This is a genomic window from Dermabacter sp. p3-SID358, assembly GCF_025147465.1.
Taxonomy (GTDB): Bacteria; Actinomycetota; Actinomycetes; order Actinomycetales; family Dermabacteraceae; genus Dermabacter.
On sequence record NZ_JALXOZ010000015.1, the window covers coordinates 1 to 57,671 of the forward strand.

Annotated in this window: 52 protein-coding genes (1 of these 52 running past the window's edge); 17 read left to right on the forward strand and 35 right to left on the reverse strand. The window is 62.2% G+C overall.

The genetic code is table 11. The annotated features are described in order from the left end of the window. Positions 1–14 precede the first annotated feature (14 nt). The 14 genes from M3B90_RS07525 to M3B90_RS07590 all read right to left on the reverse strand — a co-directional run bounded on the left by M3B90_RS07525 (position 15) and on the right by M3B90_RS07590 (position 13,090). Positions 15–341, reverse strand: a complete 327-nt coding sequence (locus M3B90_RS07525) for an Lsr2 family protein (protein WP_259889519.1) — start codon at positions 339–341, stop codon at positions 15–17. Positions 342–475: 134 nt separating this feature from the next. Beyond that, entirely contained in the window at positions 476–709 is a 234-nt protein-coding gene (locus tag M3B90_RS07530) for a hypothetical protein (RefSeq protein ID WP_259889521.1), read from the reverse strand. Positions 710–719: 10 nt separating this feature from the next. Then, positions 720–1,568 carry a pantoate--beta-alanine ligase gene (panC, locus tag M3B90_RS07535; RefSeq protein WP_259889523.1) on the reverse strand — a complete coding sequence of 283 codons (849 nt, stop codon included), beginning with the start codon at positions 1,566–1,568 and terminating at the stop codon, positions 720–722. Beyond that, positions 1,565–2,434 carry a Rossmann-like and DUF2520 domain-containing protein gene (locus M3B90_RS07540; protein ID WP_396122484.1) on the reverse strand — a complete coding sequence of 290 codons (870 nt, stop codon included), beginning with the start codon at positions 2,432–2,434 and terminating at the stop codon, positions 1,565–1,567. The genes panC and M3B90_RS07540 overlap by 4 nt, the downstream gene beginning before the upstream one ends. A 20-nt stretch (positions 2,435–2,454) precedes the next feature. Beyond that, complete coding sequence (locus tag M3B90_RS07545) at positions 2,455–4,077, reverse strand: PH domain-containing protein (RefSeq protein ID WP_259889527.1); 1,623 nt, start codon at positions 4,075–4,077, stop codon at positions 2,455–2,457. Continuing rightward, entirely contained in the window at positions 4,074–4,634 is a 561-nt protein-coding gene (locus M3B90_RS07550) for a PH domain-containing protein (RefSeq protein WP_259889529.1), read from the reverse strand. Before M3B90_RS07550 ends, M3B90_RS07545 begins: the two co-directional genes overlap by 4 nt. 31 nt (positions 4,635–4,665) lie before the next feature. Continuing rightward, entirely contained in the window at positions 4,666–5,181 is a 516-nt protein-coding gene (locus tag M3B90_RS07555; RefSeq protein WP_259889530.1) for a DUF3180 domain-containing protein, read from the reverse strand. Continuing rightward, a complete protein-coding gene (folK, locus tag M3B90_RS07560) occupies positions 5,178–6,107 on the reverse strand; it encodes a 2-amino-4-hydroxy-6-hydroxymethyldihydropteridine diphosphokinase (RefSeq protein WP_259889531.1) in 930 nt (309 codons plus the stop codon). Before folK ends, M3B90_RS07555 begins: the two co-directional genes overlap by 4 nt. Continuing rightward, complete coding sequence (folP, locus tag M3B90_RS07565) at positions 6,104–7,054, reverse strand: dihydropteroate synthase (protein WP_259889532.1); 951 nt, start codon at positions 7,052–7,054, stop codon at positions 6,104–6,106. Before folP ends, folK begins: the two co-directional genes overlap by 4 nt. Positions 7,055–7,095: 41 nt before the next feature. After that, positions 7,096–7,698 (reverse strand): GTP cyclohydrolase I FolE, encoded by a 603-nt coding sequence (gene folE / locus M3B90_RS07570; protein ID WP_259889533.1) that lies wholly within the window; start codon positions 7,696–7,698, stop codon positions 7,096–7,098. A gap of 52 nt (positions 7,699–7,750) precedes the next feature. Beyond that, positions 7,751–9,784: an ATP-dependent zinc metalloprotease FtsH gene (gene ftsH, locus M3B90_RS07575; protein ID WP_259889534.1), complete on the reverse strand. Its 2,034-nt coding sequence runs from the start codon at positions 9,782–9,784 to the stop codon at positions 7,751–7,753. Positions 9,785–9,900: 116 nt separating this feature from the next. Next, the gene (gene hpt, locus M3B90_RS07580) at positions 9,901–10,446 is read right to left on the reverse strand and encodes a hypoxanthine phosphoribosyltransferase (protein WP_396122480.1); all 546 of its coding nucleotides are present in this window, start codon (positions 10,444–10,446) and stop codon (positions 9,901–9,903) included. A 44-nt stretch (positions 10,447–10,490) separates the two neighbouring features. Beyond that, positions 10,491–11,591, reverse strand: a complete 1,101-nt coding sequence (tilS, locus tag M3B90_RS07585) for a tRNA lysidine(34) synthetase TilS (protein ID WP_259889536.1) — start codon at positions 11,589–11,591, stop codon at positions 10,491–10,493. Next, entirely contained in the window at positions 11,588–13,090 is a 1,503-nt protein-coding gene (locus tag M3B90_RS07590; protein WP_259889537.1) for a D-alanyl-D-alanine carboxypeptidase/D-alanyl-D-alanine-endopeptidase, read from the reverse strand. Before M3B90_RS07590 ends, tilS begins: the two co-directional genes overlap by 4 nt. A 194-nt stretch (positions 13,091–13,284) precedes the next feature. Between M3B90_RS07590 and M3B90_RS07595 the strand changes: the two genes are divergently transcribed. Next, complete coding sequence (locus M3B90_RS07595) at positions 13,285–13,797, forward strand: inorganic diphosphatase (protein WP_016664322.1); 513 nt, start codon at positions 13,285–13,287, stop codon at positions 13,795–13,797. 72 nt (positions 13,798–13,869) lie between these two features. Here the strand turns inward: M3B90_RS07595 and M3B90_RS07600 are convergent, their stop codons facing one another. Together M3B90_RS07600 and M3B90_RS07605 are read right to left on the reverse strand one after the other, a co-directional pair. Then, positions 13,870–14,637 (reverse strand): hypothetical protein, encoded by a 768-nt coding sequence (locus M3B90_RS07600; protein WP_259889540.1) that lies wholly within the window; start codon positions 14,635–14,637, stop codon positions 13,870–13,872. A gap of 43 nt (positions 14,638–14,680) precedes the next feature. Further along, positions 14,681–15,388, reverse strand: a complete 708-nt coding sequence (locus M3B90_RS07605; RefSeq protein WP_259889541.1) for a peptide deformylase — start codon at positions 15,386–15,388, stop codon at positions 14,681–14,683. Between the two features lie 290 nt (positions 15,389–15,678). On the opposite strand from M3B90_RS07605, the gene M3B90_RS07610 reads away from it, so the two are divergent. Both M3B90_RS07610 and M3B90_RS07615 read left to right on the forward strand, forming a co-directional pair. Beyond that, a complete protein-coding gene (locus M3B90_RS07610; RefSeq protein WP_259889543.1) occupies positions 15,679–16,758 on the forward strand; it encodes an ABC transporter ATP-binding protein in 1,080 nt (359 codons plus the stop codon). Positions 16,759–16,858: 100 nt separating this feature from the next. Then, positions 16,859–18,112, forward strand: coding sequence for a DUF4032 domain-containing protein (locus M3B90_RS07615; RefSeq protein ID WP_259889545.1), 1,254 nt, complete (start codon positions 16,859–16,861; stop codon positions 18,110–18,112). Positions 18,113–18,124: 12 nt separating this feature from the next. On the opposite strand, the gene rlmB is transcribed toward M3B90_RS07615, so the two are convergent. From rlmB to M3B90_RS07645, 6 genes are all read right to left on the reverse strand, one after another. Continuing rightward, positions 18,125–19,087 (reverse strand): 23S rRNA (guanosine(2251)-2'-O)-methyltransferase RlmB, encoded by a 963-nt coding sequence (gene rlmB / locus M3B90_RS07620; protein ID WP_259889547.1) that lies wholly within the window; start codon positions 19,085–19,087, stop codon positions 18,125–18,127. Between the two features lie 8 nt (positions 19,088–19,095). Then, positions 19,096–20,532, reverse strand: a complete 1,437-nt coding sequence (cysS, locus tag M3B90_RS07625) for a cysteine--tRNA ligase (RefSeq protein ID WP_259889550.1) — start codon at positions 20,530–20,532, stop codon at positions 19,096–19,098. A 79-nt stretch (positions 20,533–20,611) separates the two neighbouring features. Continuing rightward, positions 20,612–21,118, reverse strand: a complete 507-nt coding sequence (locus tag M3B90_RS07630; RefSeq protein WP_259889553.1) for a phage holin family protein — start codon at positions 21,116–21,118, stop codon at positions 20,612–20,614. Positions 21,119–21,193: 75 nt separating this feature from the next. Beyond that, entirely contained in the window at positions 21,194–22,354 is a 1,161-nt protein-coding gene (locus M3B90_RS07635; RefSeq protein WP_259889556.1) for a LacI family DNA-binding transcriptional regulator, read from the reverse strand. A gap of 82 nt (positions 22,355–22,436) precedes the next feature. Beyond that, positions 22,437–23,855 (reverse strand): L-serine ammonia-lyase, encoded by a 1,419-nt coding sequence (locus tag M3B90_RS07640; protein WP_259889558.1) that lies wholly within the window; start codon positions 23,853–23,855, stop codon positions 22,437–22,439. A gap of 51 nt (positions 23,856–23,906) precedes the next feature. After that, positions 23,907–25,376, reverse strand: coding sequence for a DEAD/DEAH box helicase (locus M3B90_RS07645; protein WP_259889560.1), 1,470 nt, complete (start codon positions 25,374–25,376; stop codon positions 23,907–23,909). A gap of 195 nt (positions 25,377–25,571) precedes the next feature. Between M3B90_RS07645 and panD the strand changes: the two genes are divergently transcribed. The 3 genes from panD to M3B90_RS07660 are packed head-to-tail and all read left to right on the forward strand — an operon-like array spanning position 25,572 to position 27,405. Beyond that, positions 25,572–25,979: an aspartate 1-decarboxylase gene (panD, locus tag M3B90_RS07650; RefSeq protein WP_259889614.1), complete on the forward strand. Its 408-nt coding sequence runs from the start codon at positions 25,572–25,574 to the stop codon at positions 25,977–25,979. Positions 25,980–25,984: 5 nt separating this feature from the next. Next, the gene (locus M3B90_RS07655; protein ID WP_259889561.1) at positions 25,985–26,914 is read left to right on the forward strand and encodes an AEC family transporter; all 930 of its coding nucleotides are present in this window, start codon (positions 25,985–25,987) and stop codon (positions 26,912–26,914) included. 26 nt (positions 26,915–26,940) lie between these two features. Beyond that, positions 26,941–27,405 carry a low molecular weight protein-tyrosine-phosphatase gene (locus M3B90_RS07660; protein WP_259889562.1) on the forward strand — a complete coding sequence of 155 codons (465 nt, stop codon included), beginning with the start codon at positions 26,941–26,943 and terminating at the stop codon, positions 27,403–27,405. Here M3B90_RS07660 and M3B90_RS07665 read toward each other — a convergent pair. Beyond that, on the reverse strand, positions 27,402–27,938 hold the full coding sequence (locus tag M3B90_RS07665) for a GrpB family protein (RefSeq protein ID WP_259889564.1): 537 nt from the start codon (positions 27,936–27,938) through the stop codon (positions 27,402–27,404). The two genes, M3B90_RS07660 and M3B90_RS07665, sit on opposite strands and share 4 nt — an antisense overlap. Positions 27,939–28,107: 169 nt before the next feature. Between M3B90_RS07665 and leuS the strand changes: the two genes are divergently transcribed. Then, on the forward strand, positions 28,108–31,092 hold the full coding sequence (gene leuS, locus M3B90_RS07670; RefSeq protein ID WP_259889566.1) for a leucine--tRNA ligase: 2,985 nt from the start codon (positions 28,108–28,110) through the stop codon (positions 31,090–31,092). 617 nt (positions 31,093–31,709) lie between these two features. Continuing rightward, positions 31,710–32,498: a hypothetical protein gene (locus M3B90_RS07675; protein ID WP_259889568.1), complete on the forward strand. Its 789-nt coding sequence runs from the start codon at positions 31,710–31,712 to the stop codon at positions 32,496–32,498. 87 nt (positions 32,499–32,585) lie between these two features. Here the strand turns inward: M3B90_RS07675 and clpB are convergent, their stop codons facing one another. Then, positions 32,586–35,204 (reverse strand): ATP-dependent chaperone ClpB, encoded by a 2,619-nt coding sequence (clpB, locus tag M3B90_RS07680; protein ID WP_259889571.1) that lies wholly within the window; start codon positions 35,202–35,204, stop codon positions 32,586–32,588. Positions 35,205–35,335: 131 nt separating this feature from the next. Continuing rightward, complete coding sequence (locus M3B90_RS07685) at positions 35,336–35,785, reverse strand: RNA-binding S4 domain-containing protein (protein ID WP_396122485.1); 450 nt, start codon at positions 35,783–35,785, stop codon at positions 35,336–35,338. Positions 35,786–35,927: 142 nt separating this feature from the next. Between M3B90_RS07685 and M3B90_RS07690 the strand changes: the two genes are divergently transcribed. Both M3B90_RS07690 and M3B90_RS07695 read left to right on the forward strand, forming a co-directional pair. Then, positions 35,928–37,337 (forward strand): AMP-binding protein, encoded by a 1,410-nt coding sequence (locus M3B90_RS07690; RefSeq protein WP_259889575.1) that lies wholly within the window; start codon positions 35,928–35,930, stop codon positions 37,335–37,337. Positions 37,338–37,346: 9 nt separating this feature from the next. Beyond that, positions 37,347–37,967, forward strand: a complete 621-nt coding sequence (locus M3B90_RS07695; protein ID WP_259889577.1) for an L-threonylcarbamoyladenylate synthase — start codon at positions 37,347–37,349, stop codon at positions 37,965–37,967. Between the two features lie 33 nt (positions 37,968–38,000). Here M3B90_RS07695 and M3B90_RS07700 read toward each other — a convergent pair whose 3' ends face one another. Next, on the reverse strand, positions 38,001–39,293 hold the full coding sequence (locus M3B90_RS07700; protein WP_259889579.1) for an MFS transporter: 1,293 nt from the start codon (positions 39,291–39,293) through the stop codon (positions 38,001–38,003). Between the two features lie 29 nt (positions 39,294–39,322). Here M3B90_RS07700 and deoD point away from each other — a divergent pair, with 29 nt between their 5' ends. After that, positions 39,323–40,045 (forward strand): purine-nucleoside phosphorylase, encoded by a 723-nt coding sequence (gene deoD, locus M3B90_RS07705; RefSeq protein ID WP_259889582.1) that lies wholly within the window; start codon positions 39,323–39,325, stop codon positions 40,043–40,045. A 71-nt stretch (positions 40,046–40,116) separates the two neighbouring features. Here the strand turns inward: deoD and M3B90_RS07710 are convergent, their stop codons facing one another. After that, positions 40,117–40,341 carry a hypothetical protein gene (locus M3B90_RS07710; protein ID WP_259889585.1) on the reverse strand — a complete coding sequence of 75 codons (225 nt, stop codon included), beginning with the start codon at positions 40,339–40,341 and terminating at the stop codon, positions 40,117–40,119. Between the two features lie 69 nt (positions 40,342–40,410). Here M3B90_RS07710 and M3B90_RS07715 point away from each other — a divergent pair, with 69 nt between their 5' ends. Beyond that, the gene (locus M3B90_RS07715; RefSeq protein WP_259889588.1) at positions 40,411–41,280 is read left to right on the forward strand and encodes a type 1 glutamine amidotransferase; all 870 of its coding nucleotides are present in this window, start codon (positions 40,411–40,413) and stop codon (positions 41,278–41,280) included. 13 nt (positions 41,281–41,293) lie between these two features. On the opposite strand, the gene M3B90_RS07720 is transcribed toward M3B90_RS07715, so the two are convergent. The 5 genes from M3B90_RS07720 to gcvT all read right to left on the reverse strand — a co-directional run bounded on the left by M3B90_RS07720 (position 41,294) and on the right by gcvT (position 48,491). Next, positions 41,294–42,445, reverse strand: a complete 1,152-nt coding sequence (locus M3B90_RS07720; protein ID WP_396122482.1) for a glycosyltransferase family 4 protein — start codon at positions 42,443–42,445, stop codon at positions 41,294–41,296. Positions 42,446–42,557: 112 nt separating this feature from the next. Then, a complete protein-coding gene (locus M3B90_RS07725; RefSeq protein WP_259889590.1) occupies positions 42,558–43,781 on the reverse strand; it encodes a cobalamin-independent methionine synthase II family protein in 1,224 nt (407 codons plus the stop codon). Positions 43,782–43,906: 125 nt separating this feature from the next. Continuing rightward, positions 43,907–46,900 (reverse strand): aminomethyl-transferring glycine dehydrogenase, encoded by a 2,994-nt coding sequence (gene gcvP / locus M3B90_RS07730; protein ID WP_259889591.1) that lies wholly within the window; start codon positions 46,898–46,900, stop codon positions 43,907–43,909. A 22-nt stretch (positions 46,901–46,922) separates the two neighbouring features. Next, positions 46,923–47,291, reverse strand: coding sequence for a glycine cleavage system protein GcvH (gcvH, locus tag M3B90_RS07735; RefSeq protein ID WP_259889592.1), 369 nt, complete (start codon positions 47,289–47,291; stop codon positions 46,923–46,925). Between the two features lie 78 nt (positions 47,292–47,369). Next, the gene (gene gcvT, locus M3B90_RS07740; RefSeq protein WP_259889593.1) at positions 47,370–48,491 is read right to left on the reverse strand and encodes a glycine cleavage system aminomethyltransferase GcvT; all 1,122 of its coding nucleotides are present in this window, start codon (positions 48,489–48,491) and stop codon (positions 47,370–47,372) included. A 160-nt stretch (positions 48,492–48,651) separates the two neighbouring features. Here gcvT and M3B90_RS07745 point away from each other — a divergent pair, with 160 nt between their 5' ends. Then, entirely contained in the window at positions 48,652–49,191 is a 540-nt protein-coding gene (locus M3B90_RS07745; protein ID WP_259889594.1) for a GNAT family N-acetyltransferase, read from the forward strand. 18 nt (positions 49,192–49,209) lie between these two features. Here the strand turns inward: M3B90_RS07745 and M3B90_RS07750 are convergent, their stop codons facing one another. The 3 genes from M3B90_RS07750 to M3B90_RS07760 are packed head-to-tail and all read right to left on the reverse strand — an operon-like array spanning position 49,210 to position 52,114. Beyond that, positions 49,210–49,998, reverse strand: a complete 789-nt coding sequence (locus M3B90_RS07750) for a Sir2 family NAD-dependent protein deacetylase (protein WP_259889595.1) — start codon at positions 49,996–49,998, stop codon at positions 49,210–49,212. Between the two features lie 8 nt (positions 49,999–50,006). Next, entirely contained in the window at positions 50,007–51,107 is a 1,101-nt protein-coding gene (gene trpS, locus M3B90_RS07755; protein ID WP_259889596.1) for a tryptophan--tRNA ligase, read from the reverse strand. Beyond that, the gene (locus M3B90_RS07760) at positions 51,104–52,114 is read right to left on the reverse strand and encodes a LacI family DNA-binding transcriptional regulator (protein ID WP_259889597.1); all 1,011 of its coding nucleotides are present in this window, start codon (positions 52,112–52,114) and stop codon (positions 51,104–51,106) included. The genes trpS and M3B90_RS07760 overlap by 4 nt, the downstream gene beginning before the upstream one ends. A gap of 205 nt (positions 52,115–52,319) precedes the next feature. On the opposite strand from M3B90_RS07760, the gene M3B90_RS07765 reads away from it, so the two are divergent. From M3B90_RS07765 to M3B90_RS07780, 4 genes are all read left to right on the forward strand, one after another. After that, positions 52,320–53,591 (forward strand): extracellular solute-binding protein, encoded by a 1,272-nt coding sequence (locus M3B90_RS07765; RefSeq protein ID WP_259889599.1) that lies wholly within the window; start codon positions 52,320–52,322, stop codon positions 53,589–53,591. 118 nt (positions 53,592–53,709) lie between these two features. Next, positions 53,710–55,293 carry an ABC transporter permease subunit gene (locus M3B90_RS07770; protein ID WP_259889600.1) on the forward strand — a complete coding sequence of 528 codons (1,584 nt, stop codon included), beginning with the start codon at positions 53,710–53,712 and terminating at the stop codon, positions 55,291–55,293. Between the two features lie 23 nt (positions 55,294–55,316). After that, entirely contained in the window at positions 55,317–56,213 is an 897-nt protein-coding gene (locus M3B90_RS07775) for a sugar ABC transporter permease (protein WP_259889602.1), read from the forward strand. A gap of 7 nt (positions 56,214–56,220) precedes the next feature. Beyond that, on the forward strand, positions 56,221–57,671 hold the 5' portion of the coding sequence (locus M3B90_RS07780) for a glycoside hydrolase family 13 protein (protein WP_259889605.1). The gene runs 499 nt beyond the window's last position; the window shows 1,451 of its 1,950 coding nt (coding positions 1–1,451); its start codon is at positions 56,221–56,223; its stop codon lies off the right edge, out of view.

Here is a 57,671-nt window from a genome sequence, read left to right on the forward strand (position 1 = left end):
TTCTTGAGCTTCTCTTAGCTTTCGTGAGCCGCGTAGTACGCCTCGCGCACATCGGCAGCGATGCGGCCGCGATCCGAGACGTTGTAGTTGTTGTCAAGCGCCCACTTGCGGATCTTTGCAGTTTCCTTCGCACTGCTCGGTGTGCGCGAGCTGCGACGGGCACGGCCACCCACGCGACGTGCCGCGACGATCCACTTCGTCATGTCGCTGTGGAGTTCCTCAACGTGAGCGTTCGATAGGTCGATCTCGTAATCAACGCCCTCGAGGGAGAACGAAACGGTGAGATCAGCCTTCGAACCATCGAGATCATCGACGAGTTCGGTAAAAGTCTTAGTTGCCATCGAGGCCATCCTCATAATGTTTTAGAACCGTGGACAACCGATTCAGCTTTCGAATGCTTCAACGGTTAAAAAACAGGATAGGGTTTCTCACCAATCCTGGCAAGCGTCTTATGGAGTTTCGGAACCGTTTTTATCTACTTCGACTCTGGTGTTTCGGCGCTGTTTCTCGCTCGCGGAGTTTCGCTCCTGCGCACAAAGCGTGCGGCCTCGGGGTGTGCGGCGATGTATTCGCGCTCAGCGTCTCTTTCGGCCTCCCGCTGGCGTTTATCGGCGCGCAGAATCGCCCGAAGAATAACCCAAAAAAGCAGGCCAATCCCGATCGAGGGCAAAAGCGCCCCGAGCTCAAAGGCCCAGTCAATATTTCCCACTCTCCGCCTCCTACGCCGTTTCCTTAATCCCGGACGGCACGAGGTTGACGCTCGCATTGTCGATGAGGCGCACGCCCTCGACCCTCGCCGCAAGCAAAACGAGGGCTTCGCCCACGTATGCGTCGTCAATTTCCTCAAATGTCGCGGGATTGACCGCAAGCCGGTAATCCCACGTCACGCTCGAAGAATTCTCCTTATTGCGAAGGAGCCGGAGAAGCTCGGGCGCCGTTGGGCACTCAACAGTTTTGGAGAGTAGAACGGAAAGCGCGAGGGCATCCTCGCGTCCCTTGGCAGTCAAATAGCTATTGCGAGAGCTGCGCGCGAGCCCAGTTTCCTCACGGACGATCGGCACGCCCACAATTTCGATTCCAAGGTTGAAATCGTGCACAAGGCGCCGAATGATCGCGAGCTGCTGCGCATCCTTTTGTCCAAAAACCGCGATATGCGGCTGAGCGAGGAGGAAAAGCTTCAAAACGACGGTAGCCACGCCGCTAAAGTGCCCCGGGCGAATCTCACCCTCGAGCACGCGGCCGAGAGGTCCCACATCCACCTTGAACGGTTCCGGATACGGGTACATGTCGCGCACTTCGGGAGCGAACATCGCATCGGCGAAATCGTCGACGAGCGCGAGATCGTCCTCGAGAGTTCGCGGGTAGCGCTCGTAATCTTCCCCGGGGCCGAACTGCAGCGGGTTCACGAAGTTCGAAACGATCACTGAATCCGCGCGCGAGCGCGCCTCGCGAACGAGGCTGAGATGCCCCTCGTGGAGCGCCCCCATCGTAGGTACGAGCGCAACACTCCCCTTGAGCGAGGCTCTGTATGCTTGCAGTTCCTTCACGGTGGGGATAAGCGTGGTCATGAATCCTGCCTCGTGTTTCTCTCGTGCGACAGCAGCAACTCTAACGCGGCATATTCACTCTCGCCGATCGGTGCGATGTCGAGTGCAGCACGCGCGAGGGCGCGGTAGGTGGGCAGCGCGCCCCCCAGGTCCAGCTCCTCGATCGCCACGAGGTGGTTTTCGACGGTGCCTGCGTCACCGCGTTGCACGGGCCCCGTGAGCGCTCCCGGCCCAAGCCTGAGCGATTCCTCAAGGCTCGCATTCAGAAGTGGACCCACGAGCGCGGAAGGATCTTCGACCCCGATTGCATCGAGAATCTGGAGCACCTGGCTCACGAGCACTACGAGATGGTTTGAGCCGTGCGCGAGAGCCGCGTGATAGGCAGTGCGATCGCCCTCCGCAATGTCGATGCTCACGCCATCGAGCTCGAGCACGAGGGCCTTCGCGATGGGTGCAAACATGGGACGCGCGGTGATCGCCCACGGGCAGCCCACGAGTCTGCCGAGGTCGAGCGAGGTGCCCGTGAAAGTCATGGCCGGATGGAGCGCGAGCGTGATCGCACCCGCCTCCTCGAGAGGGCGCAGCACCTCGATCCCATAGCGACCGGACGTGTGCACGATGATCTGAGCTCCCGGGACGATACCGCGCTTCGCGAGGCTCGACGCGAGCGGCGCGAGCTCGTCGTCGGGAACCGCCAGAATCACGAGTTCACTGCGCTCAATCACCTCGTCAGGAGTGAGGATTGGGGCGCCGGGAAGAAGAACATCGGCTCTCTCCCGGGAAGCGTCGGACCTCGCGACGACCCCCGTGACCTGGTGCCCCGCGGCGCGAAGCGCGTTGCCAAGTACCGCGCCCACGCGTCCTGCCGAGATGACGCCCACGCCCATGCGGGCGGGATTGGAGGGGCTCACGCGGTACCGCCCAGAAGTCGCGGCTCAAGCCAGCTTCCGCGTTCGGTGAATCGGCGGGATGTGCCCGCGTCAGCGCCAAGGCTTGCACACAGCGCGGCCGCATCCGCAACCGGGATGTCGCTCACGTGAAAGGAGCCGCCCGCATAGGCGACTGTGATGTCTGCGCTGCCAATGCGGAGTGCGATCGGCCCCTGGGAAATCTCGACACCCTGGATGCGGTCGCGAGGAATGACCGTGAGAGTGCGCTTAAGCCACCCCGTGCGGGCGATAAGCGCGTGACGACTGAGCGCATACACGTGCGTGTGACGCGAGATCGGGCTCGTCCAGTGGAAGGGGCGCGTTCCCGGAAGCTGCGACTGCGGAACTGAGAGGAAACCTCTGAGGAGGGCCGCGTCACTCACGCCGAGAACCGCGGCGCTCGGTGCCTCTGAACCGTCGCGCATGGCGCGGTGATGGACGAGGTCTCCCGTGGGAGGCATGAGGTGAGTAAGCGTCGCGTCGAGCTCACTCGCCGTGCCCACGGGAAGGATGCGGCCAGACGACTCCGTGACCGACTCAAGTTCATCCATGCCCGCGGTACTCACGGACACGTCGAACCATCCCCGTGAGCGCCACAGGAGCGGCTGCGAGATCTCCGCCTGCTGGATCTTCGCGGCAGTGAGGTTGTCGCTTCTGGAATTAATTAGGCCTCGGCGTGCGCGGAGTCCGGCCGAAGTCGCGCGCGACGTGAAGCCCCAGCTTGACTCGAGGCGCGAGAAGATCATGCGCGGGCCGGCAAGAAGGGCGGGAACGATGGCGAAGAGCGATGCAGCCGAGAAGGTGAACTCTCCGCTCGCGAACGAACCGATGAGCCACACCGCAGTCATGACGAGAGTAAACGCCATGCCGATCATGAGCGAGATGTCGAGCAGAAGCGAATGTAGAACGCGCGAGGTGGGGATCCGCGCCAGAAGCTCACCGTCGGAATCCGAGTCGAAGGCGATTGACTTGGCGCGCTCGCCGATGCTCTGAGTGCTTTCCTCCACCCTGCTTGGGCCCTCGCTCTCGGGAGCCAGGGGCGCGTACTCGGCCGGAGCAGCACCGGCGGGCATCTGCTCCGCGGTCTGTGCGTCCCCGCGTGCAAGCTCGAGCACGGTCGAGTGGATGTCCTCGGCCTTTACCCTCCCGAGATACTCGAGATCCACGTGGGACTCGCCCGCTCCCGCAAGTTCAATCTTGACCTTCGAAAGTCCCACGAGCCGGGCCACGAAAGGACGTTCGACGGAAACGGAATCAATGCGCTGGCGTGGTGCAATCCTTCTCGATGTGCTCAGGAACTTTCGGCGCACAAACACGCCTTCGTCGGTCACGGCGTATTTTGTCGTCCACCACGGGAGGATCGCGAAGAGAACAGCGACAACCACAATCCCCGCAATGCCGAGCGCAATGAGTCCGAGGTTCTCGGTATTAACAACGCCGTTCGTGACGAGATCCTCGATGAGGTCAAAGTTTTGGAACCCCACGATGGCAATGAGGCCGACGATGACCTTCCACCCCGTCACGATTGGTGTGAGCGGATGGAAACGGGTGTACGCGGATTCCGGCGGGTCGTTCCTGACGGCTGCGTTTTCCTCGCTCACAGCGCCGCCATCTTTTCGTGGGCTTCGCGCGTCACGAGGTCGCGGATGCGCTCAGCCTCGCGGCGCTCAAGGCCCGGGATCGACACATCCGAAAGCGCGCCGCCCGCGGTCTTGAGCGTGATCGTCGAGAGGCCAAACGCCCGCTCAATCGGACCCTCGTTAATGTTGATGTCCTGGATCCTGCCGTAAGGAAGAATCGTGACAGAGCGGAAAAGAATCCCCTCGCGGAACACAATGTCGTTCTCGCGCGTGAGGTAGCCAAGAGCGCGTGCGCGCCGAGGGGTGAACACGATCGACTGGGCCACGAAGAGGTACACGGGAATGGTGCACAGGTGCACCCACCACGGCCACGACAACACGACCGTGACAATGTGGAGCGCGATGCACGCCGCAATCATGAGCACCCACCGGGCGAGTTTGCCGAGGAAACGCACCTTGACGAGCTTGGGGGAAACACGCGCGGTGCGCGGATCGGTCGCTGAGAAAGGCTCGTCGAGCATCGTGCGCTCGACATCGGCGGCCTCGAGGGTCGGCATCGGGGCTACGGAGTTACTCATGGGAACCTTTCTAACACAGCAGCGAGGCGACTCACACCGAGCTCGCGCCCTCCTCGGCGCGTCCGCCGGAGCCTCGGTCATTCGGAGGGAGGGTCCCCCACCGCTCGACTATGAGGCCAATGATCGCGAGAGCGAGAGCGCTGAGCGCATCGAAGCCGAGCGGAAGAATCGCTCCAGCGAGTGTGCCGCCCCCAGAAATTGCGAGGTAGGTGCACATGCCTGCGTAGAAACCGGCACCAATCGCGCCCGTGTAGGCCGCTGCCCGTGCGGCGAGGATGATCCTGTAGGCCACGACCATATCGATGTGATGCTTACGCGGCGTGAGCGGATGAGTCTTCGCGCGCTCACGCGACTCATCAAGGTACCTCTTCACGCGAAGCCCGAGGTAGAGGACTATTCCGGCGATGATCAGGAAGACGGCACCGGGCATGAGTCCCGCGACGGGCACGGGCTCGCCGCGCGACGCAAACGCGAGAGAGAACGCATGACCGCCGAGCCCCGCCACGAGGGCGATCCCGAGAAGCCGAAGCGCCGGGGTCTTTTTCATCGCGTTCCTTCACTCCCGCGCGGAGCGGTCGCGTATCCCGCAATGCGGGGTCCTGGTCGCAAGCCCGCGCGGTCGGGAGCCCTCTTCACGAGTTCCGACGCTTGTCGGCCATCAGGGAGGCACCACGTGGGGTCGATGTCGAGCACCGGGGCAAGCACGAAGGCGCGCTCGTGCGCGCGCGGGTGCGGAAGCGTGAGGTGCTCATCGTCGCTCACGAAGTCGCCCCACGAAATGAGGTCGAGGTCGAGCGTGCGCGGCCCCCACCTAAGCGTGCGCGTTCGCCTCGCAGCGTTCTCGATCTCATGAAGGGAATCGAGGAGCTGCCACGGGCTGAGCGAGGTCTCGATAAGGCACGCGGCGTTGAGATACACGTCCTGGTCGACATCACTCACCGGATCGGTTTCGAACACGCGGCTCGCTGCGACAAGACGGGTTTCGGGCATCCTCGCGAGTGCCACGAGGGCGCCCGCGAGAAAATCTTCGCTGTCGCCGAGGTTGGAACCGAGAGCGACGAAAGCGCGCACGGGCTCGGCCCGACGGATGATGCGGACGCGCGCGTCCGCAAAGGGCTGCGGGATCGGAGCGGAAGGCTTGTGCACACACACGCTTACCTCGCGCACAAGGGAACTGTTCTCAAGCACCCGCATAGCGATGCGCTCGGCGAGAGTCTCGATCAGATTGACGCTCTCTTCAGAGACGACTTCCTCAACGATCGCCGCGGCGTCCGCATAACTCACGCTGCGTTCAAGTGCATCGTCGCGCCCCGCGGAGCGCGTGTCCACGCTCATATCGACGTCAACGAAAAAATCGTGGCCCTCGGCTTTCTCGTGGTCGAACACCCCATGCTTGCCGTGCACGCGAACACCTTTGAGCACAATGTGGGAAAGCACCGCGGGCGCAGCAAAGGCAATATCGCTCCAGGTCATGCTCGCTCTCCTTCCCCGTAGTTGCGGTCTGCAACGCTCGCCCCGAGGCTCATCTCACGCCCGTGAGGGCCTGCCATGAGACGTTGCATGATCCGAATGTTGGCAACAGTGGACGCGACGTCGTGGACGCGAACGGCCCACGAGCGACGAAGCTGAGCGAGGCCGCTCAGCGCTGCTGTGCCCGCATCTCGATCAATATCGAGTGCGCTCACGAAGCGTTTGCGGCTCACCCCGATGAGGAGGGGGTACCCGAGCGCCTCAACCTCGGTGATCTGGTCGTAGAGATCCCAGTTGTCTTCACCCGTTTTCGAGAACCCGAAACCGGGATCAGCGACGAGACTTTCGCGCGGAATGCCGGCGCGAATCGCCCTTTCGATCTGCGCCCCGAGCTCATGCGCGACGTCCGCGCCTATCGCTTCGTAGCCTGCGCGGGCCATCGCCTCTTCGGAGTGACCGCGCCAGTGCATCGCGATGTACACGGGCGGTGCACCAAGCCTCGTCGTGAGGCCCGCGACGGCCTGAAACATCTCGGGATCTGCGAGGCCTGCGGAAACGTCGTTGACGATGAGCGCCCCCGCTTCAATCGCCGCGCGCGCAACCGAGGCGCGCATAGTATCGATGCTCACGGGGATGCCGCGCGTTGAAAGCGCCGCGACCACGCTCACCGTTCGTTCGAGTTCTTCACTCTCACTCACACGCGTACCGCCGGGCCGCGTGGACTCACCGCCAACGTCGATGATGTCCGCTCCCTCTTTCATGAGGCGCTCGGCATGCGCGATCGCTCCGTCAAACGTGTTGTGCTGACCACCGTCGGAAAACGAATCCGGGGTCACGTTCAGAACCCCCATGACGAGGGTGCGCTCACAGGAAAGCGACGCGGGAAGGCCTCCCACATGGCGCCAAGCGGGCGCGCTCGAAAAGTTCAGAATCGAACGCACGGCACTCATGTCATGTCCTTTCCCGCCGCTAGCGGCGCTCTCATGAAGAATTAGTGATGTAGGCCCGTGAGGATGAGGCTCATGGCTTCGGATCGCGTTGCCGCGTTGGACTGGAGCGAGCCACGCACGGCGCTCGTCACTGTTTCGGCGTTTGGGGACTTCACGCCTCGCATCGCCATGCACAGGTGCTCTGCCTGGAGCACCACGATCGTGCCGTGCGCGTGAAGCTCCTCGTGGATCGCGTCCGCGATCTGGCTCGTGAGGCGCTCTTGCACTTGGGGCCTTGCCGCATATCCCTCGACGAGCCGCGCGAACTTCGAAAGACCTGCGACGGTGCCGTCCTTGCCCGGCACGTACCCAACGTGGGCGCGCCCGAAGAACGGCACGAGGTGGTGCTCGCACATCGAGTAAAAGCTGATGTCACGAACGAGAACCAGTTCACGGTGTTCGACCTCGAACTTGGTCTGCATGTGGACGCGAGGATCCTCGTGCAGGCCGCGAAACACCTCGGCGTACATGCGGGCAACGCGGGCAGGGGTATCAAGCAATCCATCGCGGCGTGGATCTTCGCCGATCGCTTCGAGGATCTCGCGCACGGCGCGCTCAATCCGGTCGTGGTCGACGCTCTCCACCGCACTGTGGTTCTCGCTCATGAATCCTTCTTTCTTCGCGAAAGCGCTGCTCGCGCGGGATCCGAGAAACGCTTCACTCGGCGCCGGGGATGTGAGGCGAACCGTCACCGGGCTGCGGAAGCTCGGGCGGTGTTCCGCCGAGTTCCTCACCAGCCTGCTGGTTCTCTGTGCCATCCGGCGCACTGCTACCGATCGTACCGGGACGATCGCTTCCCGCGAGGGGTTCGGTGAACACGGGTCGATCCTGGCTCGACTGCCACACCTCACGGGGCGGGCGCTTCGTCACGTCTTTGAAGATCTCCGCGAGCTCCTTCTCGCCAAGAGTCTCTTTCTCGAGGAGCTCTTCGACAAGGTGATCGAGCACCGCGCGATTGGTCTTAATGACGCTCCAGGCTTCGTCGAGGGCATTGTCGAGGAGGCGACGAATCTCTTCGTCGATCAGGCGAGCCGTGTCTTCGCTGTAACCGGGGCCCTGGCCCTGCTGCATGCCTACGAAAACCTCGTCTTGGCCCTTACCGAAGGCGACCTGACCCACGATCCCGCTCATGCCGAGTTCGGTGACCATCGCACGCGCAATGCTCGTCGCGTTCTTGAGGTCGGAGCTTGGTCCAGTGGTCACGTCGTGGAAGATGCCTTCTTCGACCGCGTAACCGCCCATGGCGTAGGCGAGGCGATCAAGGAGCTCGTTTCGGCTCTGATAGTTGCGATCGGCCGTCGGCACGACCATCGTGTATCCGCCCGCGCGGCCACGTGGCAGAATCGTGACCTTCGTGACGGGGGCGGAATTGTTGAGAGCTGCGGCAACGAGTGCGTGACCGCCCTCGTGGTACGCCGTCATTTGGCGCTCGCGCTCGCTCATGACCTTCGAGTAGCGCTGCGGACCCATCGACACACGGTCGATCGCTTCATCGAGGGCGCGCATATCGATGATCTGGTTGCCGGAACGCGCCGTCAGGAGCGCGGCCTCATTGAGGACGTTTGCGAGGTCCGCACCACTCATCCCGATCGAGCGGCGCGCGATGTTGTCAAGGTCAACGTCAGAGGCGAGCGGCTTGCCCTTCGCGTGCACGTCAAGGATCTTGCGGCGACCCTTGAGATCGGGGGTTTCAACGGCGATTTGCCGATCGAAACGACCGGGTCGAAGGAGGGCAGGGTCGAGGATATCCACGCGGTTCGTCGCAGCAATAAGAATGACGTTCTGGTTCTCCTCAAAGCCATCCATCTCGACGAGCATCTGGTTGAGGGTTTGCTCACGCTCGTCGTGACCGCCGCCCATGCCAGCACCGCGGTGACGACCGACGGCATCGATCTCGTCGATGAAAATAATGGCAGGAGCATTTTCCTTCGCCGTATTGAAAAGGTCGCGCACACGGCTCGCGCCAACGCCCACGAACATCTCGACGAAATCCGAACCCGAAATCGAGTAGAACGGTACCCCAGCCTCGCCCGCAACGGCCTTCGCGAGGAGGGTCTTACCAGTGCCGGGGGGACCGTATAGAAGCACGCCCTTCGGGATCTTCGCGCCGACGGCGTGGTAGCGCTCTGGGCTCACGAGGAATTGCTTGATCTCGTCCAGTTCCTCGACAGCCTCATCGGCGCCCGCGACATCTTCGAACGTCACCTTGGGCATGTCCTTGTTGAAGAGTTTCGCCTTCGACTTGCCGAATTGCATCGCTCGGCCGCCACCCTGGGCGTTCATCATGAAGAACCAAAAAAGGCCGAGGATCACGAGAAGCGGGAAGAACGTGAGTAGGAGCTGCCCCCACCATGAGGGGGTCGCGATCTTATCCGTGTACCCCTTCGACGGTTCGGCCTCGTTCACGGCCTTCACGACGTCGTCACCGCGCGCCGTCACATACGAGAACGCAACGCGCTTGCCCTTGTCTTTGAAGTCCTTCGTGAGCACAAGGTTGACGCGCTGCTGATTGCCGTCAATGATCTCCGCTTGCTCAACGGTGTCGCCTTTGAGAAGGGCGAGCCCCTGTTCGGTATCGATCTCCTGGAATCCACCGCGGCCGAAAATGCTCAGTGCGAGGAGAACAATCGCGAGGGTCGCGAGGCTCCACAGCCAAAGGTTACGGACGGGCGATTTCTTTTTTTCTGCCATGTGAAGTGCTAATTCTTACGTTCTTGTCGGGCGGGGCGATTGCCTCGCGCATGTCATTAATGAGCGTGAATCTACCCCGAATCGCTGGGCCGGGCCTGTCAGAAACCCCGATGTTCTCAATCGGCGTAGACGGCCGGCTTGAGAATGCCGACATAGGGGAGGTTTCGATACTTTTCGGCGTAGTCGAGCCCGTAGCCGATCACAAATTCGTTCGGGATATCGAAGCCCACGTATTTGACGTCGATATCCACTTTGACCGCTTCGGGCTTGCGCAGGAGCGTGCAGATTTCGACGCTCTTCGGGCCGCGCGAGAGGAGATTCGTGCGCAACCAGCTAAGCGTGAGGCCCGAATCGATGATGTCTTCAACGATGAGCACGTGACGATCGGTGATGTCGGCGTTCAAATCTTTGAGGATGCGCACGACACCCGAAGACTTCGTTCCGCTGCCATACGAACTCACCGCCATCCAGTCCATGTCGACATCGAGCGTGATCGCGCGGGCGAGGTCAGCGACAACCATGACGGCGCCCTTGAGGACGCCGACGAGGATCGGGGCCTCGCCTTCGTAGTCACGGTCAATGTCTGCGGCAAGTTCACTGATGCGCTCGCGGATCGTCTTCTCATCGAGCAGGATGCGCTCGACATCCTCATCCATGGTCATGGGGCCCCTTCCCGGTGCGTCGCATTGTCGAGGTCGCGAGAAGCTCAGCGCGGCGTGCCGGGGAAGCCGGTGCTTCCCGCACGAAAAACGATGAGTCCTTCGTCGCGTATCGCTTCGATCTTACCCGGAAGAGGAATGGGGCCCTGACCTCGGTAGGCGGTGACGAGCGAATCAACGTGAAGGATCTGACGTCGAAGAAGCGACTTGCCGGAACTCGCGCCCGCGAGCGCACTCGCCTTAGCGATTGCGCGTTTGATCACCCGGGTGCGCAACGCACGGTCAAGGGGGGCTAGAGCGTAGGCATCGAGCGCGAGCAGTCCGGGGGTTGCGCTCGGGGGGTTCCGACGCAGGCCAGCAAACGTCTCTTCCGCTTCTTTTTCGAGGTAGTCGGCATCATCACGAAGAAGGTCGGCCGTACGTACGAGATTCGCCGCGATCTGATCTCCGAAGACTTCAGCGAGCATCGGCAGCGCCCGCGCGCGTGCGGCGACTCGCAAATATGCCTCGTCGTCGTTCATCGGATCGTTCCACACGTCAAGGTCGAGCGCGTCGCACACTGCGCGCGTGTCACGCCGCCACAGCCCAGTTTTCTCATCTCGCCCCGTGCCCAGGAACGGGCGAAGAAGCCCCCCGCGCTTTCTCGGGATCCCCGCGAGAGAGCGCGCACCCGAGCCGCGCGCGAGCCCCAGAAGAACCTGCTCAGCTTGGTCATCGAGCGTATGACCGAGGAGAAGGGCGAGAGCCGCGCGTTCCTCGAGCATGTCGTCGAAGGCCTCGTGACGAGCGACTCTCGCGGCGTTTTCGAGCCCGCCCTCTGCCGACGAGTCCACATGGATCCGGCGGATATGACACCGCGCAAGGCCGAGCCGCTCGCACTGAATCGCGGCTCGCTCGGAGACCGAAGCAGAGTTTTCGGAAAGTCCGTGGTCGATGAGCACCGCCTCGACCTCGAGACCCAGCCGCGAGGCGACCCACTGCGTCGTCGCGGCGAGTGCGAGAGAATCTGCGCCTCCGCTCACGCCAACGAGGATGCGTGGCGCGAGCTGCGCGCCATCGGAACGGTCGGCGCATTCCTCGAGTCTCGCCACGAGGGCGGTCTTCACCGCGACTCGCGCCCGCGCAACGGGTTCCGGAGGTCCGCTCACTGACCTTGCCCTTCTGCGGGCTCAGCGTCGACGGGTGACTTCGGGGCGTCATAGAGGCCGGCAGGCGTCGGACCCCCCGCCGAAATCATCGCGCTCGCGACGTAATCCACGAGGGCCCGCGCTTCACCGTACCCGTTAGCTTTCGACTCGTACGCGAAAATCGCGTAGCCAACCACACGACCGTCCGAGAGAACTGTCGTACCGGCGAGAGTTGAGGTTCCCGAGAGCGTTCCGGTCTTGCCGCGCACGACGCCGCGGGCTTCCTCGGCACCGACCTCACCAAAGCGTTCTTTGAGCGTCCCCGTGAGAGCACCGATGGGGACGAGCGCAAACGTGTCCCTGATCTCGGGCGGGGCCTCCCCCGACGCCCATGCCGTCAAATGCGCAAGGAGCGACGGTGAAATTCGATTGTCTTTCGAAAGGCCCGAGTTATCGGCGATGACGAGCCCCTCGATCGAGAAGCCCCCCTCGCGCGCGACCTCGTCAATCTCAGCTTTCACGGCTTGTCGTGCTCCCGCCACGGTTCCCGGATGCCCCGTGCGCACCGCAGCGAGGCGTGCGAGAGTTTCAGCGAGAGAATTGTCGGAATAAAGAAGAGTGTGCGCGATCAAATCGCTCAAGGGTGCGGAGTGAATGGTCCCCAGTTCTCGAGCGCCGTCAGGCGCCGTGGCTCGTACCGGGTCTCCCTCGACTGTGATCCCTCGTTCGGTGAGGAGCTTTGCGAAAGCCTTCGCCGCATCGAGTGAAGGATCCGCGGATTTCGCGCCGTATTTCGTGCCGTCGGCGCGGCCTCCGTCGACTCCAAGCGGTGTGATTGGGGCAACCCAGCCGCCAGCGGGGCCATTCTCGCCCCAGGCAGGATTCAATGGGTCATTGCCGAAAAGAGAGTCGTCAAACGCGAGCGCCACGCTCGTGCGCCCCTCTGCCTTGAGCTTCTGAACGGTTTGATCCGCAAGTGAGGCCAGTGACGCCCGGACGATCCCCTCTTTCGTTTCGTTCGGCTTCACGGTGAGTAAATTGTCACCACCCCCCACGAGCACAATTCGCTCGCCATCGAGCACGGCGCGCGTCGTGAAAGTCGCATCGGGACCCATCGCCTTCGCCGCCGCGAGCGCTGAGAGAAGCTTCATGGTCGAGGCGGGGGTAAGGTTCACGCCGGAATCGCGTTCGGCAATCACCTCACCACTTTCCGCATCGACCATCGCATACGAAAGCTTTCCCGAGTACGCTCCGAGCTGTGGGAGCGCTTCAACAGCCGCATTGATTTGTTCACCGCTGACCTTTGACACAGGTGACGCAGCGTCAATCGGCCGCGCGTCCTCCGCACGCGGCCACGCCTCTCCCTTGGCCGGAACACCTTCCGGATCGACCGTGTCTTCCGTACGAACGGTGAGAATGCCGGGAAAGGCATCGACGAGGTCCCCGAACGTGTAAAAGGTTACGGGGAGCGCGAACGCAAGGATTGCGGCGACGACTTCGACGGTCTTCGAATTCCCCATCTGTTCCTGCTCCTTCCCAGCTTGAAAAGCCCGTCCTGCGCACCCATGTGTCTGTGACTTCGTGCAAAGTTTACGCATGCGCGGATAGCGCACACCCCGTAACGCCGCCCGCGCACGAGGATCTTCGCTATTGTGGCACGCAGAGGGCGAGCCCCTCAGAGACAAGAAATACCTTAGGCAATGGAGTCACACACGTGGAATTCGACGTCACGATCGAGATCCCCAAGGGAAATCGCAATAAGTACGAGGTCGACCATCACAATGGTCGAATCCGGCTCGATCGCATGCTCTTTACGGCAACCCGCTACCCCGATGACTACGGGTTCATCGAAGGGACTCTCGGTGAGGACGGCGACCCGCTCGACGTGCTCGTTCTCCTCGAAGAGGCGACTTTCCCCGGCTGTCTGATCCGATGCCGCGCACTCGGCATGTTCCGCATGCGTGACGAGTCCGGCGGCGACGACAAGATCGTCGCGGTCCCCGTCGGCGATAAACGCCAGATTCGCCGCCAAGAGCTTACCGATATCTCCGAGTTCCACCGCCTCGAAATTCAGCACTTCTTCGAGGTCTACAAGGATCTCGAGCCCGGTAAGAGCGTCGAAGGAGCTCACTGGGAGGGCCGCGACGACGCCGAAGAGGAAATCCGCGCCTCCTACCGCCGCGCAAAGGGAACCGAACACGAAAACGAGTTCACGCAGGACATCTGAGCATTCTGCTTGAGACAAAAGGCGCTTCCGGAAGACCCGGAAGCGCCTTTTATCTACGGCACGCTTTGAGGACTAGGCGTCACCCTTAGTGTCGTCGTTGTAGGCACTGCTTTCTGATTTCTCGACGAGCGTGGAAGAAACCGGCTCGTCGGCGTGGCTAAAGACCTCGCGAGCGGCTTCGATCACGGTCTTCGTGAGTGCCTTATTGCCGAGGCCCCCGATCACGGCACCGATGCCGAACGGGATGAGGCGCCCCGCCCACAGGCCCGTAAATCGGCGCGTCACGGTGCGACGGATCCAGCGATTGACCTGAGTATTCACCGCGTCGGCAACAAACGGCGGCGCCATGCCATCGAGAACCGTCGACCATTGAAGTCCGTTCTTCCCGAGCGCTTTCGTCACAATCTCCGCTCCTCGCTCACCGCCGAGGATCGCGAGGATCACCGTGCGGCGCACCGACGGCTTACTCATGTCCACGCCACGCACGTGGGCGATACCAAGGGTGAGGAAGGCGCATGCCTCGGCGAAGGCAAGGCCTTCGCCTGCGGTGAGAGCTATGGCGGTTGCGGTGCCGACTGCGGGAAGTGCTGCCGTTCCGCCGATGCCGATGCCGGTAGCCACGGCAAGCTTCGTGAAGTGGCCTTCAAGCCGGGCAATGATCTGATCGTCGCTCCACGTGGGGTTCTTACGGCGAAGCGAATCGACGTATTTGCGGGCAATCGGCCCCTGGATGGCGAGGGCTCTATCGATAAGTTCAAACTGCTTGTCATCGAGGACCGAATCCTCGCCCTTGCCCTTCCCGCTCGATTTCTTCGATGTGCGCAGGTCCTTCGAGGCCATTGCTCTCCTTTTCGTGGACGCTATCGAGCACTTTCGGGCACGTTCACGCCCGCGTGCGGTGAAGATCGACGGCGCCGGGTTCGAGGTTCACCACGTCGCCGCGCAGTCCAAGGTAACGAACCGCGTCTGAAAGGTCCGTGTAACGGTGCAAGTAGGAATCTTGCACAAACGAACGATCGACACCGCGATCGTGGCACAAGATGCCGTCGAGATGATCGCTCTCGTGCTGGAAAATGCGGGCGCTCCAGCCAGTCCACTCCTCGTCAAGTTCGCGAACCTCACCATCCGCGAGAATCGCGGTCCCGAATACTCGCACACTTTTCGGGCGAGGTACGAGCGAGCGCCAGCCATCGACGCTCAAGCATCCTTCCCACCCAAAAGTCACGGTGTCCTCCCCCTCCACTTCTTCGTAACGAGGATTAATCACGGCCATGAGTGGAAGGTTGTCGCGCTCGTAGCGATCGTCGTCAGCATCGCGCTCTTCGCCCTCTTCGTGCACCCGGTCTTCCATCACCACGAGTCGAATAGGCACCCCCACTTGCGGGGCAGCGACACCGACGCCCGGGGCCTCGTGCATCGTCACAACAAGCGCATCGATGAACGCACTGAGCAGCTCCGGATCAAGCAAACGCGCGGCGTTCTTTGATCTCGCCCGAAGGGCCGGATGACCCGCTTGCACAATCCTGAGCGGTTCACTCTCACTCCCCCGCTTTGCGAGGGTCTTCTCAATCAATTCCGCGAGGCTCGTCATGAGACCGCCGCCTTTCACTCTCGTCACCATCGCTTCGTGATCAGTCCCGCTTCCTCGCATCGCCGCGCTCTGCAGCTCGCAGAACTACGGATCGGTGCGACCGGGGCAAGCGTCGGACTCCCCGACCACCCTACGGGCCCTCCCAAGCCGAAACGCCACGATCACCATTCGGCGCGTCCCGTATGGCCAGCGCCACAGTGAGGTATTGTTATGTCCACGCCAGCAAGGAACGCTGGTTGTTACTTCACAACGGATCGTCCGGCACGTACCTGCCGGTGAAGGGAATACCCATGGCAAAGGTTATCTACGACCACGCAAGCCGCATCTACCCGGGCAGCGATAAGCCCGCGGTTGACGACCTCAACATCGAGATCGAAGACGGCGAATTCCTCGTTCTCGTCGGCCCCTCGGGCTGCGGTAAGTCCACCTCGCTGCGTATGCTCGCCGGTCTCGAAGAAATCGACGCTGGCCGCATCTTCATCGGTGATCGCGACGTCACCAACGTTCCGCCGAAGGATCGCGACATCGCGATGGTGTTCCAGAACTACGCCCTGTACCCGCACATGTCGGTTGCCGACAACATGGGCTTCGCTCTCAAGATTGCCGGTACGCCGAAGGATGAGATCCGCAAGCGCGTTGAAGAAGCCGCGAAGATTCTCGACCTTGAGCAGTACCTCGACCGCAAGCCGAAGGCTCTCTCGGGTGGTCAGCGCCAGCGTGTCGCCATGGGTCGCGCGATCGTGCGTTCGCCCCAGGTGTTCCTCATGGACGAGCCGCTCTCGAACCTCGACGCAAAGCTCCGTGTGTCGACCCGTACTCAGATCGCGTCGCTCCAGCGCCGCCTCGGCGTCACGACCGTCTACGTGACCCACGACCAGACCGAAGCTATGACGATGGGTGACCGCGTCGCCGTTCTCGCCGGTGGCGTGCTCCAGCAGATCGACTCGCCGCAGCGTATGTACGATCACCCGAACAACGTTTTCGTCGCTGGCTTCATTGGCTCGCCCGCCATGAACCTTGTTGAGCAGCCCCTGACCGATCAGGGCGTCGCCTTCGGTGGCTCCGTGATCCCGGTTGATCGCTCGACCCTTTCGGAGTCGAACGAGAAGGCCGTTACGGTTGGCGTTCGCCCCGAGGATCTCGAGCTCGCCTCGGATGGTCTCCCCGTCGAGGTCGACATGGTTGAGGTTCTCGGTGCCGATGCTTACGTCTACGGTCGCCTCGCTGGCGCTGGCGAGACGGACAAGCCGATCATCGCCCGTGTCGATGGCCGCCGCCCTCCGCAAAAGGGCGAGACCGTGCACTTCCACCCGAAGGCCGATCACGTGCACCTGTTTGATCTGAAGTCGGGCAACCGACTCGGTGACTGATCGTTTCCTTTCCTTCCACGAGGAAACATTCACAAAGAAGGCACGCGAATCGCGTGCCTTCTTTGCATACCCACCCCGAGAGTAGGGGAGAATAGGAGACATGGCACCCATCGAGATCTCCGCAGCGCGAGCGGACGAGGCACTCCTCGATCTGCCGTGGAGCCTGCCACTAGCCGAGTGGCCCGATTCCCTCCTCGCCTCACTCCCGCGCGGTATTTCCCGCCACGTCGTGCGCTTCGCGCGCGTAAGCGGGCGAGTTCTCGCGCTCAAAGAGATCAACGTCAATCTTGCACGGGGTGAGTTCACGACCCTGCGCCTGCTCGGAAAATTGGGAATCCCTGCCGTCGAGCCGTTCGCTGTCGTAAGCGGGCGAGAATCATCCGTCGATGGTCACGAACTCGACGCCATCCTCATCACCCGCCACCTCCAATACTCACTTCCCTACCGGGCTGTCTTCTCGCAGCTCAATAGCGAAGACACAGCCCGCAAGCTCCTGGATGCCCTCGCAGTTCTGCTCGTGCGCCTCCACCTCGTGGGCTTCTATTGGGGCGATGTCTCGCTCTCCAACACGCTCTTCAAGCGCGACGCGGGCGCCTTCGCGGCCTATATCGTCGACGTCGAAACGGGCCAGCTCGAAGATCACCTCACCAAGGGCCAGCGCGAGTACGACCTCGACATCGCGCGCACGAACATCGTTGGAGAAATGCTCGATCTTCAGGCAGCCGAACAGCTGCCCGAAAATGTTGACCCGATCGCCGTGGGCGATCTCCTTCTCGAGCGTTACAACGAGCTGTGGGACGCCCTCACTGGACGCGAGACCTTCAGCGCGAACGAACGCTGGCGCGTGAGCGCGCGTATCGAAAAACTCAATGAACTCGGCTTCGATGTCGATGAACTCGACATGACAACGGACCTCGACGGCACGACCGTGACGGTACAACCCAAGGTCGTGGATGCGGGCCACCACAGAAGGCGCCTCATGCGTCTCACGGGCATCGATGCCCAGGAGAACCAAGCTCGACGGCTCCTCAACGACCTCGATCAGTTCCGCGCCCTCACCAATCAGCAGGGCGAAGAAGAAGAGTTCGTCGCCCACGAGTGGCTCCAGGAACAATACGAGCCAGTTGTGCGGGCGATCCCGCGAGCGATGAGGAAGAAGCTTCCGGCGCCAGAGTTTTACCACGAGCTTCTCGAGCACAAGTGGTTCATGTCCCAGCGTCTCGGCACGGACGTCACGTGGGATAAAGCCGTCCAGGACTACATCTTGAACGTCCTCGCTTACCGCCAGGACGAGCGCGCCCTCATCACGTCCGAGACCTCAGCGATCCCGATCGTGACCGACACGGAGTTTTAAGCCCAGCTCGCGCTAGGCGCGCCCGGTGCGTGCGCGCGTTCCCGCGATTTCATAAAGCACGATCGACGCGGCAACCGAGGCGTTGAGAGACTCCGTCGTGGCCGCCATGGGAATCGACACGATCGCGTCGCACTTCTCACGCGTAAGTCGGGAAATCCCCTTGCCCTCAGCTCCTACGACAAGCATGATCGGAGAGGTCGCGAGGTCCATGTCCCGCGGCTCAAGCTCCCCATCGGCATCGAGCCCCACGACGAATACGCCTTGCTTCTTGAGCGAATCGATCGCGCGGTTGAGGTTCGTGACCTGTGCGACCTTCACGCGCGTGGCGGCGCCCGCCGCGACCTTGTACACGCTCGCCGTCATGCCCACGCTGCGACGCTCGGGGATGATCACACCATGCGCACCGAAAGCGCCGGCGCTTCGGAGGATCGCACCGAGGTTACGCGGATCCGTGATGCCATCGAGCGCGATGAGCAGGGGTGTATCGAAATCGTCCGCGGCTATATCGAGGAGGTCGGCAGGGCTTGCGTATTCGTAAGGCGGGAGGGTGAGCGCGACGCCCTGGTGAATCGCGTCGTCGGTGAGGCGGTCGAGCTCGGGTCGGGTTGCCTCGTGAAGTTGCAGCCCTCGTTTGTGAGCGAGGCGCATGATCTCTCGCACGCGCTCATCGGCGTCGAGCCTGATCGCGAGGGTGAGCGAGAGCGCTTCTACACCCTCCTGAAGCGCTTCAAGCACGGAGTTGCGCCCCGCGATCACGGTGGGACGGTTCGCGGCGTCCTTGGGCGATTTGCGCTGCGGGCGGCGCTTGCCCGTCTTCGCACCGGATTTTCCGACGGTGTCGCGGCCTCCCTTGTAGGCCTTGTGATGAGGGCGATCTTCTGCCTTGGGAGTGGGGCCTCGCCCTTCGAGCCTGCGGCGGCGCACGCCGCCGGAACCAACCTTGGGGCCCTTGCGGGAGCTCTTGTGTCCTGCCATGGTCTCTCCTAGTTTGTAAGGCTCCAGCGGGAGGAGCCCGCGGAGTCCTCGATGCGAATGCCTGCGGCGGCGAAGCGATCGCGGATCGCGTCGGCCCTCTCCCAGTCCTTGTTCTTGCGTGCTTCGGCGCGTTCCTCGAGTTGAGCGCGGATCAGCGCGTCGAGCGCCTCGTGCTCCGCCCCGTTTGCCCCTGATTCTTCGGCCCATTGCGCGCCGAGCAGATCGAGGCCGAACACGTCGAGCATGTCTCGCAGCTCGTTTACGGCATGCGCGACCTCGCTCGCATTGACCGTCGCGCTCGCAAGAAGCGTGTTGAGCTGCCCGTGCCGCTCGTGGATCACGGCGAGAGCATCTGCAACGCCGAGGTCGTCATTCATCGCCTCGATAAAGCGTTCGGGAAGTGCGCCTTCACCCGGCTCGCGAAGCTCACCGAGTGCTTTAGCCTGCTCGAGTGCTTCGAGGGCACGCGTGAGCGAGCCGCGAAGACGCTCGAGCACGGTTTCCGCTTCCGCTAGGGTTGTCTCGTTGAACTCCACGTTGGTGCGATAGTGAGAACCCACGATCGCTAGGCGCACGGCGGCCGCTGAGTGCTTCTCGAGAACGTCCTCGGCCGTGATGAAGTTGCCGAGGCTCTTGCCCATCTTCATACCGTCGACTGTGAGCATGCCCGAGTGCATCCAACGCTGTGCGAAGCCATACCCGGCACCGTAGCTCTGGGCTTGCTCGTTCTCGTGATGCGGGAAGCGAAGGTCCAGGCCCCCGCCGTGGATGTCGAAGCTTTCCCCCACGTACTTCTTCGCCATCGCCGAGCATTCGAGATGCCAGCCTGGACGGCCCTCGCCGAACGGGGTGGACCATTTCGCGGTCTCTGGCTCGCCCTCCTTCGCTTTCTTCCACAGGGCGAAGTCATGCGGGTCTTGTTTGAGGTTCGAGGCGGCCTCCGCGTCGTCAACCATGTTCCCGATTGACTGGTTCGTGAGAGAGCCGTATTCGGGAAGTGAGGAGACGTCGAAGTACACGCTTCCCTCGCCGTCGGCGTAAGCGTGGCCCCGTTCAATGAGACGCTGCATGAAATCAATCATCTCGGTAACGTGCCCCGTAGCGCGCGGTTCATAATCGGGGCGCACTGCGCCGAGGCGGTCCATGATCTCGCCGAACTTGCGCTCGTTTGCATACGACCACTTCCACCATGCCTCGCCTTCTTCAACCGCGCGCGCGAGGATCTTGTCGTCGATGTCGGTCACGTTACGCACATACGTGACGCGATAGCCGCTCCTCCGCAGCCATCGCACGAGCACGTCAAAGGCCAAAAAGGTGCGAATGTGGCCCACGTGAGGGCCGTCCTGGACGGTGGGCCCGCACACGTAGAGCGAGACCTCCCCTTCCTTGAGTGGCGTGAAATCCGAAACGGTCCTGGTCTTCGAGTCATGAAGTCGTAGAGTCACGTCTTTTAGCCTAGCCTCTCGTGGGTACCGAAAAAGCGAGGAGCACTCGCGGCGCCCCTCGCTTCTCGGTGGTGATGGTTTAGATCTCGCGCGGCGTTGCGGCGCTGACCTGCTTGCCGTAGAGCTCTTCAAACGCGTCGTCGTAGTCCACGGAGTTCGCGCGGCGCTTTCCCTGAACCGAATCGACGGCACTCTTCGCCGTTTCGATCGTGACCTCGGGGGCGGTGATCTTCTTGACGAGGAGGAACGCGATGAGGCCAAGTATGACGCCGAGGAGCACGAGCGAGCCACACACGATGAGGAATGATGCCCACGCGGGCAGCCCGAGGGCTACGAGACCCCATGCACAGAAGAAGAGGAACATCACCCACGCGCTCAAAAGGAAGAACACGAGAACTGCAGCAAGTGCCGCGGCCGCGCCGCCCTTGATGGCAATTCCGGTGATTTCCTTCTTCGCGATCGCGATTTGTTGATCGATCACGGAGGTGAATTCGTTCTTGATCGAGGCGACAAGTTCGCCAATCGACCGCGAGGTTGTGCTCGTTCGACGGTCGTTCGAAGAGCGGTCGTTCGAGGAGTTGATCATGCACTCAGCCTATCAATGCGGCCCCGGAAAGGTTCAGGGGATTCGAAGGGTTTTCTCCGGATGGTGGTGTGATGTTCAGTCGATCGTCACGCGCCGGCGGCGCTGCTGCTCGGGGCGGGGGCCGGCCGAGGACGAGCGGCGGACGATGAGATGCGGGGAAACTGCGGTGTCTCGGGCAGGCCCCTCGTATCCGCCGATGCGTTCGACAAGCATTTGCGCCCCGAGCGCACCGATGCGGCGCGAGTTCGGGTCGATGCTCGTCACTTGCGCAATCCCGGAGGACGCGAGTGAGGTATTGCCGTAACCCGTGACAGCGAGCTGCGCCGGAACGTCGTACCCAGCATCAGCAGCGGCAGAGAGCAGTCCTACGGCTGTCACGTCATTCGAGCACGTAATCGCAGTGGGAACCTGGCTACCTCGCAAAAGCATCGATCCGGCAGTCTGGCCAACTTGCTCACTGAAATCGGCGGGCTCCACTCGCGCGTGCTGCTCGAGGCCGTGGCGCTTCATCGCAGCCTTGAAGGCTGCCGCGCGTTCCTTTGCAACCGCGTAGCCCACACCGCCCACGTGCGCAATCTCTTTGTGACCAAGGCTCACGAGGTGATCAACGAGCAGGCCGAAGCCGGCCTCATCATCGATACGAACCGTGTCGGATTTGCCGATACGCTCCTTAGAGCCCCCGATCGCGACGAGGGGTCGGTTACCGATTGCCTCGAACACCTTGTCGAGCTCAGGAAGCTCGCTGGCCATGATGAAGCCGTCAACACCGAGCGCCGTGAGCGCGGAGATCGTTTCCTCTTCGAGGGTGACGGGGTACTCGGGCATGCGTCGGCGAGTCGGGACGACGACAACGTGGCGGCCGGTTGCCGCGAGCTCGATGCGGATCGAGCGCACGATGTCCGAAATCCACGTGTTGCGCATCGTGTTGACGAGCACCGCGACAACACCGCGGCGGTCATCCTCGCTCGTGAGGTCCTCGAGCGGGTATTGGAGGCGCTCGGCAGTCTCCCGCACCGATGTCACGAGCTTGGAGTTGATATCGGATTCGCCGCGAAGCGCGCGAAGCGCAACCGCGGCGGTGATGCCGAGGGAGTTCGCCACTTCGGTGAGCGTCGCGCGTTCATCGTCGTTACGCTTTTTCGCCTCGGGGGCAACTTCCGCTGCTGCCGCGAGTTCTTCGGGGCTCTCACCGGGTGCGAAATCGTCGTTGATGTCGCCACTTGCTGAATCGTTCATGGAGCCGTAGCCGTCCTTTTCTGTACTGGAAGCCGCGCCGCGGTGGCGCGAGGCAATCGTCTCTAACGGTAGCCCACGAGTCTCAACACGCGGGCAAAGACACGGGGACGGTGACGGCGAGGCCGCCCATCGCCGTCTCTTTGTAACGTTCGTTCATGTCTTTGCCCGTGCGGCGCATCGTTTCGAGCACGGTGTCGAAAGAGACGAAGTGCTCGCCGTTGCCTCGCATGGCGAAACGCACGGCGGTGATGGACTTGATGGCGCCCATGGCATTGCGTTCGATGCACGGCACTTGCACAAGGCCTCCCACCGGGTCGCACGTGAGTCCAAGGTTGTGCTCCATTGCGATTTCGGCGGCGTTTTCCACCTGTCCGGGTTTCGCGCCCATCACTTCGGCGAGGCCCGCGGCGGCCATTGAGCTTGCCGACCCAACTTCACCTTGGCAGCCAACTTCCGCGCCCGAAATCGACGCGCGTTCCTTGCACAGCGACCCGAAAGCCGCTGCCGCGAGCATGAAGCGCACGATCATGTCCTCGCGGTCGTCGTAGCGAAGGTATGTGAGAGCGTAGTAGAGCACCGCGGGAATGATGCCTGCCGCACCGTTCGTGGGCGCGGTCACGACTCGCCCGCCACCCGCGTTTTCTTCGTTGACCGCGAGCGCGGCGAGGCTTACCCACTCGAATGCGTTGTCGGCGCGATGATTCGGGTCTTCGAGCTGAAGGGCTTCGTGCCAGCTCGCGGCCCTGCGGCGCACGTTGAGGCCACCCGGAAGCACACCCGTCGTGTGCATGCCGCGCTCGATGCAGGCTTCCATGACGCCCCAAATCTCGAGAATCCCCTCGCGGATTTCGCTCTCGGTTCGCCACTGGCGCTCGCGCATGAGCATCGCCTGCGACACCGTGAAGCCGTGTTCCTCGCACACGCGAAGAAGCTCCTCGCCGCTTTCGAAGATCGGCTTCGCCTTCGCTTCGTCCTCGGCTGGATTTTCTACCTCGGCGGCGGATTCCGACGCCTGCTGGGCCACAAGCTCCTCTTTGTCCACAACGAAGCCGCCACCGATCGAAAACATCGTGCGCTTCTCGAGCTCGTTGCCGCTTTCATCGAGGACCGCGAAGGTCATGCCATTCGAGTGCTCGGGAAGGAACGTGAGCGGGTGCAAGACGATCGTGGAGGGGCGAAGACTCACGGGAACGCGCCCACCGAGCATAAGCCCGCCGCTTTCATCGATTGCTTTCGCACGCGCCCACGCCTCGGTGGGATCGATCGTCGCGGGGTCGTTCCCTTCGAGACCGAGGACGACGGCATCAAGAGTCCCGTGGCCCATGCCGGTAGCGGCGAGCGAGCCATAAAGATGCACCTCGACGTCGGCGATATCGGGACCGATCGTGGGGTGCGCGAGCACCTCGTCGGCGAACTCCTTGGCGGCCCGCATGGGGCCGACGGTGTGCGAGCTCGAGGGCCCGATCCCAATCTTGAACAGGTCAAAGAGGCTCACGCTCATCGAGGATCTCCTTCTCGTGTCGAGGGCGAATCACGTGGTCTGTGTGGGGCTCTAGCGAGACCGGCGCTGGCCACGCGTGCGATTGGACGAAGCGCCGCGTGCCTTGCGAGCGTCGGCCCTTCGTGTTTTCCCACCCGTGCGGCGTCCTTTACCCGGGCCCGACGTGCGCGAGGGCGATGCCCCTTCGTGCTCGTCGTAGATTGCGCGGCGCTTTTCGTTCTCTCGCCTCTCGGCGGCGTTTCGAGAGTTCGCCCCGCGCATCCGGGTGATATCGAGCTTACGGGGCGCACCCTTGTATTTGACGAGCTGAGGGTCCTTCGCGGGGGTTCCCCTCGGTGTCCTTCCTCCGACATACCGGATCACCTCATCAACCTCGGAGTTCACCTCGTTCCACTCGGGTTCGACCTTTGCGGCTTCCATCACCTGGCGCGTCTTGTTCTCTTGGTGGGGAAGGGCGAGGGTGACGACAACGCCGGAGGCGCCGGCGCGCGCGGTGCGACCCGAGCGGTGAACGTATTCCTTGGCGTCATCGGAGGGGTCGACATGGAGAACGAGCGAGACGTCGTCGATGTGGATGCCGCGTGCGGCAACGTCGGTCGCGACGAGCACGTCGAAGGCTCCCTGGCGGAAACCGGCGAGCACGTTCGTACGGAGCCCCTGCTGCTTATTGCCGTGAAGCGCCGCGGCAGGAACGCCCACCTCGATGAGCTCTCGAGCAACGCGTTCGGCTCCCAGTTGCGTGCGTGTAAAAAGGAGCGTGCGACCGTCGCGCGCGGCGATCTGCGCGGTGATCTGGCGCTTCTTTTTGGGGTTGATGGCGTACACAACGTGGCGCATATTTTGCACCGCGGCGGCAACCGGAGTGGTCTCGTGCGTCACGGGATCCACGAGGAAACGATCGGTGATCGCATCGACCTGCTCATCGAGCGTCGCTGAGAACAGCATCTTTTGCGTTCCCATCTCGACATGGGCGAGGATCTCGGTCACGACGGGGAGGAAGCCAAGATCTGCCATGTGGTCGGCCTCATCGATCACGGTCGTTTCGATGCGGTCGAGGAAGAGATCGCCGCGCTGGGCGAGGTCCACGACGCGACCGGGCGTCGCCACGATGATCTCGACGCCGCGGCGAAGAGCATCGGCCTGCTTGTCGATGTTCATGCCGCCCGAAACGAGCTGTGCCTTAATGCCCACGGCGCGCGCGAAGGGATGGATCGTATCCACGACCTGAACGGCAAGCTCACGCGTGGGGACGAGCACCATGCCGAGCGGGCGACGCCTATGAGAGCTGCGGTGACGGAAACGTGCGCACATCGAGAGGGCGAACGCGAGGGTTTTGCCCGACCCGGTTTCGGCGCGGGCAAGAACGTCGCGTCCCGCGAGCGCGTCTGGGAGGATCGCCTCCTGAATCTCGAAGGCGCGCTCGAAGCCCTGGACTTCTAGCTCCTGCACAAGTTCTTCGGGAAGCGCCATTGCATCGAAGCGTTCTGCCTTGTGGGTCCTGCGTGATTTGGGCATAGACATGGCCCCTTTCTTCGCGACTTCGCGCGGTCCGGTGTTTCTCGTAGGCGCAGTGGCGCCGAGCCCACATGGGCGGTAAACGCTTCAATTATCCGTGAGGGAGGCTCGGAAGGTGAAGAGATGCGCGCTCTCTTCGTTCGCAAACTCACGTCGAGCAGCCCTCCCGGGCGCGCGTGCGAGATGGAATACTTGAGAATCGTGCTGCGAACACTCATGACCTCAAAGATTCACCGTGCCACCGTCACGCAAGCCGATCTGCACTACGTGGGATCGGTGACGGTCGATGCCGATCTCCTCGATGCCGCGGGCCTCCTTGAGAACGAGCTCGTCGCGATCGTCGATGTCACGAACGGTGCTCGCCTCGAGACTTACGTGATCCGCGGAGAGGCAGGAAGTGGCGACATCAAAATCAACGGCGCCGCGGCCCATCTCGTGCATCCCGGCGACCTCGTGATCCTTATCGCCTACGGGCAGTTCACGCCGGAGGAAGCCGCACGCCATACACCGCGCATCGTCCACGTCGATGAGAAGAACCGTATCGTCGCGCTCGGCAACGACCCTGCCGAGGCTGTTCCAGGCGCTACTGACCAGATTTCTTCGAGGTAGCTGCCGTGGCGGGAGTCGTGAGCGGCTTCTTCGTGATCGCCGTGATCGTCGCCGTGGGCGCGTTCGCGGGATGGAGCAACCTTATGGGGCCTCATGGCCGCTTCGTGCTCAACCGCCTCACCTACTTCATCGCGGGCCCGTGCCTCGTATTTGTGTCGCTCATCGACAGCGACCTCGGCCTCGTGGTTTCGGCGAACTTCGCCGTCGCGGCGCTCGCCGGACTCCTCACCACCGCGCTCGCCGCCGTCCTTTCGCATGTGTTTCTCAAGCGGGATCTCCCCCACACCGTGATCTCTTCGGTCTCGGCGTCGATGGTCAACAGCGCCAACATGGGATTCCCCATCGCCGCGTATGTCCTCGGCGACGTCGCGCTTGCCCTTCCCGTGGCTCTTTGGCAAATGGCGGTGTTCACGCCCCTCTTCCAGTCGGTTCTCCACTCGGCTGTCTCGGGTCAGCGCCCGAGCTTGCGCGCGCTCGCGAAAACGATCGTTGCCAACCCCATGATCATCGCGTCCGCCGCTGGGCTTGCCGTTCTCGGCTTCAACCTTCATCTTCCCGCATTCGTCACCGAGCCGATCGACGTCATTGCGGGCATCTCGATTCCGGGCATGCTCCTCGCCTTCGGAATGTCGCTCACCGCCTCGAGGCCGTTCTCGAAAGAAGCGGGGCATCGCGCGGACATTCTCCTTGCGACCGCGCTCAAACTTCTCGCCATGCCACTTATCGCCTGGGCCCTCGCGCGCTTCGCGTTTGGGCTCGCGGGCATTGAGCTCTACGCGGCAGTCGTTCTCGCCGCGCTTCCCACAGCGCAGAACGTCTACGTCGCAGCCGCGCGCTACGAGGTCGGCGAGGAAATGACACGCGATATCGCGCTCTTCACGTCGGTGGGCACGATGATCGCGCTCATGGTGATCGCCTCCCTTTTCGGGGCGTAAAAAGCGATCTGCGTTAGGGTCGATACATGCTGATTACTACCGTATGTTGGGGCAACATTTGCCGTTCCCCGATGGCCGAACGCATCCTTCGCTCCTCACTCGCTTCCCTCGAAGGCGGCGAAAACATCACCGTCAATTCCGTGGGCGTGAGCAGCGAGGAGGTCGGCAACCCCATGGATCCGCGCGCGGCCCGCGTGCTCAAGGCTCAGGGCTACGACGCGAGCGGCCACGCGGCCCGCCAGGTGAACCCCACCGATATCGAGAACACCGATCTTTTCGTGGCTGCCGAGGATTTTCACCTCGACCGACTGCGTGCTCTCGGTGCACGGGAGGACCAGCTCGCCCTCATGACAGATTTCGACCCCGAATCGGAAGCCGGCGCTCCCCTGCCCGACCCGTGGTACGGCGGGGCCGAAGACTTCGACAAAACTCTCGATGTTCTCGAGCGCGCGATGCCGCGCCTCGCCGAGCGCCTCGTAAAAGGCGCCTAGAAATTCGCGGTGAGAGCCGCGAGGGCATCTTCGTCCATGCCCGCCTCGCGCAAGATCTTCTGGAACATCGGAGCCTTCGCGGTGCGGTACTCCTCCACGCCGATCGCGCCCGTAAACGCAAGTCCCCGCTTGTAGCCAGAGAACTCCGCGACGAGCTCGGGACTGTTCATGAGGACCTGGCGCGCAGCGATACTCGCGTGCAGAAGCGGAGATTCCTCGTCGAACACCGTAAGAGAGTGAAGCGCACCCGAGGTGGGAGTGTTGAGTTTTCGGTAGTCCTCCCCCTCCTGGTTTTGACCGCCAGCGACGTAGCCGAGCGGGCCGAGCGCCTCGCATGCCTCATCAAGCGCGAGGGGCGCCGCGATGACCGCAATATCGATCATGGGCCGGGCCACCATGCCCGGAACCGAGGTCGCACCGATGTGCTCGATGCCTTGGCCGCCATGGCCGTCGAGTGCGTCCACGAGCGCCGTCGCGATCCCCATGAAATCGCCAACCCAGGACTCGGAATACTCGCTTAAATGAATCGCCATGCGTCCCATCCTACGGGCTGAATGCGGTCCATAGAATGCGGGAACGATCAAGGCCCCGCAAGCGTCGGACTCACCCCACGCGCGATAAAGGCGCAGCACGTAGACTGGTGGCAGTGAATGCGCGCTCGAGAACCGCCGCGCACGAAACCGATTCGAGGAAAGGGACACGATGGCTGAGGCCCCATACCGCTACACCGCTGAACTCGCGGGACAGATCGAGCAGAAATGGCAAAAGCTATGGCTCGAACAGGGCACGTTCAACGCCGTCAACCCCGTGGGCGAGTTGTCTGACGGACGCAGCGCCGAAGAGCTCGGCGAGAAGATGTTCATCATGGACATGTTCCCCTATCCCTCGGGCAAGGGACTGCATGTGGGCCACCCGCTCGGCTACATCGCGACCGACGCCGTTGCGCGCCACAACCGCATGCTCGGCAAGAACGTCCTGTACACGATGGGCTACGACGCCTTCGGCCTGCCCGCGGAGCAGTACGCGATTCAAACCGGCACCCACCCGCGCGTCACGACCGACGAAAACGTCGCGAACATGGCCCGCCAGCTCTTCCGCCTCGGCCTCTCGCACGACTCGCGCCGCTCGCTTCGCACGACCGATCTCGACTTCGTCAAGTGGACCCAGTGGGTATTCCTCCGGCTGTTCGACTCGTGGTACGACCCGAACTTCGTGAAGGCTGACGGCACACGCGGCTCTGCACGGCCCATTTCGGAACTCAAGGGTGCGATCCAGGATCGCGACGTCGACCCGTACGCCCTCGCCGAGCAGCAGGGCATCGACATCCCGCAGATGTGGTACGACCGCAAGCCGGATCACGAGCACTGGAATCCCGAGCACGACACTCCCTTCGACTTCCTCATCCAGTACACGCCCGAGGAAATGACGGAGCTCGTTGACTGCTTCCGCCTCGCCTACGTGAGCGACACGCCCGTGAACTGGTGCCCGGGCCTCGGCACCGTGCTCGCAAACGAGGAAGTCACGGTCGAAGGGCGCTCCGAACGCGGCGACTTCCCCGTGTTCAAGCGCCGCCTCCGCCAGTGGAACCTGCGCATCACCGCGTACGCGGATCGTCTCCTCGAGGATCTCGAGACCGTCGACTGGCCGGAATCTGTCAAGTCCATGCAGCGCAACTGGATCGGCCGTTCGCGCGGTGCAGAGGTCACGTTCACGCTCGAGTCCGACGCCTCCTCAGCCCTCGCCGATGCCACATTTGATGTGTTCACCACGCGCGTGGACACGCTGTTCGGTGCGACCTTCACGGTGCTCTCGCCCGAGCACCCATTGCTCGCCGATGTAACCGTCCTTCCCGAAGCGTGGCCCGAAGGCACGAAGGATTCTTGGACTGGCGGCGCGTCGACCCCGCGCGAGGCCGTCACCGCCTACCAGGAGCGCGCCGCCGCTCTTGACGAGGGCGAGCGCACCGCCGATTCTCGCGAAAAGACGGGCGTGTTCACGGGCCTTTACGCCGTGAACCCCATGGACGGGCGTGCAATTCCCGTGTTCACTGCCGACTACGTGCTCATGGGCTACGGCACGGGCGCGATCATGGCCGTTCCCGCCGAAGACGAGCGCGACTACGACTTCGCGGCCGCGTTCGACCTTCCGATCATTCGTACCGTTCAGCCACCGGCCGACTTCGAAGAAGGCCAGGCGTACGTGGGCGACGGCAAGAAGATTAACTCGCGAAGCGAGGAGCTCAACCTCAACGGCATGAACAAAGCCGAGGCAATCGCCGCCGCGACCGAGTTCGCCGAAAAGAAGGGCTTCGGCCACGCGAAGACCACCTACCGCCTTCGCGACTGGCTTTTCAGCCGCCAACGCTACTGGGGCGAGCCGTTCCCGATCGTGTATGCGGAGGACGCGCCGGACACCCCGATCGCGCTCCCGGCCGATCAGCTTCCGGTGCAACTGCCCGAGTTGGATGACTTCTCTCCGAAGACCTTCGATCCGGACGATGCCGACACCGAACCGCAGACGCCTCTCTCGCGCGCCGACGACTGGGCCTGGGTTGAGCTTGATCTCGGCGAAGGCGTGAAGCGCTACCGCCGCGAAATGAACGTCATGCCCCAGTGGGCCGGCTCCTCGTGGTACGAGATCCGCTATACCGACCCCACGAATAGCGAGCAGATCACCGCACCCGAAAACGAACAGTATTGGATGGGACCGCGCGAAGGTGCGCCCACCGGTGGCGTCGATTTGTACGTGGGCGGCGTAGAGCACGCTGTTTTGCACCTGCTCTACGCGCGCTTCTGGCACAAAGTCCTCTTCGACCGCGGTTACCTCGCGAGCGCAGAGCCGTTCCACACGCTGTTTAATCAGGGGTACGTGCAGGCCTACGCCTACCGCGACGAGCGCGGGGTGTACGTGAACGCGGCCGAGGTGGTTGAAGAGGCCGACGGCACCTTCACCTACGAAGGCAAGCCCGTCACGCAGGAATACGGCAAGATGGGCAAGTCGCTTCGCAACATCGTGACGCCCGACGACATGTACGACGAATTCGGCGCCGACACGTTCCGCGTCTACGAAATGTCGATGGGCCCCCTGGACCTCTCGCGTCCGTGGAACACGCGCGACGTCGTGGGCTCGCAGCGCTTCCTCCAACGCCTGTGGCGCCTTGTTGTCTCAGAAGAGACCGGCGAGTGCATCGCGAGCGATGCGGAGCCGAGCGTGGAAACCCTGCGCGCGGTGCACAAGACCATCGACGCCGTGAGCGCCGACATGGAGCACATGCGCTTCAATACCGCTATCGCGCGCCTCATCGAGCTCGTCAACCACCTCACGAAGGTCGCGGGCGATGGCGGCGGTGCGCCCCGCACTGCGGTTGAGGCACTCGTGCTCATGGTGTCGCCGTTTGCCCCGCACCTCGCCGAGGAACTGTGGGCCAAGCTCGGCCACGAGGTCTCCCTCGCTCGCGCCTCCTACCCCGTCGCGGATCCCGAGTACCTTGTTGCCGATACGGTGACGTGCGTCATCCAGGTCAAGGGGAAGGTGCGCCACCGCATCGAGGTCGACCCGGACATCTCGGCGGAGGACCTTGAGAAAGCAGTGTTTGCGGAGGAACGCGTGCAACAGCTCATAGAGGGCCACGAGGTGCGAAAGGTGATCGTGCGCGAGCCAAAGCTCGTGAACCTCGTCCTCTCCTAACCGGATTGCATAGACGTTGTGGGGGTTTGGGCCGTAGGAACCACGTCCCGGCCCAGCCCTCACGACTTTCATGCTCGCCATAAGGGCTGAACCCACATTCCTCCGCACGAGCATTCAGCGCGGTTCCCGCTCAACATTTTGAGGTTTCCCCACGCCACCTCGACCACGCCCAACGCCACCACTGCGCCCATAGCATTCAAGCCATGGCACGCATCCGAACTCCCATACCAGCTGCTCTCGAGCACACAGCATTCACGTCGCAAGAGGCTTACGCACAGGGAGTCACGAGAGATCAGCTTCGCGGTCCGAACTACCAGAAGCTCCACCGGGGAATCTACGCTCCGACGGCTCACTCGCCCACAAGCTGGGACTACGCGCGCATCGTGACTCACGCATGCCCGAGAGCCGCCCTTTCTCAAATCTCGGCGGCGCTCTTCTGGGGAATGCCCGTACCGTTGAGATTCCTGGCGCGAACATGCTCCCATCTCCTCGGTGCTTTGACTCTTCTTAGCCACCACGGGTGTGCACCCGAAAAGTCCAGCGGATTCCCCGATTTCGTATACCCCAGTTATCACCGCTCCCCCACTCAGCCATGTGCCGAATGGCGGCAACATCCCTTGGCGAGTGGCGATGTCGTCAATGTGGAGCTCGCGAAAATTCTTACGGGATTTGGCACCGGCGGAAGCGCAGCAGGCGTCGGAAGGCTGTGGCGCCCTTCCACGGCACAGCTTTGGAAAAAGCCTCTCCCAGTGATGTCGCGAGAAAGAACGTTTCTCGATCTTGCGACTGTACTCAATCAGTTTGAGCTTGTCGCCGTGGGCGATTACCTCGTGCGCCAACCGCGCCAGATTTACGAGGGACGTAGTGAGCCCTATTGCACGATTGCCGCCCTCAAAAACGCGCGCGAGAGTTATCCAAGAATTGACGGCTCTACCAACACACGCTGGGCGCTTGACAACATTCGCGTGGGCTCCGATTCGCCACAAGAGACCTTATGCCGACTTCTTCTCGTCGAGGCGGGCTTGCCCGAGCCGCAGCTGAACAAACCGATCCTCCTTTCCGGAGGGCGTGTCATCCCTGATCGAGATCTCGTTTATCCTTCACAGAAGATAGTTGTGGAGTATCAGGGCAGCTCACACGAGGAAGCGGAGAAAGCGCAGCGCGACCACTACCACGCGAGCGCCCTTCGTAACGAGGGTTGGGAGGTTGTCCCAATTTACAAGGATGATCTCCCCAACGTCGGTTGGTGCGAGGAGTTTCCAATGAAGTTTCGGGTGGATGCGCCGGGAATGCCGCAATTCAATCGCGTCAACTTCAAATCCTCACCATATGCGCTGGCGCCGGATCCTCGCGATTGGCCCCTCGTAGTGAAGGTTCGCGAAGCATTCCGACGCCAGGCAGCGTAATCGGGCCGGGGGAGCGTAATAATCCCCCACAACCCCTATGCAATCCAAGGGTTTACGGCCCGCATACCCCCATAACCTCTATGGAATTCAGTGGAGCGCGAGGCGGGTGGAACCGCCCTCCTCTTGTTCCACGTCGACCCTGACCGTCTGATCGTCCACAACCTCACCCGTGAGAATGAGGCGCGCGAGCGCATCGCCGATCTCCTTCTGCACGAGTCTCTTGAGCGGACGCGCACCATAGGCCGGGTCAAAGCCGCGCTCGGCGAGCCACTCCTCGGCGGCATCGCTCACATCGAGCGCAATGCGGCGATCCTTGAGGCGCGCCGCGAGCGAAGCGACCTGGAGGTCGACGATATGGCGCAGCTCTTCGCGGCCGAGCGAATCGAACAGCACGATGTCGTCGAGGCGGTTGAGGAACTCCGGCTTGAAGGCAGCGCGCACGGCGTTCATGACCGCGTCGCGCTTCGCGCCGTCATCGAGGTTGTCATCCTGAAGGAAGTGGGCGCCGAGGTTGGAGGTCAATATCAGAATCGTGTTCCTGAAGTCGACCGTGCGGCCCTGCCCATCGGTGAGGCGACCGTCGTCGAGGACCTGGAGAAGAATGTCGAAGACATCCGGGTGGGCCTTCTCGATTTCGTCTAGAAGCACGACGGTGTAGGGGCGCCGTCGGACCTGCTCGGTGAGCTGCCCACCCTCTTCGTACCCGACGTACCCAGGGGGTGCACCGACGAGACGAGACACAGTGTGCTTCTCGCCGTACTCGGACATGTCGATGCGAACCATGGCACGCTCATCGTCGAAGAGGAACTCGGCGAGCGACTTCGCGAGTTCCGTCTTGCCCACGCCCGTGGGACCGAGGAAGAGGAACGAGCCGGTGGGCCGGTTCGGATCGGAGATACCCGCGCGTGAACGGCGCACCGCATCAGCGACCTCGGTCACGGCCTGGTGCTGGCCAATGAGTCGCTTGCCGATAATCTCCTCCATGTCGAGAAGCTTTTGCGTCTCGGACTTGAGGAGGCGACCGGCGGGAATACCCGTCCACGCCGAGACAACACCGGCAATATCGTCGGGACCGACCTTGTCGGCGACGAGCGGCTTTTGTTCCGCTTCGCTCGCGGAATCCGCAGCGCTTTCGCCGTGCTCGAGGTCGACGAGTTTCTTCTTGAGCTCGGGAATATCGCCATAGAGGATCTTCGAGGCGCGGCTCAGGTCGCCTTCGCGTTGCGCGCGATCGGCCTGCATGCGCAGGTCCTCGAGCTTGGCCTTGAGCTCACCGACCTCGTTGAGACCAGACTTCTCGCGCTCCCAACGCGCGGAAAGCTCGTTCATCTCTTCGGTACGCTCGGCCAGGTGCTCGCGAACACTTGCAAGCTGCGCGAGCGATCCCGGATCGTCCGATCCCTTGAGGGCGAGCTCTTCCATCTTGAGACGGTCAACCTGGCGGCGCAGCACGTCGAGCTCAACCGGCGAAGAGTCGAGTTCCATGCGCAGCCTCGAGGCAGCTTCATCGATGAGATCAATCGCCTTATCGGGAAGCTGACGATTGTTGATGTAGCGATCCGAGAGCGATGCGGCGGCAACGAGCGCGGAGTCGGAAATCGTCACCTTGTGGTGAGCCTCGTACTTGTCTTTGAGGCCACGCAGAATCGTGATCGTATCTTCGACGCTCGGCTCGCCCACGAAGACCTGCTGGAAACGACGCTCGAGCGCCGGATCCTTTTCGATGCGTTCGCGGTATTCGTCGAGGGTCGTGGCGCCGACCATGCGCAGTTCACCGCGCGCGAGCATAGGTTTGAGCATGTTGCCCGCGTCCATGGACCCTTCACCTGTGCCGCCTGCTCCAACAACCGTGTGAAGCTCGTCAATGAAGGTAATGACGTTGCCGTTGGAGTCACGGATTTCGTCGAGAACGCTCTTCAGTCGTTCTTCGAACTCTCCGCGGTATTTCGACCCGGCAACCATCGAGGAGAGGTCGAGCGAGATGAGGGTTTTCCCGCGAAGCGATTCGGGCACGTCGCCCTCGACGATGCGCTGGGCGAGGCCCTCAACGACGGCGGTCTTGCCAACGCCGGGCTCTCCGATCAGCACGGGGTTGTTCTTCGTGCGGCGGCTGAGCACCTGGACGACGCGGCGAATTTCGCTGTCGCGACCAATGACAGGGTCGAGCTTGCCCTCACGCGCACGAGCGGTGAGGTCGACCCCGAACTTTTCGAGGCTCTTGAAGGAACCTTCGGGGTTTTCTTTGTTCATGCTTGTTCCTTTGGTGAGTTTGGCGATGGAAGCGCGGATGGCTTTCGGGGTCGCGCCGAAGTCTTTAAGAATGTCGCCGGGTGTTTTCGCGGCTTTGGCGATGCCGTAGAGAAGGTGCTCAGTCGAGATGTATCCGGAGGCACCTTGACCCATTCCGGCTCCGGCTTCCTTTCCTGCGGCTTCGAGAGAGTCGTATCCGTCGCCTTGAAATACGGGCTTTTGATCGGTGCTTCCCGTGAGTCGGGGCAAGCGCTGGATTTCTTGATCTACGCGCTCTTTCAGGGCGCCAACGTGCGCCCCCGTGTCGTCAAGAACAGCAGTGGCGATCGAATCTTCCTGCTCGAGTAGCGCCGAGAGCAGGTGCAAGCCTGTGACGTTGGTATTGCGGAATGATTCCGCCTTTCGCGTGGCCGCCTCGACGGCTTCGCGCGAGCGTTGTGTGAAGGAAAACTGCATATTTTCCGCTCCTTTCAAGTGGGTGGGCGTGGAGCGGAGGGATTGGGGGTCCGGGGTTCCGACGCTTGCCAGCCTCTCTTGCTTCCACGCTTACATCTCTTGCAACGCCACCAAAGTTGAGTCTATTTCACTCAACTTTCCTCTTCTTCAAAAGTGGCTCGCCACCTGCCATTTTGTGATTCGCGCCCGCGAAGACGATCGAGAGCACGGCGCTCTTTTTTCGTGGGTCGCCCCGTTCCGCGCTCGCGACGAGGCGGCGCAGCGAACAGCTGCGGAGGCGGCGGGGCGGAAATATCGGTGTAGGCTTCGCGCGCGAGCGGCGCACCTACGCGCTTCGCGAGAAGCTTCTTGACCACGTATTCATTCGAGTAGCCGGGATGGCGAATCGCAACCGTGCTCCCCACGCTCAAGCGAAAGCTCGGTTTCACAATCTCGCCGTCGACCCGAACGTGCGAAGCCTTGATTGCATTCGAAGCGAGCGAACGAGTCTTAAACAATCGAACAGCGTGCAGCCACGTATCCAATCGAACGCTTCCGCCACCTGAATTCTTGCACTCATTCACGGATGTACTCTCGCACACCCATACGGTGTGCACACGAAATGCTCGGGACATCTGAGGTCAACGTGCAGGTTCGCTCCCTAGACTGCACACGTGGAACGCAGAGCGGGGCCACTTCAACCCGCCCGACCCGAAACACCGTAAGCATGAAAGGAGGACGCCCATGGCCACGGCGCAGCCGCGACCCCCTCATCCGGCTCTGCGTGTCTACGCGCCGCCCTTGCCTGACAATGCCTCCGAACTGCTCGATTTCGCGATTGCCCACTTTCATTCGCGCACCGCAATCGAGATGAATGGCACGCGCATGACCTACGGTCTCCTCGGCCGCCGTGTACGATCACTCGCCCAGGGGCTTTTGGATTCGGGGATCCGGGCTGGCGATCGCGTCGCGATCATCCTTCCCATGGGTATCGAGGCTGTCATCGCCTTTCACGCTATTTTGCGAATCGGCGCGATTGCCGTCCAGCATTCCGATCGCGAGCCCATGATGCGCCTGAGCCGCGAATTCGCCGACTACACGCCGGTCGCAGCAATCATCGCCGAATATCGCCTCAACGCTCTCGCGGGCCTCGATGCTCACGCACGACCAAAAACTGTCATCACTGTTCAGGCACCAGAGCTTCCCAAGAACGCCCCGCGGCGTCTCACCTTCACCGGGGCGCTTGCCGAGATCGCAAAGGCGAGCGGCAAGGGCGTTATGCGAGTCGCCTCGCCGCCCAAAGGCCCAGTACAACTCCCCCTCACGTTTGGTACACGAGCGAAACTCAAAGATCTTTTCGGCTCGCCGCCTCTCCCGGACGACTACCCGTATCCGAACGCAAACGATCTCGCGGTCCTCGTGTACGAGGGCCGCACGCGTGCAAGCTCGCACGGAGCGATGCTCACCCACGGGAACTTGACGGCGCTCGCACATCAGTCCCTCGAATACCTCGAAACGGCTCCAGCGGGGACCGAAACCGGATGGGCGCTCTGGCCCCTCCACTCGGTTATCGGAATCGCCGATACCCTCACCACGAGTCTTTTTTACGGCAGGCACACGATCCTCTTCCCTCGGTTTGACCGGGCGACGCTCGTGCGTGCCCTCAAGAAAAACCCTCCCTCGGTCATCTCGGGCGACACCGAGGTATTCCGCTTCCTCGCCGAACACGCACGCACTACCGGCAAGGCCCCCGTCCTTCGTCTCGCCTTGAGCCCGGTGAGCAGAGACCATGCGCCAAGCCTTCGCGACTGGGCGCGCGACCTGGGGTGGCCCCTCGTCGTCGGTTACGACGGCGCTGAGGCGGGCGTTGCCGTTTTTCTCCGCACTTCCGACGAAGGCCGTGAACACACGGTTGGAACCCCGCTGCCGTCAATCGAGGTGCGGGTAGTCGACGTGAATGACCGCCGACGCGTTGCGGGCCCGGGTACCGTCGGAAGGCTCATGATTAAGGGTCCGCAGGTCTTCCACGGATATTGGAAGAAACCTGATGAAACCACTGCCGTGCTGAGTGCGGACGGGTGGGTGATGACGACCTCGCTTGCGTCGATCGACGCCGAGGGGTACGTTGCGCTTGTACCTTCACCCGAGCACTAACATGGAGGAATGGCACGCCTCATTCCAATCCACCCCGTCACGCCGCAGCAGCGGCTCCTCGACCACGTCGTCGAGCGCCTCAAAGACGGCGAGCTCATCGCCTATCCCACTGATTCCGGGTACGCGCTCGGCTGCCGCATTGGTGCGCACGAGGCGCTAGAGCAGATCCGCACGATCCGCCACACGGGCAAGGACCACCACTTCACGGTGATGTGCAGCGAGTTCGCGCAGCTCGGAACGTACGTTCGGATTTCGAACCCCAATTATCGCCTTCTGAAGGCGCATACGCCCGGCCCCTACACGTTCATCATGCCGGCCACGAAGGAGCTTCCTCGCAGGATGCTCCACCCGAAAAAGCACACAATCGGTGCTCGCATTCCCGATCACGTGGTCGCACGCGCGATCGTTGAGACCCTCGGCGAACCTCTCATGAGCTCAAGTCTCATCATGCCTGGTGAGGATGACGTGCTCACTGAGTCGTGGGTCGTTGAGGACCGCATCGGGCATCTCATCCCCGCGATTGTCGACGGCGAAGTCACGGGAACGGAGCCCACGAGCATCGTTGATCTCACGGACGATGCGCCGCGCGTTCTGCGCGAGGGTGCGGGTGACACCGGCGCCTTCGTTTGAGGTGAGCAGAAGGGCTTCCGACGCTCGACGGGCCTACGCTGCTCCCGCGGGTTTCGCCTGCTTATCGGCCTTCGTCGTGTTCTCGAGGGCACCCGAGAAGAGGAGAATCCCAAGCGCGTAGAGGGGCACGAGCGCGAGGGCGTAGCGAAGCGTGAAGAGATCCGCGAGCCAGCCGACGATCGGCGGGGCCGCGAGGAAACCGATGCGCGCAAACCAGCCCACCACGGTGATGCCCACCCCGTGGCCGAGTTCTTCGATGTTGTCGCCCGCACGAAATACGGCCGGGAACAGGGTCGCAACGCCCCAGCCGGCAGCAGCAAAACCGATCACTGCGGTCACGGCGTTTGGCCACACGAGCATGAAACACATGCCCACGAACGATATCGCTGCGCCAACTCGAGCGGTTTTGCGGTCACCCCATGCATCAACGATCGGGTCGCCCACGAAGCGGCCAATCATTTGGGCGCCCTGCAGCGCCACGAAGGCCAGGCCAGCGACAAACGGTGAGGCGTGGAAGGTGTGCGTCATGAAAAGAGCGCCCCACGTGCTTCCGGCGTCCTCTGTCGAGCCCGCGAAGACGAGGATCATGCCGAGTGCCCCGAGGAGCGCAAGGGTTCCGAGTTTTCCTCGATGAATTGGCGTGCTTTCAAGGAGGGTATCGCCGCTCGTTTCTCCCATGAGGTCCGCTGGCGCTTCGTTTGCGGAGGATGCGCTTGGAGAAGAAACTTCCTTGATGCGCTCGGAGGTGTCGGACCCCTTGAGGAGGAACGGGAAGTTCGCAATCGCGATAGCACCAAAGAGAATGAGGCCGCCCCAACCCTGCCATGCGAGCGGCACTTCGAACTGCGCACAGAGCGAGCCGATCACGCCGCCGAGCACAGCACCGAGGGACCAAAAGCCGTGGAAGCTATTGATGATCGAGCGGCGATAGCGCCGCTCGACGCGCATCCCGTGAGCATTTTGCGCGATGTCGGTGATCGCGTCAAAGCTCATCGCGAGCACGAAACCGAGAGCGAGGAAGCCCCAGCTTGGCGCGACGTAGATCAGCAGGTGCGCGGTCGAAGCGAGGATTTGAAAGAGGAGCGCTGTCTTTCCCGAGCCGATTTTCTTCATGATCGGCGCGGCCAGAAGGCCGAACGCAAGGCCACCGAGCGGGCCGAGGCCCACGGCAAGGCCGAGTTCGGTGTTACTGATACCGAGTTGGCGCACGATCTCGGGGTAGCGAGGGAGAATCGCACAGAAACTCACGCCGTTGAGAAAAAAGACAAGTGAGACCGCCCATCGGGCACGCACCGTCTCGCGGTCGGGCACAAATGTCTCGGGCATCTCATCTCCAAACACCGTAGGCTAAAGGCATGTCTACCCATATTAATGCCCCCGAGGGCTCAATCGCCCCCTATGTTCTGTTCCCCGGCGACCCGTATCGTGCAAGGTGGATCGCCGAGACGTTCCTCGAGGACCCGAAACTCTACAACGAGGTTCGCGGCATGCTCGGCTACACGGGCACCTACAAGGGCGTGCGCGTGAGCGTGCAGGGTTCGGGCATGGGCCAGCCGTCTATGGCGATCTACGCGCACGAACTCATGAACGACTACGACGTTCAGGCCATCATCCGCGTAGGCACCGCGGGCGGCATGGCACCCGAGGTGAAGGTGCGTGACGTCGTGATCGCGAACGCCGCGAGCACCGATTCGGCAATGAACCGCGCTCGCTTCGGTGATGTGACGTACGCTCCCGCCGCCGATTTCGAGCTCATGCGCCTCATGGTTGAGGCCGCAGAGGAGAAAGGCCTCCCCTACCGCGTCGGCGAGCTGTTCTCAGCCGACCAGTTCTATAACCCGAAGCCGATCACGGAAACTCTCGCGAACTACGGCGTGCTCGGCGTCGAAATGGAAACCGCGGCTCTTTACACGCTCGCCGCGCAGTTCGGCCGCAAGGCGCTGTCCGTGTGCACGATCTCCGATCACCTCCTCACCGGTGAAGAGACGAGTGCGCAGGAGCGTCAAGAGACGTTTGATTCGATGATTGTCATGGCTCTCGAGGCCGTCGTCGCTCTCGACAGGAAGGGCAAAAAGTAGTCAACTCGATTTTTGGCGAAGCGAAAGGCCTCGGCGAGCGTGCCGAGGCCTTTCGTGAAAGTACTTCGACATTACTTCGTGAAAAAGCGCGGGATAATGTCGAATGCAACGAAGAGCGCGACGATCGACATGGCGAGACCAACGACGAACCAGATCGGCGCGATGGTGTAGAGACTCATAACGTAGAGACCGCCAGCAAAGAGGAGGAACACGGCCGCGGTGACGATACCCGAGAAGGCGAGGCTGTTGCCCTGCGAGGTTTCGTTGCTTGTCGCGGCGTCGTTGTGCTGGGTCACGCTTTTCTCCATCGTGTTCTGTTGCGGATAGCGGCTACAGAAGATACCGCTGCGTGGATAGTCTAAACGATGGACGAAGGTCCTCCAAGTACGGTATGCATGGGCTACCTCCTGTATAACGGGGACATGGAGAAAGATACGCTCACCGCGCTCACGGTCATTCAACACGAAGATGATTGCCCGCCGGGGATGCTCTCGTCGCTCGCAAGTGAAGCGGGAGTTGCGCTCACGTGTGTGCGCCCGTATCTAGGCGAGGAGCTCCCGTCAGTCGAAAGCATGGCGTCGACCTCGCGCGGCCTCATCATTCTCGGCGCCGGTCCGGGTCCTCTCCAGGACGACCGCTACGACTGGCTCGCGCCCAGCCGAAATCTGTGTCTCGACGCTGTGGAAAAGGAGTTCCCGCTCTTTGGGATTTGCCTCGGCGAAGAACTCCTCGGAGCCGCGCTGGGCAGCGAAATCACGCGGCGACCGAAACCGGCCGTCGGACTATGCGACGTTTTCCCGGAGCCCGCCGCCGCTACCGACCCGCTCTTCACGCGCGCCAGCCTCAACACCCCCGATAAAGCGTTTCGCGCTTTCCAGTGGCATCAGGACGAAGTTTCCGCACTTCCCGCGGCAACGCTCAGCGGCGACCCTATCGTGCCCCTCGCTCTCGATGCAGAAGGGCGTCTCGAAGCCTTCCGCGTGGGCGAAAAGGCGTGGGGCGTGCAGTTCCATCCCGAGATCACACCCGAAATTGCAACAAGGTGGGCCACGACGAGCGCACTCATGCCCAGTGATCGGGAGGTCGGTTCGTTTGCGCGGGACATTGAGCGGTGGCGAGGCACGACTGGAAGGTCCGACGCCGCCTTGCGCCTGCTCGCGGCTTTCTTGGGCATCGCCACCGGCGAAAAAGACGTGAGCGGAAACGAAGGGGCGCCTCCTGCCCGCCTCCCCTGACGATCAGTCGAGACTAGGCCGCGTGCGCGTCGGCCGCGTGGAGGCGAGCGGCCTCGCGATAGAAACCAATGAGCTGCTCGGCGAGGACGGGCCAGGTGCGCTGGCGCACCGATTCTTGCGCGGCAGCGGCGAAATGCTCGCGTTTTGTGTCGTCACCGAGGAGATCTTCGACGTACGCACGAAGCTCATCAAGCTTACCGGGCGTGTACAGCCAGCCCGTGCGCGAATGGTCGATGAGATCGATAGGACCACCCGAGCGGGGTGCGATCGCGGGAAGGCCGGAAGCCATAGCTTCCTGAATTGTTTGGCAGAACGTCTCGAGCTCACCCGTGTGCACGAAGAGGTCGCATGAGGCGACAATCTCCGCAAGCTCGGCGCCCTTCTTGAAGCCAGCGAAATACGCGCTTGGCATGGCTGATCGAAGCTGCGCCTCGAGCGGCCCCTCACCCACAATCACGAGGCGAACGTTCGGCATCGACTCAAGAACCGCAAGGTCGTCAACTTGTTTTTCGGCGGCGAGGCGCCCAACGTACACAACGAGCTTCTCCCCATTCGGGGCGAGGCGGTTGCGAAGTTCCTCGCTGCGGCGTTTCGGCGAGAACTGCGAAGTATCGACACCGCGGCGCCAGATCTGCACGCGTTCGATGCCGTGCTCGACGATCTGGTTGCGGGTGCTCGAGGACGGCGCGAGGTTGATCTCGCAACGGTTGTGGATATCGCGAAGGAACATCCACATTGCTTCCTCGAGAACGGGCGCGCCGTACTTGCGCGTGTAGCCGGGAAGGTCGGTCTGGTAGATCGCAACGGTGGGAATCCCACGCTTGACTGCGGCCTTTGACGCGGCGTTTCCGAGCAACGCCGGGCACGCAAGGTGCACAACATCGGGTTGGAAATCGTCGATAATCGAGCGAATCCGGTAGTTCGTGGTCGCGCTCATGCGCACCTGCCCATACCCGACCATGGGGAGCGACAGCACCGGGATAACCGGGACGCGCTCTGCGCCGAACGTCAATTCGTCAGGAATGCCGGGGGCACCCGGCGCGACAATCCTCACCTCGTGGCCGGAGCGAGCGAAGCACTCGACGACTCTGAGTACCGAGTTGGTAACGCCATTCATGTGCGGAAGGAACGATTCGGCAACAACGAGGATTTTCACGTTTCCCATTCTGAGCCTCTGGGGCAACGGCCATGGGAAAGACACGTGTCAAAAATGTGACGGGGGCGTGAACGCTACGCGTCACGCCCCCGCTTCTATTGAACAGAGCTCGCCACTATCCTCAGTACTTTGCCGAGGCAATGCCCGCGCCCTCAACGAGGCTCTCGAGCTTCGCCCACGCGATCTCCGGGTGGATACGACCACCAAGACCGCAGTCGGTCGAGGCGATTACGCGCTCGGGCCCCACAATGTCGGCGAATCGCTCAATGCGCTGGGCAACGAGCTCGGGGTGCTCGACGACGTTCGTCGAGTGCGACACGATACCCGGCACAATCACGCGATCCTCGGGCAGCGTGACATCCTTCCACACGACCCACTCGTGTTCGTGGCGCACGTTGGCCGCCTCGAACGAGTAGTACTTCGCGTTGACCTCAAGCATGAGCTCGGCGAGGTACTTGAACTCGAAGTCCGTAACGTGCGGGCCGTGCCACGAACCCCAGCACGTGTGCAGGCGCACGAGTTCGCGGGGAATGCCATCGATCGCGCGGTTGATCGCCTCGACGCGCTTCTTCGTGAACGCGAGGTAGTCCTCGACGCTCGGCTCAGGGTTGATCTGGTCAAAGTTCTCGGCGAGTGAGGGGTCATCAATCTGGATCTGGATGCCCGAGTCGGTGATCGCCTTGTACTCGGGACGCATCACCTCGACCCACGCATCGAGGAAGGCATCCGGGTCGCCGTAGTGCTCGTCGTGAATACGCGCGCCCGAACCCGGCGAGAGGGTCGAGAGATAGCCCCGCTCATAGCCCGACTTCTCGAGGGCATGCGAGAAGTTTGTAATGTCGTTCGCGCACAGCTCCTTTCCGAGCTCCGAGAACGCCACGGGGCCCGTGGCTGCGGGGACGATGAAGGTTTCTGGCTTGTCATTGGTCGTGGGAACGCCCGTCACGGGGTCGGCATACGCTCCAGGGAAAAGGCTGCGGTCGCGGCGATCCTCGAAACTCGTGAGCACGATATTGCCGGGCTCGCTGCGCTGGGGCTTCGCATTGAAGAAGTCGGTTCCCGTAAGTTCAAGGCCCTCGGTGCGATCGTAGATGTACGACCACCACGAGCCATAGTTGATGGCCGATCCCATCGCCTTGCCGTATTCGCCATCGCCCGGCACGGCAATGCCGATCTCCTTCTGGCGAGCGACGACGCCGTCGACCGCCTCAGCGAGGACGCGTTCAAACTCAGGCGACTTCTTGGGGGTGAAGCCGTCGGCCTCGAGCTCCCGGTTGTAGTTCGCGTCGATCAGTTCCTGGGTGCGCGGGAGCGAGCCCGCGTGTGTGGTGAGTATCTCTGTCATGACCATCAATGTACGGAAGTTCGAGGACCTCGCCCAACTTCCGTTCACGATCGTTCATTTTGCGGACTCCCCCCACGCGAAAGTGGGGCGATCCCGAAGGAACGCCCCACTCTCACGAATCGCTGCTAGCCCTGGTCGTAGGCGTCAAGCGGCTGGCACGAGCACACGAGGTTGCGGTCGCCGTACGCCTGATCGATACGCCTCACAGGCGGCCAGTATTTCGCCTGATACTGCATCTGCTGCGTCATGTGGAACTCCGGGGCGTAACCCGCCTCGCTCGCGGCATTGACGCCCGGGTACACCGCCTCATCGCGCGAGTAGGGGTGATCCCACTCCTCGCGCGCTACGGAGTACGCCGTGTGCGGGGCGTTGACGAGCGGGTTGTCATCCTTCGGCCATTCGCCCGAAACAACCTTCTCGGCCTCATCGGCAATGCGGTGCATCGCGAGGATGAAGCGCTCAATCTCCCACAGGTCCTCCGACTCGGTCGGCTCGATCATGAGGGTTCCCGCAACGGGGAAGCTCATGGTCGGCGCGTGGAAACCGTAGTCGATGAGGCGCTTGGCGACATCGTCGACCGTGATTCCCGTGCGATCGGTGAAGGGGCGCAGATCCACGATGCACTCGTGGGCGACGAGCCCGTTTTCTCCGCGGTAGAGGATCTCGAACTTTTCGCTGAGCCTCTTCGCCATGTAGTTCGCCGCGAGCACGGCCGAGGCGGTCGCGTGACGCAGGCCCTTTGCGCCCATGAGGCGAATGTAGGTCCACGGAATCGGGAGGATTGACGGGGAACCGTACGGCGCTTGCGACACTGGGGCACCACCGTGGGTGCGATCCGCGCCACCAATGACGGGGTGCTCGGGGTTTTGCATGTCCGGGTGGCCCGGCAGGAACGGCGCAAGGTGGGCTTTCGCCGCGACTGGTCCGACGCCTGGCCCGCCACCACCGTGCGGAATACAGAACGTCTTGTGCAGGTTCAGGTGCGAGACGTCGCCGCCAAATTCGCCTGGCTTCGCCACTTCGAGGAGCGCGTTGAGGTTCGCGCCATCAACGTAGACCTGGCCGCCCGCGTCGTGCACGAGCTGGGTGATGGTGCGAACCTCGGACTCGTACACGCCGTGCGTTGACGGATATGTAATCATGATGCACGCGAGTTCATCCGCGTGATCCTTGATCTTCTGCTTGAGGTCGTCGAGGTCCACGTTGCCGTTGGCATCGCTCGCGACGACCACGACGCGCAGGCCTGCGAGAACGGCCGACGCAGCGTTTGTGCCGTGCGCGGAGCTTGGCACGAGGCACACGGTTCGCGCGGATTCGCCACGGCTCGCGTGGTAGGCGCGAATCGCGAGGAGACCCGCATACTCGCCCTGCGAGCCAGCGTTCGGCTGGAGCGAAACGGTGTCGTAGCCCGTGACGTCGGCGAGCCAAGTCTCGAGCTGCGTGATGAGTTCGACGTAGCCTTCGACATCGCTCGCGGGAGCCGCGGGGTGGATCGCGTTGAACTCGGGCCACGTGACCGCGGCCATTTCCGTCGCGGCATTGAGCTTCATGGTGCACGAGCCGAGCGGGATCATGCCGCGATCGAGCGCGTAGTCCTTGTCCGCAAGGCGGCGCAGGTAGCGCATCATCGCAGTCTCGGAACGGAACGAGTTGAACACGGGGGCCTCAAGATAGGCCGAGGTGCGGGCGAGGTCACCCCAGGTTTCGCCGGGTGCAGCCCATTCTTCGAGCGTGACATCGCCAACGTGCGAAGGTGCGAACTGCGCGAAAACCTCGGCGATCTCGCGGAGCGCGCGCGGCGTCACGGTCTCATCGAGACTCACGTGGATCGTGTCGTCATCGGGTTGCGCGACGAGGATACCGCGCTCGTCGAATGCCTCGGCGATTGCCTCGGCCTTGCCATTGGCGCTCACTTCGATCGTGTCGAAGAACGTCTCGTGCTTCAGCTGGAATCCATTCGAGGTCAGCCACGCGGCAAGCGACGCCGTGCGGCCCGCAACCTCGCTCGCAATGTGCTTGAGGCCATCCGGACCGTGGTACACGGCATACATCGAGGCCATGACCGCAAGGAGCACCTGCGCCGTGCAGATGTTACTGGTCGCTTTCTCGCGGCGAATGTGCTGCTCACGAGTCTGAAGAGCGAGGCGGTAGGCAGGATTACCCTCCGCATCGAGCGAGATTCCCACGAGTCGGCCAGGAATCTGGCGCTCGAGGCCCTTCGTCACAGCCATGTAGCCCGCATGCGGGCCCCCGAAACCGAGGGGAACGCCGAAGCGCTGCGAGTTGCCCACGGCGACATCTGCACCAAGCTCACCCGGAGAGGCGAGAAGCGTGAGTGCGAGCAGATCCGCAGCGACGACAGCCTTGGCTTTGTTGGCCTTGATCGTTGCAATCACCTCGCGCGGATCCCACACGCGACCCGAAGCCCCCGGGTATTGCACGAGCGCACCGAAGTACTCGCCCTCGGGGGCGCCGTCGTTTGCGAAGTCGACGTCCTTGAGCTCGATCCCGACCGCCTCGGCACGCCCGCCGAGAACGGCGCGGGTCGTGGGGAGAACGTCGGTGTCCACGAGGAACACGTTCGACTTGTTGCCGCGAGCCGCGCGACGCGAAAGAAGCATCGCCTCGGCGGCAGCGGTGGCCTCGTCAAGCATCGACGAGTTTGCGATTTCGAGGCCAGTGAGGTCCCCGATCATGGTCTGGTAGTTGAGCAGCGCCTCAAGCCGGCCCTGCGAGATCTCGGGCTGGTAGGGCGTGTAGGCTGTGTACCAGGCGGGATTCTCGAGGATGTTTCGCTGGATGACCGACGGCGTGTATGTGCCGTAGTAGCCGTGGCCAATGAGCGAACGCTTTACGGTGTTCTTCTTTGCGAGTGCGCGAAGCTCTTCGAGGGCCTCGGCTTCGCTCACGCCTTCGGGAAGCAGTGAATCCAGGCCCTCGTCGAGAAGGATCGTGCCAGGCACGGCCTTCTCGAGGAGCGCTCCAAGCGAGTCGAGGCCGAGCGCCTCGAGCATGGTCTTCTGTGCGTCGCTCGTCGTGCCAACGTGACGACGAACAAACGAGTGAAGGCCCTCGATCGCCGAGTTGTCGACAGCGACGCTGCTGTGGTGTTCAGACATGAACGGGAAACTCCTCAAATATTTACTTGCTGGTCAGCTCGGCATATTCCTCAGCCGAGAGAAGATCGTCGGGCGTATCGGTGACCTTGATCCTAATGAGCCATGCCTCGCCGAAGGGATCCTCATTCACCTTTTCGGGGCTCTCGACGACGTCCTCGTTAACCTCCGTAACTTCGCCGGAGATCGGCGCGAAAAGATCCGAGACCGACTTGGTCGACTCGATTTCGCCCATCTCTGTACCGGCCTCAACCTCTTCGCCCACGGAAGGGAGATCAACGTACACGACGTCGCCGAGCTGATCGGCTGCAAAATCGGTCACGCCGATCGTTGCGGTGCCATCGCCCTCATCGCGCACCCATTCGTGGTCCTTGCTGTACTTCAGGTCAGACATCTTTGTTCCTTTCAGAGTGTGTGAAGTAGATCTTCGTGAAAATCCTAAGGTCCGCCTCCTGGTAGGCGGCCTCATGCGCTACTTGGCGCGGGAGTAAAACGGGAGGGGGACGACGGTGGCCGGGAGCGCCTTGCCGCGCACGTCAATCGAGAGCTCCTGACCTTCGCTCGCGAGTCGCGGCTCGACGTAGGCAAGAGCGATCGGGTAACCAAGTGTTGGTGAGAGCGCACCCGAGGTCAGCTCGCCCACTTCCTCGCCATTCTCATCGCGCAGAGCGTAGCCCGCGCGGCCGGCGCGGCGACCGTCGGCCTTGAGACCCACGAGAACTCGCCGATCCGAAAAGTCCTTCCCCTCAAGCGCCTCGCGGCCCACAAACTCGCCCTTCGATTTGAAGGCGACCACGCGACCGAGACCTGCCTGGGCAGGGACGATGTCAAGGCTCAGTTCGTGCCCGTAAAGCGGCATGCCCGCCTCGAGACGAAGCGTGTCACGGCATGCAAGGCCACACGGCTGGATGTCCTCGCCACCGATCTCGGCTATGGCGTCCCACGTCTTCACGCCGAGGGCATTCGGGACGTAAATCTCGAAGCCATCCTCACCCGTATAACCGGTGCGAGCGAACAGAATTTCCTCACCGTCGAATGTGCCCGCGAGCACGCGGTAGTACTTGAGCGCGTCGAGCGCGTCGAGATCAACGTCGACTCCCTCGCGTTCGGCGAAAGCACGCACGATCACGGCCGATTTCGGGCCTTGAACAGCAACGAGAGCAATCTCCTCACTCCTGTCGGCAACCTCGACATCAAAACGCTCGGCACGCTCAGCGAGAGTCTTCGCATCGACCAGCCGGTTGCCGGCGTTCGGAACCGTGAGAAAACGATCGTCCGCGAGGCGGTAGACGATCAAGTCGTCAATGATGCCGCCCTCGTCATTCAGAAGAAGCGAATACTTCGCGCGTCCAACCTCGAGGGTGCTGACCTTCCCCGCGAGCGCATAGTCAAGCGCCTCGCCAGCTTCGGGCCCCGTGAAGAACACCTCGCCCATGTGCGAGAGGTCGAACTGGCCTGCGCGCTCACGAACAGCGGCGTGCTCGGCAAGGTCTGAGGTGTAGCGCACCGGCATATTCCAGCCGGCGAAATCGGTAAACGAGGCGCCTTCGCGCTCGTGGACGGCAAACAGCGGGCTATTGATGAGCTCGGCCATCGGGTTTCCTGCCCTTTCTTGCGCGACATTCGCGCTGTGGTTCCCGCATCGGCGCGGGGATGTTCAGGTTGCAGTGACATGAACGCGACTGAAACTCAAGATGACTCGCATCGTGGAGGCCCCTCGAAATGTCTCAGGCGTCACAGTTAAACTAGTAGCCGTGAGACGCGAACAAGAACCCTATTGGCCGGTTCGGCTGCGCACCGAACGACTTCATATCCGGGAACCCGGAGAGGCGGATCGGGAAGATTACGTGCGGCTCATGACTGACCCTTCGGTGAGCCGCTATCTCGGCGGGGCGGTGAACTTTGGCTCGCGTCAAGCCCTCGAGCTTTCACCGCTTGGCAACACGTGGGGGGCATGGATCATCGCCCACGGCGCAACCGATCACATGCTCGGCATTGCCAACCTCAGCTACGACCGCGATGAGTTGGAAATCAGCTACGCCCTTCTTCCCGAGTTCGTTGGGCACGGTTACGCGCGCGAAGCCGTCACACGCATCATTGAATTTGCACAAGACAACCTCGAAGAACCGGTCATGATCGCCGTAGTCCAGGCGTCGAATAAACGCTCGGTTGAGCAGCTCAAGAAGATCGGCTTCGATGTGCGCCGTGGTCTCGAAGAATTTGGGAGCCAGCAGCTCCTCATGGAATACCCACTTCGCGAAGCTCCGAGCGAGCACCAAGCCTCAGTTGGCTAGCAGGACTCGACCCGCACTTTAGAACGGATCAAGGAAAGGATTTCGTTTCTCGCGCAGCCTGCGATCAGCCCATCGCGTGAGCACCGTGTGCGCGTCCTCGCGCACGACATAGTCGAACACCCCCGCGAGGCGAGCAGAGTCCGCATACGGATCAATGCACACTGTCACCGCACCGCACGCGCGCGCGAGCGGCGCTAGCAACGCTGCCGGGGCGACGGTGTTGGAGGTCCCAACGGCGAGGAACACATCGCAATTGCGCGTCGCATTCTCCGAATGTTCAAGCACGCCAGTCGGGAGCATCTCGCCAAAGAGAACGATGTCTGGTCGCGTGGGGGCTCCGCACGCGGGACACTTGTGCGGGATTCCATAGTGGGCCGGATCGGACGGATCGCGTGATTCATCAAGATGCACCGCGAGGTACGCCCGCCACTGACATTCGTGATTCAGGCAGACGGCTTGCGCCGCGCTTCCGTGCAGTTCGTCCACGTCATGTGAGCCGGCAAACTGGTGCAGCCCGTCAACGTTTTGGGTGAGAATCTTCGCCTCGAGCGCAGCAAGCGCCCGGTGGCCGGGAGTGGGGCCAGCGATGAGTGCCTTTTCGAATACGCTCCCCCACACGCGCCACAGCAGCGGCAGGTTCTCCGGGAGACGATCAACGTCCATAGCCGCTTCGAGATCCGGGTTCTCATCCCAAATGCCGCCTGGCCCGCGGAACGTCGCAAGGCCCGCTGCGGCACTGAGGCCGGCGCCGGTCAGGGCCACGACCCGCTCATGATGCGGGCGAAGTTCGAACTGGCGATTGCTCACGGGCACACTCAGTAGCGCATACCCATGCGGTCGCGAACCTCATCGAGGGTCTGCACCGCCTTTTCCCGTGCGCGTTCGGTTCCCGCGCGCAGCACCTCGAAGAGGTAGTCGGGGTTTGCCTCAAGCTCGGCGCGGCGTGCACGTACGGGTTCGAGGTGGGCGTTGAGGGCGTCGGCGCACATCACCTTGAGCGTACCCGCCCCCTTATCGCCGATTTCTTCGGCGATGTCCTCGGGCGTGCGGCCCGTGCACTCGGCCGTAATCGTCAGCAAATTCGAAACCTCCGGGCGATTTTCGGGATCAAAGGTAATGAGGCGCTCCGAGTCCGTCTTCGCTTTCTTAATCTTCTTCGCGGTCTCCGCCGCGGTCATCTTGAGCATGACCGAATTGCCACGCGACTTCGACATTTTGTCACCATCGAGGCCGAGGATCACGGCGGCCTTCGACAGGAGCGCGTCCGGCTCCGGGAAGTACTTCTCGCCACCCGCGAAGCGGTCGTTGAAGCGGCGCGCGATAAGCCGGGTTTGCTCGATGTGCGGAAGCTGATCCTTGCCGACGGGAACGAGGTTGCCGTGACAGAAGAGGATGTCGGCGGCCTGGTGGACAGGGTAGGTGAGGAGCAAGCCCCCCATCGCGGTCTTGCCCGCAGCCTGCATCTCCGACTTCACCGTGGGGTTGCGCTCGAGCTCGGGCTGCGTGACGAGCGAAAGGAAGGGAAGCATGAGCTGATTGAGCTCGGGCACGCCCGAGTGCGCGAAGATCGTCGCACGCTCGGGATCAATACCGGCCGCAAGGTAGTCGGTGAGAAGCTCGCGCACCGAGCCTTTGATGTCGCCCGAAACATCACGGTCGGTGATGACCTGGTAGTCGGCGACGAGAATCCAGGTCTCGACCCCCTGCTGCTGCAAGCGCACTCTGTTTTTTAGGGTGCCGAAGTAGTGGCCGATGTGAAGGGCGCCAGTTGGGCGATCCCCCGTGAGCATGCGGAAAACCGAAGGGTCCTTCGCGAGCTGCTCCTCAACCTGGGCGTTGCGCTTGAGCGCGGCCTCGTAGGTTTTATTAGGGATATCGGCGATATGGGTCGTGGGGGCAGGTTCGGTGGTGTTCACGCTTTTAAGCCTATCGCGTTCGCTGGCGGCGAGGTGGTTTGGCGGACCACGAGCTCGGGGGGAACCACGAAAACGGCCCGTGGAGCCTGCCTCGACTCCCCCGCAGCGCTGCTCACGCTGCGGACTGCAGCTCTCGCGATCATGGGTACGGGCTGACGAACTGTCGTGAGCGCTGGGGTGTGGTTGGCACCGAGTGGGATCCCGTCGTACCCCACGACCGACATGTCGCGAGGAACGCGAAGGCCAAGATCGCGAATTGCAGAAATCGCACCAAGCGCCATCTGGTCACTGCCGCACACCATCGCCGTGCAGCCCTGGTCGTACAGCTCGAGAGCAGCTTGGTAGCCGCCCGCTAAAGAAAAATCTGTATAGGCGACGCAGCCATATTCGTGTGACCAATGCTGCTCGAACGCGGAAACTTTTCCGCGCACGGGCCACGTGTGCTCATCACCCACCGCGAGGCCCACGCGCTCGTGCCCGAGGTGCCGCAAGTGCTCAAGAGCGAGCACCACCGCTTTCGAATCATCGGTACTAATAAAGCTCGCGTCGAGGCCGGGACGCACACCATTCACGAGGCATAGCTTCACGCCATTGTCGACGCATGCGAGGTAGTGCTCGATGCTCGTTTCATCGTGGGCATGCTGCCCCGAGACGATCACGATGCCGCGCGCGCCGGCGCGAGCTAGTCGCTGCATCGACGCGGCCTCTTGCTCTTCACTACGGGTGTTGATGCTCACGAGGGTCTCAAGATTTGCGGCACGTGCCTCGGCCTCAAGGCGTTCGAGGAAAAGCGAAAAAATGGGGTTCTCGATATTGGGAACCACGAGCCCGATGAGAGGGGCGGCATCGTCGAGGACGTCATCGGTTCTTCCGAGCGAGCGCGCTGCCGCAAGAACCTTGTCGCGAGTTGCAGCATTGACGCCGGGCTTCCCTGCAAGAACACGCGATACCGTGGCTTCACTCACGTGCGTCTTACGCGCAATATCGATGAGCCGCACCTTTGCCATGGGTCCCTCCGGGCCTAGAAGTCATGCGCGTACCGGGCACCAACGCCATCTCACTGATTCCACGCACACGAAAAGTTGCATCGCAAGTTTCTTGCGATATTTCCGTTATTTTTGCACAGATTTCACTTTCGCGCTACTGTGATGCCACGACATTTCCCCGTCGCCCCGCACCTTCGCGGGTCCACCATTTTCAAAGGAGAACACGGTGAAGATTCGCCGCAAGACTTTCCTCGCTGCGAGCGCAGCAACCATCGGCGCTACCGCCCTTGCCGCCTGCGGTGGCGACAAAGCAAGCTCCGGATCCTCGGGCGCCTCGGATGGCGGCGAAGGCGGCGGTGCCGAAGCCCCCGAGCGAGCGGACGCCGACCTCGTTATCTGGACTGACGAAAAGAAGGCAAACTCCCTCAAGGACGCCGCAAAGAAGTGGGGCGAAAAGAACGGCATGACCGTTGCCGTCCAGATCGTTGCGACCGATCCCCAAGCAAACTTCATCACGGCGAACCAAGCGGGCAACGGCCCCGACATGATCCTCGCGGCTCACGACTGGATCGGTAACCTCGTCCAGAACTCGGCCATCACCCCTGTGCAGCTCACCTCGAAGGCCACCGAGGCCATCGACGAAGTCGGCATGAAGGCTGCGACTTACGAGGGTCAGGTGTACGGTCTCCCCTACGCCGTCGAAACCCTCGTGCTCTACTCGAACAACGCCCTCACCGACGTGCCCGAGCCGAAGACCATCGAGGAACTCGTCGAGGCAGGCAAGGCCTCAGGCGCAGAAGATATTCTCTCGCTCCCGATCGGCGAAGAGGGCGACGCTTACCACATGGAGCCTCTCTACACCTCTGGTGGCGGCTACCTCTTCGGAAAGACTGCCGAAGGCGATGCCGACCCCTCCGACATCGGTGTGGGCAAGGAAGGCTCGATCGCCGCGGGAGAGAAGCTCAAGGAACTTGGCGAACAGGGCGTTCTCAAGACCTCGATCACGGGCGAAAACTCGATCGCTCGCTTCACCGATGGCAAGGCTGCCTACCTCATCTCGGGCCCGTGGGCTCTCGCCGACATTCAAAAGGCCGGCATGGACTACACGATGAGTGCGATCCCGGGTTTCGAGGGCATGAACCCCGCCGAGCCGTTCGCAGGCGTCAACCTCTTCTTCGTTGCCGCCAACGGCAAGAATGCGGTCAACGCCCAGACCTTCCTCCAGTCGATCGCGGAAGATCCAACCGTGATCGAGGAGATGTTCCCGATCAACCCGCTCCCCCCGGTCAACAAGGAGCTCCAGGAAAAGCTCGCTGGCGAACACCCCGACATGATCAAGAACGCTGAGCTTGCGGCGAAGGCGCTCCCGATGCCCGCGATCCCCGCGATGGCCGCCGTGTGGCAGCCGCTCGGTATCGCTCAGGCGAACATCGTCAAGGGTGCCGATCCCAAGGGCGCCATGGAGTCCGCGGGCGAGCAGATCAAGTCACAGATCTGATCACTGCGGTAAACCTCCTGTGATTCTCACGCGTGCGGGTGGGGCGCTCGGCAACGGCCTAGCGCTTCGCCCGCGCGCATGTCGCCTCTTTTCGCCCCTCTAGGAAGAGTCCACGCCAATGACCTCAACGGAAGCGCCCGCGTTCAAGGAACGCTCCACTTCGCTTTTGCCTCTCATCCTGAAAATTGTTTTCCTCGGCGCGGTTCTCGCAACCGCGTGCTGGCTCGTGCCTGTACTCATCGGCCTCAAGCTGTGGATGTGGCTCGCGATCACCATCATCGTCACGATCGCGATTTTCGTCATCTACTCGACGAAACGCTTCATCCCTGCGAAATACATCTTCCCGGGAACGTTCTTCCTCCTCGTCTTCCTCATTACGCCCATCCTCCTCACCGTGAATTACTCCTTCACGAACTACGGTGATGGCACGCGCGGTACGAAAGAACAGGCGATCGCAGCTATCACTGGTAACTCGGTCAAGGAAGTCGAGGGATCGACACGTTTCAACGCGTCCGTCGCCACGACCGGCACGGCGACCGACGGCCCCTTCGAGCTGTACCTCGTGGATCCCGAGACGGGCGATATTTTCAAAGGTGGTGCGGAGACTCCTCTCGAGAAGGTCGATCCTTCCGAGGTCAAGGTTGAGAACAATCGTGTGGTCGAGGCCGGCGCTAACGTCACCATGCTGACCAACGACGAGATCAACAAAGCGGGCAAGAAAGTTACTGAGATCGCTGTCGAGAAGAGCGATACCGAGGCGATCCGCCTGCTCACGCCACAGTTGGCGTTCGAGGGCACAAAGGTCATGCGCTATGACGAGGCCTCCGACACGATCAAGAACACCGAAACAGGTGAGACCTGGTCGATCAAGAAGGTCGGCAGCAGCGAAAAGTTCGTGAGCGATAAGACTGGCCAGGCTCTCTCGCAGGGCTGGCTCCAGGGCATCGGATTCGACAACTACGCCCGCTTGTTTACGGATAGCAAGATCGGTGCGCAGTTCCTCTCAGTGTTCTTGTGGACCCTTGCTTTCGCCTTCCTAAGCGTCGCGACCACGTTCATTCTCGGTCTCTTCCTCGCGCTCGTCCTCAACGATGACCGCCTCAAGGGCAAGCGCCTGTACCGCTCGTTCCTGCTTCTCCCCTACGCTGTCCCGGGCTTCATTTCGCTGCTCATCTGGTCGAACTTCTACAACAAAGACTTCGGCCTCATCAACAACCTGCTTCACCTTGATATCAACTGGCTCGGCGACCCCACGATGGCAAAGGTCGCGGTGCTGCTCACGAACCTGTGGATGGGCTTTCCCTACATGTTCATCATTTGCACGGGAGCGCTCCAGTCGATTCCCGAGGACGTTAAAGAGGCAGCGCGTATTGACGGCGCGAGTCGATTCCAGACAACGGTTCGGGTGATCGCCCCACTTCTTCTCGTCGCGGTGGCTCCCCTTCTCGTGTCCTCCTTCGCGTTCAATTTCAATAACTTCAACGCGATCCAGCTGCTTACGAGCGGCGGTCCGTTTACCGGCGATAACTATGTCGCGGGCGGTACCGACATTCTCATTTCGATGATTTACCGCCTCGCATTCGGCGGCTCGGGAGCCGACTTCGGCTTCGCCTCTGCCGTTTCGGTCGCACTGTTCTTCATCACGGGTCTCCTCGCCGCGCTGCAGTTCCGCGCGACGCGGGCGCTCGAGGACATCAACTAGGGTGCACGGGGTAGGAGAAAACAATGGCTAAGAAGAATCCCGAAAGTTTCCAGCGCACCAACAAGATGCCGTTCGGCCGCTGGTTCCTCGAAGTTGGTTGGCGTCACCTCGTGGGCATCGGCGCGATGGTGTTCGCGGCGATACCGATCCTGTACGTCATTTCTGCATCGCTTAATCCGCTCGGCACCGTGAGTTCGACTTCGGTCATCCCTACGCAATTCAGCTTCGTGCACTTCGAGACCCTCCTGAGCGGCGCGCGCGGGAACTTCCTGCGCTGGGCTCTCAACACGGTGATCGTGTGCGCGGCCGTGTCGTTCACGCAGATTTTCTTGTCGCTTCTTGCGAGCTACGCCTTCAGTCGCATGCGCTTCAAGGGGCGCCGCGGCGGGCTTCTCGCGCTTCTGCTCGTCATGATGTTCCCCGCGATTCTCTCCATGATCGCGGTATACACGATGATCGCGGATCTTGGACAGGCCATCCCGTTCCTCGGCCTCAACTCACTCCCGGGCTACATCATTGTGATGCTCGGCGGATCGCTCGGCCAGGTGTGGCTCATCAAGGGCTTCTTTGACACCGTGCCCCGGGAGCTCGACGAGGCCGCAATTATCGATGGTGCGAGCCACTGGCAGGTGTTCTGGCGCATCCTCGTGCCGACCCTCACACCGATTCTCGCCACGACTTTTGTTCTGTCACTTGTGGGCGTCATGAGCGACTTCCTTCTCGGCTCAATCTTCCTCACCGACGACAGCAAGAAGACCCTCGCCGTTGGTCTTTACGGCATGCTTCAGGGCGACCGCTCGAACAACCTCGGCATCTTCGCGGCCGGCGCTGTGATGACCATGATCCCGGTCATCGCCCTGTATCAGTTCCTCCAGAAGTACATCGTGGGCGGATCGACCGCCGGCGCTGTGAAAGGCTGATCTCTTCTTGCCCCACTCTTTCGAGCCTTCGGATTCACTACTCGCGCGCGAGCCTTTTCACGACAGCTCGCGCGTGGGGATCCCCTCCCGCGCAGCGGGACTCGGTGCGCTCGTCCCGCTTCGCGTGTGGGTTCCGGATTCGGTGGAGGATCCGACGGTAGTTCTGCGCCAAGTCGTGGACGGGGAGCCCCGGTTCGTTCCGTGCACGCGGAAAGTTTCCGACGGCGCCGGACACTGGTTCGAGGCCGAGCTTCTCGCGCGCAATCCGGTAACCCGATACCGCTTCCTCATTTCTGGACGGGAGGGGAATCGGCGAGTGTACGAGTGGCTCACGGCCGCGGGAGTCGCCGATCACGATGTCTCCGATTCACACGACTTCACGTATCTTGCACACGGGACAAAGGCTCCTCAGTGGCTCGAGAGCGCGATCGTATATCAAGTGTTCCCGGATCGTTTCGCGCGCTCGGCGTCAAGCGGCGAGCTTCACAGAAGCGACCTTCCCGCATGGGCAATACCCATGTCGTGGGAGGAACCGTGCGAGGAGAACGGCGAGATCAACGGCCGCCAGGTTTACGGCGGCGACCTACTCGGTCTCGAGGAAAAGCTCGACTACCTCACGGATCTCGGCGTGAGCGTCGTGTACATGTGCCCCATCTTCCCGGCTGGCTCGGCGCATCGCTACGATGCCTCAACCTTTGAACACATCGACCCGCTTCTCGGCGGCGACGGCGCGCTCATTTCCCTCACCGAGGCCGCTCACGCACGCGGCATCAAGATCGTCATGGACCTCACGACGAACCACACGGGCAGCAAGCACGAGTGGTTCATGCGCGCGCAGGCCGATGCAAGCAGCGTTGAAGCCGGCTTCTATTTCTTCACGGAGCACCCGGATCGCTACGACGGCTGGCTCGGCATTGATTCGCTCCCGAAGCTCAACTACGACAGTGCCGCGCTTCGTGAGCGCATGTACCTGGGCGAAGAGTCGACCGTAAGTCGCTACCTCGCACCGCCGTTCAACGTGGACGGTTGGCGCATCGACGTCGCGAATATGACCGGTCGCCACGGGGCTCAAGAACTCACGCACGAGATCGCCCGCGAGATCCGCGAGACCATGCGCGAGGAAACGTGGCTCGTAGCCGAGCACTTCCACGACGCCTCGCCCGATCTTCCCGGCAACGGCTGGGACGGCGCGATGAATTACTCGGGCTTCACGAAGCCGCTGTGGGCATGGCTGAGCCCCGAGGACTCTGCCGTGAACTGGCTCGGCCTCCCCATTGGCGTTCCGAAACTTCCCACGCGCGCAGTGCTCGCGAGCCTTCGTGAGTACAACGCGCAGCTCACCTACGAGGCGCGCCTCCATTCACAGAACCAGCTGTGTTCGCACGATACGGCCCGCAGCCGTACCGTGTTTGGCGATCCCGATCGCCATGCTGCCGCACTCGGCGCCCTCGTGGGCCT

Bases quoted from the DNA above. Each gene is read 5' to 3' on its own strand.
- M3B90_RS07525 (WP_259889519.1), bottom strand. From the start codon at position 341: ATGGCAACTAAGACTTTTACCGAACTCGTCGATGATCTCGATGGTTCG.
- panC (WP_259889523.1), bottom strand. From the start codon at position 1,568: ATGACCACGCTTATCCCCACCGTGAAGGAACTGCAAGCATACAGAGCC.
- M3B90_RS07540 (WP_396122484.1), bottom strand. From the start codon at position 2,434: ATGGGCGTGGGCGTCATCTCGGCAGGACGCGTGGGCGCGGTACTTGGC.
- M3B90_RS07550 (WP_259889529.1), bottom strand. From the start codon at position 4,634: ATGAGTAACTCCGTAGCCCCGATGCCGACCCTCGAGGCCGCCGATGTC.
- M3B90_RS07555 (WP_259889530.1), bottom strand. From the start codon at position 5,181: ATGAAAAAGACCCCGGCGCTTCGGCTTCTCGGGATCGCCCTCGTGGCG.
- folK (WP_259889531.1), bottom strand. From the start codon at position 6,107: ATGACCTGGAGCGATATTGCCTTTGCTGCGCCCGCGGTGCTTTCCCAC.
- folP (WP_259889532.1), bottom strand. From the start codon at position 7,054: ATGAGTGCCGTGCGTTCGATTCTGAACTTTTCGAGCGCGCCCGCTTGG.
- folE (WP_259889533.1), bottom strand. From the start codon at position 7,698: ATGAGCGAGAACCACAGTGCGGTGGAGAGCGTCGACCACGACCGGATT.
- ftsH (WP_259889534.1), bottom strand. From the start codon at position 9,784: ATGGCAGAAAAAAAGAAATCGCCCGTCCGTAACCTTTGGCTGTGGAGC.
- hpt (WP_396122480.1), bottom strand. From the start codon at position 10,446: ATGACCATGGATGAGGATGTCGAGCGCATCCTGCTCGATGAGAAGACG.
- M3B90_RS07590 (WP_259889537.1), bottom strand. From the start codon at position 13,090: ATGGGGAATTCGAAGACCGTCGAAGTCGTCGCCGCAATCCTTGCGTTC.
- M3B90_RS07600 (WP_259889540.1), bottom strand. From the start codon at position 14,637: ATGGCCTCGAAGGACCTGCGCACATCGAAGAAATCGAGCGGGAAGGGC.
- M3B90_RS07605 (WP_259889541.1), bottom strand. From the start codon at position 15,388: ATGACGAGCCTCGCGGAATTGATTGAGAAGACCCTCGCAAAGCGGGGG.
- M3B90_RS07610 (WP_259889543.1), top strand. From the start codon at position 15,679: ATGGCAAAGGTTATCTACGACCACGCAAGCCGCATCTACCCGGGCAGC.
- M3B90_RS07615 (WP_259889545.1), top strand. From the start codon at position 16,859: ATGGCACCCATCGAGATCTCCGCAGCGCGAGCGGACGAGGCACTCCTC.
- rlmB (WP_259889547.1), bottom strand. From the start codon at position 19,087: ATGGCAGGACACAAGAGCTCCCGCAAGGGCCCCAAGGTTGGTTCCGGC.
- M3B90_RS07630 (WP_259889553.1), bottom strand. From the start codon at position 21,118: ATGATCAACTCCTCGAACGACCGCTCTTCGAACGACCGTCGAACGAGC.
- M3B90_RS07635 (WP_259889556.1), bottom strand. From the start codon at position 22,354: ATGAACGATTCAGCAAGTGGCGACATCAACGACGATTTCGCACCCGGT.
- M3B90_RS07640 (WP_259889558.1), bottom strand. From the start codon at position 23,855: ATGAGCGTGAGCCTCTTTGACCTGTTCAAGATTGGGATCGGGCCCTCG.
- M3B90_RS07645 (WP_259889560.1), bottom strand. From the start codon at position 25,376: ATGTCTATGCCCAAATCACGCAGGACCCACAAGGCAGAACGCTTCGAT.
- M3B90_RS07660 (WP_259889562.1), top strand. From the start codon at position 26,941: ATGCTGATTACTACCGTATGTTGGGGCAACATTTGCCGTTCCCCGATG.
- M3B90_RS07665 (WP_259889564.1), bottom strand. From the start codon at position 27,938: ATGGCGATTCATTTAAGCGAGTATTCCGAGTCCTGGGTTGGCGATTTC.
- leuS (WP_259889566.1), top strand. From the start codon at position 28,108: ATGGCTGAGGCCCCATACCGCTACACCGCTGAACTCGCGGGACAGATC.
- clpB (WP_259889571.1), bottom strand. From the start codon at position 35,204: ATGCAGTTTTCCTTCACACAACGCTCGCGCGAAGCCGTCGAGGCGGCC.
- M3B90_RS07690 (WP_259889575.1), top strand. From the start codon at position 35,928: ATGGCCACGGCGCAGCCGCGACCCCCTCATCCGGCTCTGCGTGTCTAC.
- M3B90_RS07695 (WP_259889577.1), top strand. From the start codon at position 37,347: ATGGCACGCCTCATTCCAATCCACCCCGTCACGCCGCAGCAGCGGCTC.
- M3B90_RS07700 (WP_259889579.1), bottom strand. From the start codon at position 39,293: ATGCCCGAGACATTTGTGCCCGACCGCGAGACGGTGCGTGCCCGATGG.
- deoD (WP_259889582.1), top strand. From the start codon at position 39,323: ATGTCTACCCATATTAATGCCCCCGAGGGCTCAATCGCCCCCTATGTT.
- M3B90_RS07715 (WP_259889588.1), top strand. From the start codon at position 40,411: ATGGACGAAGGTCCTCCAAGTACGGTATGCATGGGCTACCTCCTGTAT.
- M3B90_RS07720 (WP_396122482.1), bottom strand. From the start codon at position 42,445: ATGGGAAACGTGAAAATCCTCGTTGTTGCCGAATCGTTCCTTCCGCAC.
- M3B90_RS07725 (WP_259889590.1), bottom strand. From the start codon at position 43,781: ATGACAGAGATACTCACCACACACGCGGGCTCGCTCCCGCGCACCCAG.
- gcvP (WP_259889591.1), bottom strand. From the start codon at position 46,900: ATGTCTGAACACCACAGCAGCGTCGCTGTCGACAACTCGGCGATCGAG.
- gcvH (WP_259889592.1), bottom strand. From the start codon at position 47,291: ATGTCTGACCTGAAGTACAGCAAGGACCACGAATGGGTGCGCGATGAG.
- gcvT (WP_259889593.1), bottom strand. From the start codon at position 48,491: ATGGCCGAGCTCATCAATAGCCCGCTGTTTGCCGTCCACGAGCGCGAA.
- M3B90_RS07760 (WP_259889597.1), bottom strand. From the start codon at position 52,114: ATGGCAAAGGTGCGGCTCATCGATATTGCGCGTAAGACGCACGTGAGT.
- M3B90_RS07770 (WP_259889600.1), top strand. From the start codon at position 53,710: ATGACCTCAACGGAAGCGCCCGCGTTCAAGGAACGCTCCACTTCGCTT.
- M3B90_RS07775 (WP_259889602.1), top strand. From the start codon at position 55,317: ATGGCTAAGAAGAATCCCGAAAGTTTCCAGCGCACCAACAAGATGCCG.